Annotated in this window: 58 protein-coding genes and 1 pseudogene (2 of these 59 only partly in view); 38 read left to right on the top strand and 21 right to left on the bottom strand. The window is 72.8% G+C overall.

Annotated features, from left to right (window positions below):
* Window positions 1-457, bottom strand: the 5' portion of a protein-coding gene (locus tag DEJ22_RS11610; protein ID WP_111227862.1) for a DinB family protein. It extends 80 nt beyond the left edge of the window; the window shows 457 of its 537 coding nt (coding positions 1-457); it begins with the start codon at window positions 455-457; the stop codon falls past the left edge of the window.
* A 189-nt stretch (window positions 458-646) separates the two neighbouring features.
* Between DEJ22_RS11610 and DEJ22_RS11605 the strand changes: the two genes are divergently transcribed.
* A complete protein-coding gene (locus DEJ22_RS11605; protein WP_111227863.1) occupies window positions 647-2,149 on the top strand; it encodes an MFS transporter in 1,503 nt (500 codons plus the stop codon).
* 90 nt (window positions 2,150-2,239) lie between these two features.
* Here DEJ22_RS11605 and DEJ22_RS11600 read toward each other — a convergent pair whose 3' ends face one another.
* Window positions 2,240-3,277, bottom strand: coding sequence for a GTP-binding protein (locus tag DEJ22_RS11600; RefSeq protein WP_111227864.1), 1,038 nt, complete (start codon window positions 3,275-3,277; stop codon window positions 2,240-2,242).
* 57 nt (window positions 3,278-3,334) lie between these two features.
* Between DEJ22_RS11600 and ykgO the strand changes: the two genes are divergently transcribed.
* Window positions 3,335-3,457 (top strand): type B 50S ribosomal protein L36, encoded by a 123-nt coding sequence (gene ykgO, locus DEJ22_RS11595; RefSeq protein WP_058743312.1) that lies wholly within the window; start codon window positions 3,335-3,337, stop codon window positions 3,455-3,457.
* A 27-nt stretch (window positions 3,458-3,484) separates the two neighbouring features.
* Window positions 3,485-4,141 (top strand): histidine phosphatase family protein, encoded by a 657-nt coding sequence (locus DEJ22_RS11590; RefSeq protein ID WP_111227865.1) that lies wholly within the window; start codon window positions 3,485-3,487, stop codon window positions 4,139-4,141.
* A 200-nt stretch (window positions 4,142-4,341) separates the two neighbouring features.
* On the opposite strand, the gene DEJ22_RS11585 is transcribed toward DEJ22_RS11590, so the two are convergent.
* Window positions 4,342-6,084 carry a glycerol-3-phosphate dehydrogenase/oxidase gene (locus DEJ22_RS11585; protein ID WP_111227866.1) on the bottom strand — a complete coding sequence of 581 codons (1,743 nt, stop codon included), beginning with the start codon at window positions 6,082-6,084 and terminating at the stop codon, window positions 4,342-4,344.
* A gap of 212 nt (window positions 6,085-6,296) precedes the next feature.
* Here DEJ22_RS11585 and DEJ22_RS11580 point away from each other — a divergent pair, with 212 nt between their 5' ends.
* The 3 genes from DEJ22_RS11580 (at window position 6,297) to ald (ending at window position 9,578) form a co-directional block, all read left to right on the top strand.
* Complete coding sequence (locus tag DEJ22_RS11580; protein ID WP_258379686.1) at window positions 6,297-7,259, top strand: sugar-binding transcriptional regulator; 963 nt, start codon at window positions 6,297-6,299, stop codon at window positions 7,257-7,259.
* A 47-nt stretch (window positions 7,260-7,306) separates the two neighbouring features.
* Window positions 7,307-8,323, top strand: coding sequence for a helix-turn-helix transcriptional regulator (locus DEJ22_RS11575; RefSeq protein ID WP_111227867.1), 1,017 nt, complete (start codon window positions 7,307-7,309; stop codon window positions 8,321-8,323).
* A 154-nt stretch (window positions 8,324-8,477) separates the two neighbouring features.
* The gene (gene ald, locus DEJ22_RS11570) at window positions 8,478-9,578 is read left to right on the top strand and encodes an alanine dehydrogenase (protein WP_111227909.1); all 1,101 of its coding nucleotides are present in this window, start codon (window positions 8,478-8,480) and stop codon (window positions 9,576-9,578) included.
* A 190-nt stretch (window positions 9,579-9,768) separates the two neighbouring features.
* Here ald and DEJ22_RS11565 read toward each other — a convergent pair whose 3' ends face one another.
* Window positions 9,769-10,569: a TspO-related membrane protein gene (locus DEJ22_RS11565; RefSeq protein WP_111227910.1), complete on the bottom strand. Its 801-nt coding sequence runs from the start codon at window positions 10,567-10,569 to the stop codon at window positions 9,769-9,771.
* Window positions 10,570-10,713: 144 nt separating this feature from the next.
* Here DEJ22_RS11565 and DEJ22_RS11560 point away from each other — a divergent pair, with 144 nt between their 5' ends.
* The 6 genes from DEJ22_RS11560 (at window position 10,714) to sufU (ending at window position 17,447) form a co-directional block, all read left to right on the top strand.
* A complete protein-coding gene (locus DEJ22_RS11560; RefSeq protein WP_258379687.1) occupies window positions 10,714-11,697 on the top strand; it encodes a magnesium and cobalt transport protein CorA in 984 nt (327 codons plus the stop codon).
* An 80-nt stretch (window positions 11,698-11,777) separates the two neighbouring features.
* On the top strand, window positions 11,778-13,907 hold the full coding sequence (locus tag DEJ22_RS11555; protein ID WP_111227868.1) for an alpha-galactosidase: 2,130 nt from the start codon (window positions 11,778-11,780) through the stop codon (window positions 13,905-13,907).
* Window positions 13,908-14,028: 121 nt separating this feature from the next.
* Window positions 14,029-15,324, top strand: coding sequence for a chloride channel protein (locus DEJ22_RS11550; protein ID WP_111227869.1), 1,296 nt, complete (start codon window positions 14,029-14,031; stop codon window positions 15,322-15,324).
* A gap of 81 nt (window positions 15,325-15,405) precedes the next feature.
* Window positions 15,406-15,618 carry an Rv0909 family putative TA system antitoxin gene (locus DEJ22_RS11545; protein ID WP_111227870.1) on the top strand — a complete coding sequence of 71 codons (213 nt, stop codon included), beginning with the start codon at window positions 15,406-15,408 and terminating at the stop codon, window positions 15,616-15,618.
* 84 nt (window positions 15,619-15,702) lie between these two features.
* Entirely contained in the window at window positions 15,703-17,004 is a 1,302-nt protein-coding gene (locus DEJ22_RS11540) for an aminotransferase class V-fold PLP-dependent enzyme (RefSeq protein WP_111227871.1), read from the top strand.
* A complete protein-coding gene (gene sufU, locus DEJ22_RS11535) occupies window positions 17,001-17,447 on the top strand; it encodes a Fe-S cluster assembly sulfur transfer protein SufU (protein WP_111227872.1) in 447 nt (148 codons plus the stop codon). Before DEJ22_RS11540 ends, sufU begins: the two co-directional genes overlap by 4 nt.
* A gap of 10 nt (window positions 17,448-17,457) precedes the next feature.
* Here the strand turns inward: sufU and DEJ22_RS11530 are convergent, their stop codons facing one another.
* Window positions 17,458-17,946, bottom strand: a complete 489-nt coding sequence (locus DEJ22_RS11530) for an SRPBCC family protein (RefSeq protein ID WP_111227912.1) — start codon at window positions 17,944-17,946, stop codon at window positions 17,458-17,460.
* A 114-nt stretch (window positions 17,947-18,060) separates the two neighbouring features.
* Here DEJ22_RS11530 and DEJ22_RS11525 point away from each other — a divergent pair, with 114 nt between their 5' ends.
* The 3 genes from DEJ22_RS11525 to DEJ22_RS11515 all read left to right on the top strand — a co-directional run bounded on the left by DEJ22_RS11525 (window position 18,061) and on the right by DEJ22_RS11515 (window position 20,801).
* Entirely contained in the window at window positions 18,061-19,461 is a 1,401-nt protein-coding gene (locus DEJ22_RS11525) for an LLM class flavin-dependent oxidoreductase (RefSeq protein WP_258379688.1), read from the top strand.
* 35 nt (window positions 19,462-19,496) lie between these two features.
* Window positions 19,497-19,991 (top strand): GNAT family N-acetyltransferase, encoded by a 495-nt coding sequence (locus DEJ22_RS11520; RefSeq protein ID WP_220033786.1) that lies wholly within the window; start codon window positions 19,497-19,499, stop codon window positions 19,989-19,991.
* A gap of 87 nt (window positions 19,992-20,078) precedes the next feature.
* Window positions 20,079-20,801 (top strand): VIT1/CCC1 transporter family protein, encoded by a 723-nt coding sequence (locus tag DEJ22_RS11515; RefSeq protein WP_111227873.1) that lies wholly within the window; start codon window positions 20,079-20,081, stop codon window positions 20,799-20,801.
* Window positions 20,802-21,224: 423 nt separating this feature from the next.
* On the opposite strand, the gene DEJ22_RS11510 is transcribed toward DEJ22_RS11515, so the two are convergent.
* Complete coding sequence (locus DEJ22_RS11510) at window positions 21,225-21,890, bottom strand: TetR/AcrR family transcriptional regulator (RefSeq protein ID WP_220033787.1); 666 nt, start codon at window positions 21,888-21,890, stop codon at window positions 21,225-21,227.
* On the opposite strand from DEJ22_RS11510, the gene DEJ22_RS11505 reads away from it, so the two are divergent.
* The 7 genes from DEJ22_RS11505 (at window position 21,889) to DEJ22_RS11475 (ending at window position 29,904) form a co-directional block, all read left to right on the top strand.
* Window positions 21,889-22,407: a GNAT family N-acetyltransferase gene (locus DEJ22_RS11505; RefSeq protein ID WP_111227875.1), complete on the top strand. Its 519-nt coding sequence runs from the start codon at window positions 21,889-21,891 to the stop codon at window positions 22,405-22,407. The two genes, DEJ22_RS11510 and DEJ22_RS11505, sit on opposite strands and share 2 nt — an antisense overlap.
* Window positions 22,408-22,699: 292 nt before the next feature.
* Window positions 22,700-24,262: an NCS1 family nucleobase:cation symporter-1 gene (locus DEJ22_RS11500; RefSeq protein ID WP_111227876.1), complete on the top strand. Its 1,563-nt coding sequence runs from the start codon at window positions 22,700-22,702 to the stop codon at window positions 24,260-24,262.
* Between the two features lie 108 nt (window positions 24,263-24,370).
* Entirely contained in the window at window positions 24,371-25,150 is a 780-nt protein-coding gene (locus tag DEJ22_RS11495; protein WP_111227877.1) for an aspartate/glutamate racemase family protein, read from the top strand.
* Window positions 25,147-26,553, top strand: a complete 1,407-nt coding sequence (allB, locus tag DEJ22_RS11490; protein WP_111227878.1) for an allantoinase AllB — start codon at window positions 25,147-25,149, stop codon at window positions 26,551-26,553. The genes DEJ22_RS11495 and allB overlap by 4 nt, the downstream gene beginning before the upstream one ends.
* The gene (locus DEJ22_RS11485) at window positions 26,550-27,794 is read left to right on the top strand and encodes a pyridoxal-phosphate-dependent aminotransferase family protein (protein WP_111227879.1); all 1,245 of its coding nucleotides are present in this window, start codon (window positions 26,550-26,552) and stop codon (window positions 27,792-27,794) included. Before allB ends, DEJ22_RS11485 begins: the two co-directional genes overlap by 4 nt.
* A complete protein-coding gene (locus DEJ22_RS11480; RefSeq protein WP_111227880.1) occupies window positions 27,791-29,077 on the top strand; it encodes an allantoate amidohydrolase in 1,287 nt (428 codons plus the stop codon). The genes DEJ22_RS11485 and DEJ22_RS11480 overlap by 4 nt, the downstream gene beginning before the upstream one ends.
* Window positions 29,074-29,904: a MurR/RpiR family transcriptional regulator gene (locus DEJ22_RS11475; RefSeq protein ID WP_111227881.1), complete on the top strand. Its 831-nt coding sequence runs from the start codon at window positions 29,074-29,076 to the stop codon at window positions 29,902-29,904. The genes DEJ22_RS11480 and DEJ22_RS11475 overlap by 4 nt, the downstream gene beginning before the upstream one ends.
* Here DEJ22_RS11475 and DEJ22_RS11470 read toward each other — a convergent pair.
* Both DEJ22_RS11470 and DEJ22_RS11465 read right to left on the bottom strand, forming a co-directional pair.
* The gene (locus DEJ22_RS11470; RefSeq protein WP_111227915.1) at window positions 29,871-30,371 is read right to left on the bottom strand and encodes an SRPBCC family protein; all 501 of its coding nucleotides are present in this window, start codon (window positions 30,369-30,371) and stop codon (window positions 29,871-29,873) included. The genes DEJ22_RS11475 and DEJ22_RS11470 overlap by 34 nt on opposite strands.
* Window positions 30,368-30,940, bottom strand: a complete 573-nt coding sequence (locus DEJ22_RS11465) for a GNAT family N-acetyltransferase (RefSeq protein ID WP_111227882.1) — start codon at window positions 30,938-30,940, stop codon at window positions 30,368-30,370. Before DEJ22_RS11465 ends, DEJ22_RS11470 begins: the two co-directional genes overlap by 4 nt.
* A gap of 45 nt (window positions 30,941-30,985) precedes the next feature.
* On the opposite strand from DEJ22_RS11465, the gene DEJ22_RS11460 reads away from it, so the two are divergent.
* From DEJ22_RS11460 to DEJ22_RS11445, 4 genes are all read left to right on the top strand, one after another.
* Window positions 30,986-32,020: a dipeptidase gene (locus tag DEJ22_RS11460; RefSeq protein ID WP_111227916.1), complete on the top strand. Its 1,035-nt coding sequence runs from the start codon at window positions 30,986-30,988 to the stop codon at window positions 32,018-32,020.
* A 169-nt stretch (window positions 32,021-32,189) separates the two neighbouring features.
* The gene (gene cysK, locus DEJ22_RS11455; protein ID WP_111227883.1) at window positions 32,190-33,128 is read left to right on the top strand and encodes a cysteine synthase A; all 939 of its coding nucleotides are present in this window, start codon (window positions 32,190-32,192) and stop codon (window positions 33,126-33,128) included.
* Window positions 33,125-33,709 carry a serine O-acetyltransferase EpsC gene (gene epsC / locus DEJ22_RS11450; protein WP_258379689.1) on the top strand — a complete coding sequence of 195 codons (585 nt, stop codon included), beginning with the start codon at window positions 33,125-33,127 and terminating at the stop codon, window positions 33,707-33,709. Before cysK ends, epsC begins: the two co-directional genes overlap by 4 nt.
* A 51-nt stretch (window positions 33,710-33,760) precedes the next feature.
* Complete coding sequence (locus DEJ22_RS11445; protein ID WP_111227884.1) at window positions 33,761-34,240, top strand: MmcQ/YjbR family DNA-binding protein; 480 nt, start codon at window positions 33,761-33,763, stop codon at window positions 34,238-34,240.
* On the opposite strand, the gene DEJ22_RS11440 is transcribed toward DEJ22_RS11445, so the two are convergent.
* Window positions 34,142-34,777 (bottom strand): MOSC domain-containing protein, encoded by a 636-nt coding sequence (locus DEJ22_RS11440; RefSeq protein ID WP_111227918.1) that lies wholly within the window; start codon window positions 34,775-34,777, stop codon window positions 34,142-34,144. The two genes, DEJ22_RS11445 and DEJ22_RS11440, sit on opposite strands and share 99 nt — an antisense overlap.
* Window positions 34,778-34,885: 108 nt before the next feature.
* On the opposite strand from DEJ22_RS11440, the gene DEJ22_RS11435 reads away from it, so the two are divergent.
* Genes DEJ22_RS11435 through DEJ22_RS11420 form a run of 4 tightly spaced genes read left to right on the top strand, consistent with a single transcriptional unit; the run spans window position 34,886 to window position 36,652 of the window.
* Window positions 34,886-35,062, top strand: a complete 177-nt coding sequence (locus DEJ22_RS11435) for a hypothetical protein (RefSeq protein WP_181430946.1) — start codon at window positions 34,886-34,888, stop codon at window positions 35,060-35,062.
* A 47-nt stretch (window positions 35,063-35,109) separates the two neighbouring features.
* Window positions 35,110-35,664 carry an RNA polymerase sigma factor gene (locus tag DEJ22_RS11430; protein ID WP_111227885.1) on the top strand — a complete coding sequence of 185 codons (555 nt, stop codon included), beginning with the start codon at window positions 35,110-35,112 and terminating at the stop codon, window positions 35,662-35,664.
* A complete protein-coding gene (locus DEJ22_RS11425) occupies window positions 35,661-36,347 on the top strand; it encodes a hypothetical protein (RefSeq protein WP_111227886.1) in 687 nt (228 codons plus the stop codon). The genes DEJ22_RS11430 and DEJ22_RS11425 overlap by 4 nt, the downstream gene beginning before the upstream one ends.
* Window positions 36,344-36,652, top strand: coding sequence for a hypothetical protein (locus tag DEJ22_RS11420; protein ID WP_146241788.1), 309 nt, complete (start codon window positions 36,344-36,346; stop codon window positions 36,650-36,652). Before DEJ22_RS11425 ends, DEJ22_RS11420 begins: the two co-directional genes overlap by 4 nt.
* A gap of 96 nt (window positions 36,653-36,748) precedes the next feature.
* On the opposite strand, the gene DEJ22_RS11415 is transcribed toward DEJ22_RS11420, so the two are convergent.
* From DEJ22_RS11415 to DEJ22_RS11385, 7 genes and pseudogenes are all read right to left on the bottom strand, one after another.
* The gene (locus tag DEJ22_RS11415; RefSeq protein ID WP_181430947.1) at window positions 36,749-37,609 is read right to left on the bottom strand and encodes an aggregation-promoting factor C-terminal-like domain-containing protein; all 861 of its coding nucleotides are present in this window, start codon (window positions 37,607-37,609) and stop codon (window positions 36,749-36,751) included.
* A gap of 274 nt (window positions 37,610-37,883) precedes the next feature.
* On the bottom strand, window positions 37,884-38,345 hold the full coding sequence (locus DEJ22_RS11410) for a MarR family winged helix-turn-helix transcriptional regulator (RefSeq protein ID WP_111227888.1): 462 nt from the start codon (window positions 38,343-38,345) through the stop codon (window positions 37,884-37,886).
* Window positions 38,346-38,510: 165 nt separating this feature from the next.
* Entirely contained in the window at window positions 38,511-39,173 is a 663-nt protein-coding gene (locus DEJ22_RS11405; RefSeq protein WP_111227889.1) for a GntR family transcriptional regulator, read from the bottom strand.
* Between the two features lie 145 nt (window positions 39,174-39,318).
* Window positions 39,319-39,747 carry a DUF1810 domain-containing protein gene (locus DEJ22_RS11400; RefSeq protein WP_111227890.1) on the bottom strand — a complete coding sequence of 143 codons (429 nt, stop codon included), beginning with the start codon at window positions 39,745-39,747 and terminating at the stop codon, window positions 39,319-39,321.
* Entirely contained in the window at window positions 39,744-40,535 is a 792-nt protein-coding gene (locus tag DEJ22_RS11395; protein ID WP_181430948.1) for a DUF2071 domain-containing protein, read from the bottom strand. The genes DEJ22_RS11400 and DEJ22_RS11395 overlap by 4 nt, the downstream gene beginning before the upstream one ends.
* Window positions 40,532-40,930 carry a DoxX family protein gene (locus DEJ22_RS11390; protein WP_111227892.1) on the bottom strand — a complete coding sequence of 133 codons (399 nt, stop codon included), beginning with the start codon at window positions 40,928-40,930 and terminating at the stop codon, window positions 40,532-40,534. The genes DEJ22_RS11395 and DEJ22_RS11390 overlap by 4 nt, the downstream gene beginning before the upstream one ends.
* Before the next feature lie 40 nt (window positions 40,931-40,970).
* A pseudogene (locus tag DEJ22_RS11385) lies at window positions 40,971-42,256 on the bottom strand (bifunctional phosphopantothenoylcysteine decarboxylase/phosphopantothenate synthase).
* A gap of 65 nt (window positions 42,257-42,321) precedes the next feature.
* On the opposite strand from DEJ22_RS11385, the gene DEJ22_RS11380 reads away from it, so the two are divergent.
* Together DEJ22_RS11380 and DEJ22_RS11375 are read left to right on the top strand one after the other, a co-directional pair.
* Window positions 42,322-43,110: an NRDE family protein gene (locus DEJ22_RS11380; protein ID WP_111227232.1), complete on the top strand. Its 789-nt coding sequence runs from the start codon at window positions 42,322-42,324 to the stop codon at window positions 43,108-43,110.
* A 112-nt stretch (window positions 43,111-43,222) separates the two neighbouring features.
* Window positions 43,223-43,990, top strand: a complete 768-nt coding sequence (locus tag DEJ22_RS11375; protein ID WP_111227231.1) for an SGNH/GDSL hydrolase family protein — start codon at window positions 43,223-43,225, stop codon at window positions 43,988-43,990.
* 82 nt (window positions 43,991-44,072) lie between these two features.
* Here the strand turns inward: DEJ22_RS11375 and DEJ22_RS11370 are convergent, their stop codons facing one another.
* On the bottom strand, window positions 44,073-44,996 hold the full coding sequence (locus DEJ22_RS11370; protein WP_111227230.1) for an SDR family oxidoreductase: 924 nt from the start codon (window positions 44,994-44,996) through the stop codon (window positions 44,073-44,075).
* Between the two features lie 82 nt (window positions 44,997-45,078).
* On the opposite strand from DEJ22_RS11370, the gene DEJ22_RS11365 reads away from it, so the two are divergent.
* The 3 genes from DEJ22_RS11365 to DEJ22_RS11355 all read left to right on the top strand — a co-directional run bounded on the left by DEJ22_RS11365 (window position 45,079) and on the right by DEJ22_RS11355 (window position 47,592).
* Window positions 45,079-46,188 (top strand): LLM class flavin-dependent oxidoreductase, encoded by a 1,110-nt coding sequence (locus tag DEJ22_RS11365; RefSeq protein ID WP_258379619.1) that lies wholly within the window; start codon window positions 45,079-45,081, stop codon window positions 46,186-46,188.
* Between the two features lie 116 nt (window positions 46,189-46,304).
* Complete coding sequence (locus tag DEJ22_RS11360; RefSeq protein ID WP_111227229.1) at window positions 46,305-46,931, top strand: hypothetical protein; 627 nt, start codon at window positions 46,305-46,307, stop codon at window positions 46,929-46,931.
* A 169-nt stretch (window positions 46,932-47,100) separates the two neighbouring features.
* Window positions 47,101-47,592 (top strand): pyridoxamine 5'-phosphate oxidase family protein, encoded by a 492-nt coding sequence (locus tag DEJ22_RS11355; protein ID WP_111227228.1) that lies wholly within the window; start codon window positions 47,101-47,103, stop codon window positions 47,590-47,592.
* A 94-nt stretch (window positions 47,593-47,686) separates the two neighbouring features.
* Here DEJ22_RS11355 and DEJ22_RS11350 read toward each other — a convergent pair whose 3' ends face one another.
* Window positions 47,687-48,940 carry a putative hexosyltransferase gene (locus DEJ22_RS11350; RefSeq protein WP_111227227.1) on the bottom strand — a complete coding sequence of 418 codons (1,254 nt, stop codon included), beginning with the start codon at window positions 48,938-48,940 and terminating at the stop codon, window positions 47,687-47,689.
* Window positions 48,941-49,241: 301 nt separating this feature from the next.
* Here DEJ22_RS11350 and DEJ22_RS11345 point away from each other — a divergent pair, with 301 nt between their 5' ends.
* Together DEJ22_RS11345 and DEJ22_RS11340 are read left to right on the top strand one after the other, a co-directional pair.
* Window positions 49,242-50,645, top strand: coding sequence for an MFS transporter (locus tag DEJ22_RS11345; protein WP_181430798.1), 1,404 nt, complete (start codon window positions 49,242-49,244; stop codon window positions 50,643-50,645).
* Window positions 50,646-50,813: 168 nt separating this feature from the next.
* The gene (locus DEJ22_RS11340) at window positions 50,814-51,593 is read left to right on the top strand and encodes an endonuclease/exonuclease/phosphatase family protein (protein WP_111227226.1); all 780 of its coding nucleotides are present in this window, start codon (window positions 50,814-50,816) and stop codon (window positions 51,591-51,593) included.
* 292 nt (window positions 51,594-51,885) lie between these two features.
* On the opposite strand, the gene DEJ22_RS11335 is transcribed toward DEJ22_RS11340, so the two are convergent.
* Genes DEJ22_RS11335 through DEJ22_RS11325 form a run of 3 tightly spaced genes read right to left on the bottom strand, consistent with a single transcriptional unit; the run spans window position 51,886 to window position 54,547 of the window.
* A complete protein-coding gene (locus DEJ22_RS11335) occupies window positions 51,886-52,560 on the bottom strand; it encodes a methionine ABC transporter permease (RefSeq protein ID WP_111227225.1) in 675 nt (224 codons plus the stop codon).
* Complete coding sequence (locus DEJ22_RS11330; protein WP_111227224.1) at window positions 52,557-53,597, bottom strand: methionine ABC transporter ATP-binding protein; 1,041 nt, start codon at window positions 53,595-53,597, stop codon at window positions 52,557-52,559. The genes DEJ22_RS11335 and DEJ22_RS11330 overlap by 4 nt, the downstream gene beginning before the upstream one ends.
* Window positions 53,597-54,547: a MetQ/NlpA family ABC transporter substrate-binding protein gene (locus DEJ22_RS11325; protein ID WP_111227223.1), complete on the bottom strand. Its 951-nt coding sequence runs from the start codon at window positions 54,545-54,547 to the stop codon at window positions 53,597-53,599. The genes DEJ22_RS11330 and DEJ22_RS11325 overlap by 1 nt, the downstream gene beginning before the upstream one ends.
* 224 nt (window positions 54,548-54,771) lie before the next feature.
* Between DEJ22_RS11325 and DEJ22_RS11320 the strand changes: the two genes are divergently transcribed.
* Window positions 54,772-55,174 carry the 5' portion of a 2'-5' RNA ligase family protein gene (locus DEJ22_RS11320; RefSeq protein ID WP_111227222.1) on the top strand. The gene runs 89 nt beyond the window's last position, so 403 of the gene's 492 nt are visible here — the first part of the coding sequence; its start codon is at window positions 54,772-54,774; its stop codon lies off the right edge, out of view.

Here is a 55,174-nt window from a genome sequence, read left to right as displayed (position 1 = left end):
CGACCGTGAAGACGCTGCCGTCCGACCGCCGGCCGGTCCGCCCGAGGGCGTCGTCCGGTACGGCGGCGAACGCAACCGCGGCGTCACGAGCCGCCTCGGTGAGATCGCGGGCCACGACCGCCGGGTCCTGCTCGCCGTAGCGCTCCGCGACGGCGGTGGCGTCCTGGTCCCAGTTCGGGAAGGCCGGGTCGTCCTCGGACAGCACGAGGCGGAGGCGTTCCGTCATCTTCCGGTGGACGTCGCGGACGTGCGCGCCGTACTCGAGCGGCGACCACGTGTGGTCGTCCGGGCGCTGCCGGACGTCCGGACGGGCGAGCTGCTCCGGCCAGGACGCCGTGTTCTCCGCGATGACGGCAGGGACGTCACGGAAGGCCAGGGCTGCGCCGTCGAAGCCGCACTCGGGGCACGCCGCGCCGATCACCCAGGTCCAGTTCTTCGTGTCCGGTCGGATCGTCACGGGGCAGACGTTACCGGCTCGTGACCTCGCACTGCATCCGCACGGTGATGCGGATCCGGCGTGGCCTCCGTCCGGGTGACACGCCGGTACCTGTGAATCCCCGGCCGATGACATGTCGGTCGCTCGGTACCGTAGCTGGCTGTTCCGGGCCGGTACCGATCGGCTCGTCCAGCCACGAGGAGATCGCGTATGGGTTCCGACCCCAGCAGTACCACCACCCGGCCGCCCCGACGCCTGCGGGTCAGTGACGTCACGGTGGTCGACAGGAGCATGATGCGCCGGGCCGTCAGTGGCATGGTCGTCGGCAACACGATGGAGTGGTACGACGTCGGAGTCTACGGGTACCTGGCCGTCACGATGGGCAAGGTGCTCCTGCCCACGGCCGAGCCGTCGGTGCAGATCCTCTTCAGTCTCGGGGTGTTCGCGGCGACCTACATCGCACGGCCCCTCGGCGGGATCGTGTTCGGGCGGCTCGGGGACCGCCTGGGTCGGCAGAAGGTGCTCGCGACGACGCTGATCCTGATGGCGTCGTCGACGTTCCTCATCGGGGTGCTGCCGACGTGGTCGACCATCGGCGCGCTCGCCCCCGTCGTCCTCGTCGTGCTGAAGCTCGCGCAGGGCTTCTCGACCGGCGGTGAGTACGCCGGCGCCACCACGTTCGTGACCGAGTACGCCCCGGACCGGCGGCGCGGCTTCTTCGCGAGCATCCTCGACTTCGGCAGCTACATGGGCTTCGCGCTCGGCGCCTCCGTGGTGACCGTGCTGCAGGTGACCCTGGGCGAGGCGACGATGACCGCCTGGGGCTGGCGGCTGCCGTTCTTGCTCGCCGGCGTGATCGGCGTCGTCGCGATCTGGTTCCGCCTGCGCATCGAGGAGTCGCCGGTGTTCCAGGCGACCCAGGCGGCGCAGGAGGCCGCCGCGTCGGACCGCGAGGCCGCCGAGGGTGGTCGTCCCGCGAACGTGCTCGTCATGGTGCGCGACCACTGGCGCCCGATCGTCATCGCGATCATGCTCGTCGGCGCATCGAACACGGTCGGCTACGCGCTGACCTCGTACATGCCGACGTACCTCACCGATGCGCTCGGGTACTCCGCGATCGACGGCACGCTCCTCACCATCCCCGTGCTCGTGCTGCTCGCCGTGATGCTCCCGGTCGCCGGGCGGCTGTCGGACCGCATCGGTCGCCGCACCGTGATGTGGATCGGCGCCGGCGCCACGGTCGTGCTCGCCGTCCCGGCGTTCCTGCTCATCGGGCACGGTGCGCAGTGGTCGACCCTCGCCGGACTCGGGCTGCTGGCGCTGATGACCGCGCTGTGGGTGTCCAACCAGGCGGCCTCGCTGCCGGCGCTGTTCCCGACGTCGACCCGCTACGGCGGCATGGGCTTCGCCTACAACATCGCGATCGCGGTGTTCGGCGGGACGACGCCGCTCATCGTGCAGGCGCTCCTGACGGCGACGGGTGACCAGCTGGCGCCCGCGTACTTCCTCGTGGCGATGAGCATCGTCGGAGCGATCGGCGTGTTCTGCATGCGCGAGTCGTCACAGCGGCCGCTGCCGGGGTCGATGCCCGCGGTGGAGTCCGAAGCAGAGGCACGCGAGCTCGTGCTCACGCAGGACACGAACCCGAACCTCGACCTGGGCGACCTGCCGTTCGCGGCGCAGGACCGGGCGGAGGCGTCCACGCGCCACTGAGGGCCACTGCCCGGCGCTGCCCGGCGCTGCCCAGCGCTGGCCGGTGCTGGGCGGCGCTGGCTGGCGCTGGCCGGCGTCGACCAGCGTCGGTCAGTCGTTCCGGTGCTCGTGGGACGGGTCGAGCGTCGGCCACACCGGGAACGGGTCCGCCCACCGGCGCCAGAGGTCCGGTCCGGCGAGCAGCTCGTCCGGGGTGAGCAGGGCGCCGTCGAGGGCGCGTTCGATCCCGTGCACGTCGAGTCGCTCGCCGACGAACCAGATCGCCTGCCCGACGGGGGCGTCCTCGTCCCAAGACGGGTTCGCGGTGGGGTCGAGCGCGAGCATCGCCCCGAAGCTCGACCACGACCCGACGTGGTCCGGGCGGGACGCCAGTCGGAAGAAGCCCTTCGAGCGCAACACCCGGCCGTTCACCCCCGCGCTGAGGTCGTGCGCGATGACGTCGGCCAGGCGCCCGGGGTGGAACGGCAGCGGCTCGCGGTACCGCAGGCTGACCAGGTCGTCCTGCGGGCCGCGCCCCGTGTCCACCCGGTCCGCGTCGCTCGACAGTGCACGCATCCACCCGGCACCCGAGGTCAGCAATCGGGCGGCACCGCCGTTCGACGCCGGCAGGTCGAGCGGCCCTCGCAGCGCGGGCGCCGCGACGATCACCGCGTGCGGCGCCATGCGGTGCAGCAGTGCGACGAGCGCGCGACGGCGACGGCCCGAGAGGGGTTCGACCCGGTCGAGCGCGACGACGGTCGCGTACTCGACGAGGGATGCCACCCGTTCCGCGGCCACGAAGGCGTCGTCCACGTCGGACCACAGCAGGTGGGCGACGTCGTCGGCGCAGAGCACGGCGACGACGTGGCGGAGGACGCGGTCGTCCCCGGTCTCCGAGCGCGCGGCGTTGGCGAGCATCATGCCGACCGCACGGACGTCGACCTCGGGCGCGAGCGTGACGACGAGGTCGTGGTCGGCGTCGGGTCCGCACACGCGGTCGAGCTGGTCGCGCCGCGCGGCGATGCCCCGGGCTGCGGCGAGGGCGTTGCCGGCGACGTGCATGCGGTGGCCGCTGCCGATCCTGGTGGCGACCCGGACGGCGTCGGTGTCGTGCAGGGCGGAGACGAGGGTGGTGGCAGCAGGGCGCATGTCGAGTACCCTACATGACAACCGTTCTCAACAAGGAGTCGGTGGAGGAGGAGATCCGTGAAGGTCCGCAACTCGCTCAAGGCGCTCAAGAAGATCCCCGGTTCGCAGATCGTGCGACGACGGGGCCGTGTCTACGTCATCAACAAGCGCGACCCCCGCTGGAAGGCCCGCCAGGGGTAGGGCGCCGGCCGTCCGTAGGGTGGGACCATGCGACTCCTGCTCATCCGGCACGGCCAGACCCCCGCGAACGTGAACGGTGTCCTCGACGCCGAGGTGCCCGGCCCCGGGCTGACGGACCTCGGACAGCAGCAGGCCGACGCGCTCCCCGCAGCCCTGGCCGACCGCGGCATCGAGCGGCTGTTCGTCTCCTCGATGGTGCGGACGCAGGTCACCGCGGCACCCCTCGCTGCGGCGCTCGGGCTCGAGCCCGTCGTGCTGCCCGGGCTGCGCGAGATCGAGGCGGGCGACCTGCAGGGCAGGCGGGACCGGACCTCGGTGCAGCTCTACATCTCGACAGTGCACGGCTGGTCCGCGGGAGACCGTGCGAGCCGCATGCCCGGTGCCGAGAGCGGGGACGACTTCTTCGCACGCTACGACGACGCCGTGCGGCAGATCCTCGAGACGGGCGTCGAGGTCGCTGCGGCGTTCAGCCACGGCGCGGCGATCCGGACGTGGGCGAGCGCGGTCGGGCAGAACACCCCGGACGAGTTCGGGACGCAGCGGCACCTCGAGAACACGGGCATCGTCGAAGTCGAGGGATCGTTCGACGACGGCTGGCGCCTGGTCGACTGGGAAGGCGAGCCCGTCGGGGGCGAGGACCTGGTCGACCGGACGGCGCAGGACCCGACCGGCGACGCGTTCTGACGCGACCGGGGTCGTGTCTCGAGACGCCGGTGTCGGCGCGAGGCGCCCGGACCGCATCGAGACGCCGCCGGAAGCGGCGGTGTCTCGCCGGGGCGGCGGTGTCTCGTGGTCCGAACGGTGTGCGGGTGCGCGACACACGACGGACGGGAGGCGCGGTGCCAGCCGGCACCGCGCCTCCCGTCCGTCCGTGCTCGCGTGGACTACGCGGGCTGCGTGGTCGTGTGCAGCGGCACGATCACGCCGTGCGACTCGCGCAGGACGTCGAGGGTGCGCTGGACCTCGTCCGCGCGCTCCTCGGTGCTCCAGCCCAGGGTCTCGGCGAGGACGTCGGCCAGCTCGTCGAGCAGGTCGATGGTCACGCCGCCCACGAAGGCCAGGTTCGTGCGACGGAGCACCACGTCCACCAGGTGCACGGCCTGCTCGTGCTGCGCGAAGTACGCGACCTCGGCCTTGGTGAGCGACGGGTCGGACTCGAGCGGCTCGACCGGGCCGTCCGTCAGGACGTCGACGACCTCGGCGGCACGGGTGCCGTAGCGCTCGAGCAGCCCCTCCACCACGGACGCGTCGAGACCGTCGCGGTGCGACGTGATCCACAGCGCGCGCTGCGCGTCGGTGGTCGGGAAGTCCTTGCCACCGCCGATCGGCATGCCGGTCGTGTCGACCTTGCGGGCGACGCCGAGCTTCGTGGTGACGTCGCTCGACAGGTGCGCCGCGAGGGCGCGGAACGTCGTCCACTTACCGCCGACGAGGCTCAGCACCGTCGTACCGGGCAGCCCGGCGATCGGGGTGTCCACGATCCGGTAGTCGCGGGACACGAAGCCGGGGGCCGTGTCCTCGTGCCGGGGGAGCGGGCGGATGCCCGAGTAGCGGTAGACGATGTGGTCGCGGTTCAGCTCGATCTGCGGGAAGACGTGCGCGACGAGGCCGAAGAAGTAGTCGACCTCCTCCTCGGTGCAGACCGCCGGCTGCGACGGGTCGGCGTCGATGTCGGTCGTGCCGATGAGGACCCGGCCCTTGAGCGGGTAGATGAGGACGATGCGACCGTCGTTGTTCTCGAAGAACAGCTCGCGCCCCTTGGTCGCCTCGAGCAGCTCGTCGTTCTTGACGACGATGTGGGAGCCCTTCGTCCCGCCCATGAACTTCGTCTCGCCGCCGAAGGCCTGGTTCGTCAGGTCGGTCCAAGGGCCGGACGCGTTCACCACGACGTCCGCGGTGAACACGAAGTCCTCGCCGGTCTCACGGTCGCGCAGAACGACGCCACCGTCGCGGGTGCCGGCTGCCTCGACGTAGTTGACGGCACGAGCGGTCGCGGTGCTGCCGGTGCCCTGCGCGGCGGCGAGGCCGTCCTTGAGGACGTCGAGCGCCAGGCGCTCGGGCTCGTGGACCGAAGCGTCGTAGTACGTGCCCGTGTACTTGAGGTCCTTGTTGAGCGCGGGCATGTCCGCGAGCGCGGCCTTCTTGGTGAGGAAGCGGTGCTTCGGCACCGAGCCACCGTCACGCGAGAAGGAGTCGTAGATCGTCATGCCGATCTTGATGAGGGCCGCGCCGCGCTCCTTGGTCGAGCGCTGCTTGTGGGTGAGCATGCGCAGCGGGGCGTTCATGATGCCGGAGAACGTCGAGAAGATCGGCATCGTCGTCTGCAGCGGCTTGACGTAGTGCGGTGCGATGCGGATCAGGCCGTTGCGCTCCTGCACACTCTCGCGGACGAGGCGGAACTCGCCGTTCTCCAGGTAGCGGATGCCGCCGTGGATCATGTGGCTCGACGCGGCCGAGGCCCCGCCGGCGTAGTCGCCGCGCTCGACGAGCACGACGTCGACGCCCTGCAGGGCGAGGTCGCGGAAGGTGGCGATGCCGTTGATGCCGCCACCGACGATGAGGACCTGTGCGTTCGGTCGCTCCGTGAGCGCGCTGACCGTCTTCCGGGGCTGCGTCTTCTTCGACATGGTGCGTCGCTTCCTTGGGTCGGTTCCGTGGGGGACGACTCCGATCGTGCGCTTCCGTGGGAGGTCGGGCAACTCGTGTGCACGAACGTGCAGCACACGTGTCCGACAGCCTGCCGCGGCGGCTCGCAACGCCGCTCCGGACGTGGGGGTGACGGCCGGGAGGCGCGACAGGGGTTGCAGAGGCCCTGCACGTCCGTGCATGCTCGGTTCCCATGAGTGACGCAGCGCAGCCGATGCGCACGCAGCAGGCGCTGCGCGCCGCGCACCTGTACTACCTGCAGGACCTGACGATGGACGCCATCGCCGACGAGCTCGGGACCTCGCGCTCGTCCGTGTCGCGGCTGCTGAAGTACGCACGGGACACCGGGCTCGTGGACATCCAGATCCGCTCGCCCCTCGACCAGGCTGCCGCGCTCAGCCGCAACATCCGCGCGCGCTTCGGCGTGCACGCGCACGTCGTGCCGGTGCCGGACCACACGAGCGACGTCGACCGACTCGAGCGGGTGGCGCTCAGCGCAGCACGCATCCTGACGCAGTACGTCGAGTCGAACATGGTGATCGGGATCTCGTGGGGGTCGACCGTCAGCGCGGTCAGCCGGTACCTCGTGCCGAAGACCACGCACGGCTCCACCGTCGTGCAGATCAACGGTGCGGCGAACACCCGGACGACCGGCATCGTGTACGCCTCCGAGATCCTGCGGCGCTTCGGCGAGGCGTACGGCGCGTTCGTGCAGCAGTTCCCGGTGCCGGCGTTCTTCGACGACCCCGCGACGAAGGACATGCTCTTCCGGGAACGGTCGATCCGACGGGTGCTCGACCTGCACGAGCGGATGGACCTGGTCGTCTTCGGGGTGGGCGCCCCGCAGGCCCCCGTGCCCTCGCACGTGTACTCCGGCGGGTACCTCGACCCGTCCGACCGTGACGAGCTCGCCGACGCCGGCGTCGTCGGGGACGTCTCGACCGTGTTCTACCGGGCCGACGGCTCGTGGAAGGACATCGGCGTGAACGCTCGGGCGGGTGCGCCGGACCTCGACACGATCAAGCGCGCACCGCGCAGGGTCTGTGTCGTCGCGGGCCGGTCGAAGGCCGCGTCGCTCAAGGGTGCGCTGGCCGCCGGGCTCGTCACGGACCTCATCCTCGACGAGAGCGTGGGGCAGGCGATCCTGCAGCCCTGAGTCAGATCACGACGTTCTTGTCAGTGGTCCCCCGTAGGTTCTGGTGCATGGTGCTTCCTCGCGAGAACCACGGTCCGACCGTGCCCGAGCGCCCCGTTCCGGCACGGACCGAGCCCCAGGACGGCGGCAGCCGGGACGGCCGCTCCTTCCGTCGGCTCGTCGGCACCGACGTCGATGAAGCCCTGTCGTTCTTCACCGGCGACTACGACTTCCGGGCACCGCGCGTCCGCCGGACCCGGCAGCGACCGCAGTGGGACTTCGCTGGGGTCGGGGACGAGCGCCTGTCGCTCCGCTCGTCGCGGTTCCTGGTCGACCTCCGTACCGAGAGCGTCGTCGAGGATCAGGTCATCGTCGCCTGGCTCCGGTCCGGTGCGAGCACGATCACGTTCGACGGTCGGTCGGTCGACCTCGAGCCGGGGGTGCCGGTGGTGCTGCCAGACGCGTACGAGCTGCACCACCGCGACATCGGGTTGAACCTCGTGCAGCTCGACCGCGAGTACCTGCGGAGCGTCGTCGGCGACCCGGACCTCACCTTCGACCCGATGCGCCGCCCGACGGCGGAGGGCATCCGGGCATGGCAGGCGGCCGTGCGCGCCCACTCGTCGACGTGGCTCGATGTCGGGCACGAGCTCAGCCCCACCGTGCAGCGCACCATCACGGACGCCTTCGCCGCCGCGGCGGTCGAGGCCTTCCCGCACCGTGAGCGCTGGCAGGCGACCGTGCGCGGGCACGGGCCGGAGCACGACCGGCTGCGCCGTGCGCTCGAGTACGTGCACGCCCACGCCCGCGACCCGATCGGGACGCCCGAGATCGCCGCGGCGGCCGGGCTGAGCCCGCGTGGTCTGCAGCAGTCGCTCCGGCGACACCTCGACCAGACGCCGGGCGACCTGCTCCGCGGGGTCCGGCTCGACGGCGCTCGCGGTGACCTGCTGCGCGGCGACCGCGACGAGACGAGCGTCGCGGACATCGCCCGCTCGTGGGGGTTCGGGCACCTCGGTCGGTTCTCGGCCACCTACCGAGCCCGCTTCGGGGAGCTGCCCAGTGAGTCGCTCCGAGCGCGCTGACCGCTGGTTCGGTCCGGAGCGCCTCGCGGGGGCGCTCACCGAACGCGGTCGCACCGACCGCTCGCTCCGTGCGCAGATGTTCGGCGGAAACGCGCGGGTGACGAACCCTGGCGCATCGTGGCTGACACCTGCACCGCCCACGAAGGAGTCCGTGATGCTGATCGGCGTCCCCACCGAAGTCAAGAACAACGAGTACCGCGTCGCGGCGACCCCGGCGGGCGTCGGTGAGCTCGCGCTGCACGGCCACCAGGTGCTCGTGCAGGCCGGCGCCGGCACGGGATCATCGTTCTCCGACGACGAGTACCGCGCCGCCGGTGCCACCGTCGTCGACACCGCGGCCGAGGTCTGGGGACGCGCCGAGCTCGTGCTCAAGGTCAAGGAGCCCGTGGCATCGGAGTACGACGCGATCCGCCCCGGCCAGGTGCTCTTCACCTACCTGCACCTGGCGGCGGACCGGCCGTTGACCGACGCGCTCGTCGCCTCGGGGGCCACTGCCATCGCCTACGAGACCGTGCAGCTGCCGGACCGCTCGCTGCCGCTCCTGTCGCCGATGTCCGAGATCGCCGGACGGCTGTCGGTGCAGGTCGGCGCGCACCAGCTCATGCGGGCGAACGGGGGTCGCGGGCTCCTGCTCGGTGGCGTCCCGGGCACCCCGAAGGGCCGGGTCGTGGTGATCGGCGGTGGCGTCGCGGGCGAGCACGCGGCCACGATGGCGCTCGGACTCGGGGCCGAGGTCACCGTGTTCGACATCAGCCTGCCGCGGCTCCGTGCGCTCGACGCCCGGTTCGACGGTCGGATCACGACGCTCCGGTCCTCCTCCCACGCGATCGCCGACGCCCTGCGGGACGCCGACCTCGTGATCGGGTCGGTGCTCATCCCCGGGGCTTCTGCCCCGAAGCTCGTCACCGACGCGATGGTCGCGGACATGCGGCAGGGCTCGGTCCTGGTCGACATCGCGATCGACCAGGGCGGGTGCTTCGAGGGCTCGCGGCCCACGACGCACGACGACCCGACCTTCCTCGTGCACGACGCCATGTACTACTGCGTCGCGAACATGCCGGGCGCGGTGCCCCGCACGAGCACGATCTCGCTGACGAACGCGACGCTGCCCTACGCGCTGGCGATCGCCGACCAGGGCTGGGAGCGGGCGACCGAGGCCGACCCGGCGCTCGCGAAGGGTGTGAACGTGCACGCGGGCCGCGTCGTCAACGAGGCCGTCGCCGCTGCGCACGGTCTGGCGGCCGCCGTGCGCTGACGCGCGGGGAGCTGACGCGCCGTCGCGCGCCGCACCTCCCGCGAGTACTGCGCGAAAGCGACAGTGTGCCCCCGGAGATCGGCGGCGCACTGTCGCGTTCGCGGACCACTCCGGCTGCCTGCGAGGCGGGCTGGCAGCGGCCGCCGCGGACAGGGCCGCACCGCACCGCGCCGCCCGATGCGCGGCCCGGCTACGACACGCGCGCCGCGGGACGCCTCGAGCCGACCCAGCCCGTGCGGGTGCGGACCGCGAGCGTGACGACCACGACGGCCGCGATCGCCACGACCGCCGCCACCGCCGTCGGCACCGAGACGAGCGAGCCGTCGAGCCGCCCGACCGCGACCCACGCGAGACCCCAGGACAGCGCCGCGGTCGGTGCGAGTCGCCCGCCGCCCCAGATCGCGAGCAGCACGCCGACGAGGCCGGCCACCGCGGCGACGACCACGCCCCAGACGTCCTGCCCGAACCCGAAGCCCCGGAAGCCCGCGGCCGTCAGCACCGCGGCGGTGTTGGCCGCGGTCGCGACGCAGACCCACCCGAGGTACAGGCCGAAGGTCCCGTCGGTCACGACCGCCTCGACGGTGCCGGACGGCCGGGTGCGCCGGAGCACTGCGAACGCCCACACCAGGACGCCCAGCAGCGCGACGATGACCGGCTCGCTCGCCCACAGGAACCCGAACTGCACGGACAGGATCCACGCCGCGTTCAGCAGCAGGGACAGCACCGCGGGTACGAACAGGCGCTCGTGGCGCTCGTCGTCGGCGGTGCGGAAGAACTGCCGCACCGCGTACGCGATGAGCCCGACGTAGACCACGCTCCAGATGGAGAACGCCGGTCCGTCGGGGGCGATCGCCGTCGAGGAAGCGGAGAGGGCCCCTCCCGCTGCGTCCTGGATGGGTGTTCCTCCCGCTGCGCCGGACCCGACGTACGCGCCGACCACCGCCACGACCGCGCTCACCGCGATCGCGATGCGCTTCCAGATCCTCTTCATGTCCGCTCCGTTCGTCAGCATGCTGATGACCTGCACGGTAGGCCCCCGGTCGTCGCCGGCACGCAGCGCGTCCCCAGGTGCCAGGGGACGGACGAGGACGGCGGGGCGGGAGCGGCCCGGCGGCACGGTGCGTACGGTGGCGTGGTGACCGTCGAGCTCAACACCGTCTACGTCGACCGCATCGCCCCGATGGCGTGCCCGTCCCTCGACGACACCTTCCGCCTGGTGGGGGAGCAGGGCGCCAGCGCGTGCATCGTCCTGCACGAGCCGGACGCCGTGGAGCTCGGCGACGTCGCGGTCGCGCTCGGACTGCACGAGCTCGCGGTGGAGGACGCCGCCGAGGGGCACCAGCGCCCGAAGCTCGAGCGCTACGGGTCGACGCTCTTCACGGTCCTCAAGCCCGCGGTCTACCACGACGGTGCCGAGGAGGTCGAGTTCGGCGAGGTGCACGCCTTCGTCGGCCAGGACTTCTTCCTGGCCGTGGTCGCCGCGGACCCCCGTGGGCGCGAGGCGGTCCCGCGCGCACTGCGGCGCATGAGCGGCAAGCCCGGACTCGTCACCGCCGGACCGCAGGCACAGCTCTGGGCGCTCATGGACTCGATCGTGGACGGCTACGCCCCGGTCATCGACGGGCTCGAGGAGGACATCAACCAGATCGAGGACCAGCTGTTCTCCGGTGTCGCCGGGGTGTCGAAGCGCATCTACGAGCTGTTCGGCGAGGTCGTCGACTTCCAACGTGCCGCCCGACCGCTCATCGGGATGATCGAGAACCTGCACCGCGGCGCCGAGAAGTACCACCTGCCCGTCGAGCTGCAGCGCCGCTTCCGTGACGTGCTCGACCACGTGATCCGCACCGTCGAACGCCTCGACACGTTCCGGCAGTTGCTGCAGAACGCGCTGACGGTCGACTCGACCCTGGCGGCGCAGAAGCAGAACGACGACACGAAGCGGATCTCCGGCTGGGCGGCGATCCTGTTCGCGCCGACGCTCATCGCGGCGATCTACGGCATGAACTTCACGCACATGCCCGAGCTGTCGTGGACGTGGGGCTACCCGCTGTCGATCGTCGCGATGATCGCCTTCGCCGCGATCCTGTTCGTCGTGTTCAAGGTGAAGCGCTGGTTCTGATCCCGCGCGCGCGTCGGGTTGCGCCGAGCGCGCTCGGGCAGCCAGGCTCGGACCCGTCACCGACGCCGACCGGAGCAACGATGCCCACCACCTCGCAGACCGCGCACGACCTCGTCCACCTCAGCGCCGGCGGGGTGTCGCTCGTGCTCGACTGCCGTGACGACGCGCTGCCCGCCGTCGTGCACTGGGGTGCCGCCCTCGGGCCGCTCGACCACGACGAGCTCGTCGCCCTCGCGGATGCCGACGTCGCCCCGGTCGCCAACAACGAGGCCGACGTGCCCGTCCGCCTCGCCCTGCTGCCGGAGCCCCACCGCGGCTGGACCGGCCGGCCCGGACTCTCGGGCCACCGCGACGGCCGCGACTGGTCGCCCGCCTTCACCGTCACCGCGCTCGAGGTCGACGCCGACCGCGTCGTCGCCGAGGCCGCGGACACCACCGCCGGGCTCGCCGTCCGCGTCATCGTCGAGGTGCTCGGGTCCGGACTGGTCCGTGCCCGCGCCGCCGTCACGAACACCGCCGACGGCGTCTACACCGTCGACGACCTCACCGTCGCGTTCCCGGTGCCGTCCCGTGCCCGCGAGGTCCTCGACTTCGCCGGGCGATGGGGCAAGGAGCGCACCCCGCAGCGTCGCGAGCTCGTGGTCGGCACCCACGAGCGTGACAGCCGCAAGGGCCGCACCGGCTCCGACGCCGCGACCGTGCTCAGCGTGGGGGAGCCCGGGTTCGGGTTCGCCCGTGGCGAGGTCTGGGGGGTGCACACCGCGTGGAGCGGCAACCACCGCCACTTCGCCGAACGGCTGTCCACCGGGCGCCAGGTCGCCGGGGGCGGCGAGCTCCTGCTCCCCGGTGAGGTCCGACTGGCCACCGGCGACACCTACGAGGGCCCCTGGGTGTACGCCGCCTGGGGCGACGGTCTCGACGACCAGGCCGGGCGCTTCCACCGGTGGCTCCGCAGCCGCCCGCAGCACCCGGCGACGCCCCGCCCGGTGACGATCAACGTCTGGGAGGCCGTCTACTTCGACCACGACCTCGCCCGCCTCACCGACCTCGCCGAGCGGGCCGCGCGGCTCGGGGTCGAGCGGTACGTGCTCGACGACGGCTGGTTCCGCGGCCGCCGCGACGACCACGCGGGCCTCGGCGACTGGTACGTCGACGAGGACGTCTGGCCCGACGGCCTCGGTCCGATCGTCGACCGTGTCCGTGCGCTCGGCATGGAGTTCGGCCTGTGGTTCGAACCGGAGATGGTGAACGAGGACAGCGACCTCGCCCGGGCGCACCCCGAGTGGATCATGCAGGCCGACGGTCGGCTGCCCGTCCGCTCGCGTGACCAGCAGGTGCTCAACCTGGCGATCCCGGAGGCGTACGCCCACGTGCTCGAGCGGATGACGGCGATCATCGGGGAGTACGCGGTCGAGTACGTCAAGTGGGACCACAACCGCGACCTGGTCGAGGCCGGGCACCCGGGCGGTGGTGCCGCCGTGCACGAGCAGACCCTGGCCACCTACCGGCTGATGGCGACGCTCAAGGAGCGCTTCCCGCAGCTCGAGATCGAGTCGTGCTCGTCCGGTGGGGCCCGGGTCGACCTCGCGGTGCTCGAGCACACCGACCGCGTGTGGGTGTCCGACGACATCGACCCGTTCGAGCGCCAGCAGATGCACCGCTGGACGCAGCAGCTCCTGCCGCCGGAGCTCCTCGGCGCGCACGTCGCGAGCGGGGTGAACCACACGACCGGGCGCTTCCACGACGTGTCCTTCCGCGCGGGGACCGCCCTGATCGGGCACTTCGGCATCGAGTGGGACCTGGCGCAGGCGACCGAGGACGAGGAGCGGGCGCTCGCGTCCTGGATCGCGTTGCACAAGGAGTGGCGCGCCCTGCTGCACAGCGGCCGGGTCGTCCGCGTCGACGAGGTCGACCCGACCCGTCTGGTGTACGGCGTGGTCGCCGAAGACCGCCGGCAGGCCGCGTTCTTCGTCGCGAGCACGGGTCGGTCCGAGGTCTCCGGCATCGGGCGCGTGGTCTTCCGCGACCTCGACCCCGACACGCGGTACCGCGTCGACCCCGTGCTGATCGGCGGGGACCACGAGGTCCACGCCCCCGGGTGGTGGTCGGGCGACCGCGTCTTCAGCGGTCGCGTGCTCGAGCAGGTCGGCTTGCAGCCGCCGCTCCTGCCGGCTGACCGGGTGGTCCCGTTCCGCGTGACGGCCGTCTGACCGCGACGCGACCAGCAGCCGGACGGGAGGCCCGTGGCGGCCCCGCCACGGGCCTCCCGTCCGTACACAGCCCCAGTCGACGGTCCGTGGGGCGGTCCCGATGGCCGCTAGGCTTCCCGTCATGCCGCAGACCGGGAACGCGACACGTACGACCACGCCGGTCTGGGCCCTCAAGCTCGCCGTGATCACCGCGCTCGTCGGGATCGCCGGCGGCGTCGCCGGGATCTCCGTCTGGCTCGCGCTGCAGGCCATCCAGTTCGTCGCGTTCGGGTACCCCTTCGGCGGGCACCTCGAAGCGGCGGACGCACCCTCGGGACTCAACCGCTTCCTCGCGCTCACCGCAGCCGGCGTCCTCACGGGGGTCGCCTGGTGGGCGCTCCGGCGCTGGGCGAAGCCCGTCGTGTCGGTCACCGCGGCCGTCGGCGGCAAGCGGATGCCGGCGCTCGCCACGGTCGCGAACGCTGCCGTGCAGATCCTGGCCGTCGGGCTCGGAGCGTCGATCGGCAAGGAGGTCGCGCCCCGCGAGATCGGTGCGTGGCTGTCGCAGCTCGTCACGGCGCGCGCCGGGCTGACCGGGCGCGAGACGCGCATCCTCGTCGCGTGCGGCGCCGCCGCCGGCCTCGCCGCCGTGTACGACGTGCCGCTCGGCGGTGCGCTCTTCGCCGTCGAGGTGCTGCTCGGCGAGCTGACGTTCGCGACCGCACTGCCGGCGTTCGCGACGAGTGCGATCGCCGCGTTCACGGCGCGGCTCGTGATCCCGGACGAGGTGCTCTACCACGTGCCCGCGATGCACATGTCGCCGTCGCTGCTGGTGTGGGCGATCATCATCGGGCCGCTGCTCGGGTTCGCCGGGGTCGGGTTCGTGAAGCTCACGAACCGGCTGCAGGGGATGGCGCCGAAGGGGTGGCACCTGCTCGTCGTGCTGCCCGTCGTGTTCGCGATGGTCGGACTCATCGCCGTGCCGTTCCCGGAGATCCTCGGCAACGGGCGCGCACTCGGCCTCGTCGCGATGAACGCCACGACCGAGGCGCCGACCTTCGCCGGGCTGTCGCCGATCGTCTTCCTCCTGCTCCTCGGCATCATCCGGACGATCACGACCTCGGCGACCATCGGCGCCGGCGCGGTCGGTGGCACGCTGACACCGTCGATCGCCATCGGGTCGGCAGTCGGGGCGGCGCTCGGCGGACTCTGGGTGCTGCTCTGGCCCGCCGACGGGTCGAGCCTCGCCGCCTTCGCGTTCGTCGGTGCCGCGGCCTTCCTCGCGACCACGATGCGGGCGCCGTTCACGGCCCTCGTGCTCGTCGTCGAGTTCACGCAGGAGGGGACGGACATCCTCATCCCGTCCTTGCTCGCGATCACCGGTTCGGTGGCGGTGTCCTACCTGCTGGCGCGGCGACGCAGCGCCCAGATGGTCTGACGCGCCGGACACCCGTCCGACGCGCGCCTACGATCGGCGGCAGGTCGGGGCGACGGGTCCCGCAGAGGTGAGGAGCTGCCCATGGCGGGGTTCGACGACATCACGAAGAAGGCACAGGCGTTGCTGCAGGACGGCAAGGTCCAGGACGCCCTGAAGAGCGAGCAGGCCGAGGGTGTCAGCGACAAGGTCCTCGGCGGCGTGGCCGACGCGGTCAAGAAGGCCACCGGCGGCAAGTACGACGACAAGATCGACGACGCCCGCGAGCAGGCCGACAAGCGCATCGGCAACGAGTAGCCGGTCCCGCTCCGGACCGTCCGCCGCGGGGTTGTCCGCTGTGGGCGATTGGACGCGGTGGGCATCACGGACCACGATTGTGTGGTGACCGTCCTCGCTCCGAACCAGCCGCTGACCGAGTCCGAGGTCGCCGCGATCAAGCGGGACTTCCCGATCCTCCAGCAGGAGGTCGACGGGCAGCCGCTCGCCTACCTCGACTCTGGCGCGACCGCCGAGCGACCGCGCCAGGTGCTCGACGCGGAACGACGGTTCCTCGAGCAGGACAACGCGGCCGTGCACCGCGGCGCGCACACCCTCGCAGCGCGCAGCACCGACGCCTACGAGGACGCGCGCGCCACGGTCGCCGGCTTCGTCGGAGCGGCCTCGCCGTCCGAGGTCGTCTGGACCGAGAACGCCACCGACGCACTGAACCTCGTCGCGTACGGCATCGCCAACGCCAGCCGTGGGCGCGGGGGATCGGCGGCCGAGCGCTTCCGCATCGGCCCCGGCGACGAGGTCCTGGTGACCGAGGCCGAGCACCACGCGAACCTCGTGCCCTGGCAGGAGCTCGCGGCGCTCACCGGTGCGACCCTGCGTTGGGTCCCGGTGGCCGACGACGGCACCTGGACCGCCGAGGACGCCGTCTCGCGCATCACCGAGCGGACGAAGGTCGTGGCGTTCGCGCACGTCTCCAACGTGACCGGCATGGTTGCGCCCGTGTCCGCCGTGGTCGCGGCGGCCCGCGCGCACGGCACCCTCGTCGTCCTCGACGCGTGCCAGTCCGCACCGCACCGACCCCTCGACGTGCAGGAGCTGGGCATCGACTTCGCCGCGTTCTCCGGGCACAAGATGCTCGGTCCGAACGGCATCGGCGTGCTGTGGGGCCGTGGGGAGCTCCTCGACGCCCTGCCGCCCTTCCGCACCGGCGGGTCGATGATCACGACCGTGACGATGGAGGGGTCGGAGTACATGCCCGCGCCCGAGCGGTTCGAGGCCGGCACCCAGCCGGTGTCGCAGGCCGTCGCGCTCGCCGAGGCGGTGCGCTACCTGCAGCGCGTCGGCATGGAGCGCGTCCGCGCGCACGAGGAGCACCTCGCCCGTCGGATGCTCGACGGCCTCGCGGCGCTCCCGGGGATCCGGGTCGTCGGTCCGCCCGCCGGGGTGCCTCGCTCCGGGCTCGTGTCCTTCGACGTCGACGGGGTGCACGCCCACGACGTCTCGCAGTACCTCGACGCGCAGGGCATCGCGGTCCGGTCCGGGCACCACTGCGCGCAGCCGCTGCACCGTCGGCTCGGACTCGTCGCCACGAGCCGGGCGAGCACCTACGTGTACACGACCGAGCAGGACGTCGACCGCTTCCTGACCGCCGTCGGCGAGGTCCGCGGGTACTTCGGAGCGGCATCGTGAACGGCCTCGACTCGCTCTACCAGCAGGTCATCCTCGACCACGCGAAGGCCCGGCACGGTGACGGCCTGCTCGACGACGCCGATGCGTCGCACTTCGAGCGGAACCCGACCTGCGGCGACGAGATCACCGTCAGCCTCCGCCTCGAGCCCGGTACCGACCGGATCGCCGCGATCGCGTGGCAGGGCGACGGGTGCTCGATCTCGATGGCGTCCGCCTCCGTGCTCACCGACATGGCGGTCGGGCGCACGGTCCCGGAGCTGCTCGAGCTGGCAGAGTCCTTCCGCACGATGATGCGCTCGCGGGGCGCGGGGGAGCCCGACGAGGACGTCCTCGAGGACCTCGTGGCGTTCCACGGCGTCTCGAAGTTCGTGATGCGCGTGAAGTGCGGGATGCTCGCGTGGGTCGCTGCCGAGGCGGCGGCGCGCGAGGCCACCGCGGCCTGACCGGTCTCGATCAGGCCGACGGCGCAGCGGCGACGTGGGCGAGCACGACCGGGTCGGTGCACCCGCGCGCGAAGCCCGCGATGCGCCGGTCGATGTCCCGCTGCAGGACGAGCACGCCGATGCGCTCGGCCAGCGGTGCGAGCCAGGCGGGCCGGCAGGTGAAGTTGTAGCGCCAGACGGCGAGCGTGCTGCCGGTGTCGCCCTCGACCGGCGTGAAGCGCCACCCGCCGCCCATCTTCTCGAAGAACCACGAACCCTTCGTCATCTTCATGCCGACGTTCGACGGTGGGTTGTACGAGACGTACTCGCTCTCCATCCGGAGGCCCGTCCGCTGCACCGTGAAGGTCCGGACGCCCTTCGCCGGCGCATCGGCGCCGATGAGGTGCTGGCGGCGGATGAAGGGGTCCCAGCGCTTCCGGACCGGGCCCTGGACCTGCGACACGGCGAAGGCGACCTCGACGGGGACGGGGACGACGCAGCGGGACTCGACGACGGGCACCTCGCCATGCTGCCACCCGAGCACGACTCACGTACCCGCTGCGCTCCTCCGATCCGGGCGTCACACGGCGTCACCTCACGTGACGGTCCCGGTCCGGGGCCGTAGCTTCGCCGCGTGACCTCGACGAACGAGCCCCGGCAGATCCGCTTCAACGCGTTCGACATGAACTGCGTCGCGCACCAGTCCTCTGGGCTGTGGCGGCACCCCCGCGACCGTTCGCGGCACTACAACGACCTGTCCTACTGGACCGACCTCGCGCAGCTGCTCGAGCGCGGGCGCTTCGACGGCATCTTCATCGCCGACGTGCTCGGCACCTACGACGTCTACGGCGGGACGAACGAGGCGGCGCTCCGCACCGGGTCGCAGGTGCCGGTGAACGACCCGATCCTGCTCGTCTCCGCGATGGCCGCCGTGACCGAGCACCTCGGCTTCGGGATCACCGCCGGCACCGCCTACGAGCACCCGTACCCGTTCGCACGCCGGATCTCGACGCTCGACCACCTGACGAAGGGGCGCATCGGCTGGAACGTGGTCACGGGGTACCTGCCCAGCGCCGCGCGCAACATGGGGCAGACCGACCAGCTCTCGCACGACGACCGCTACGACGTGGCGGACGAGTACCTCGAGGTGCTCTACAAGCTGTGGGAGGGCTCGTGGGAGGACGACGCCGTCGTCGAGGACCGCGAGACCGGTGTCTTCACCGACCCGTCGAAGGTCCACCCGATCGAGCACCACGGCCAGCACTTCGACGTCCCCGGCATCCACCTGTCCGAGCCCTCGGTGCAGCGGAGCCCCGTCGTCTACCAGGCGGGCGCCTCGCCCCGCGGCATCCGCTTCGCGGCCGAGAACGCCGAGGCGGTCTTCGTCGGTGCACCGACCGTCTCGCAGCTCGCGGCGACCGTCGGCAAGATCCGTGACGCCCTGGAGGCTGCTGGTCGCGACCGGTACGCCGCCCGCGTCTACACACTGCTCACCGTCATCACCGACGAGACCGACGAAGCAGCGCAGGCCAAGTACCGCGACTACCTGTCGTACGCCTCGGCCGAGGGTGCGCTCGTGCTCAACTCCGGCTGGATGGGCGTCGACCTGTCGCAGTACGACCTCGACGAGCCGCTCGGGAACATCGAGTCGAACGCGATCCAGTCGGCGGCGGCGAACCTGTCCGCCGCGACGGGGGAGGACGGCTCGAACTGGACGGTCCGGGACATCGCCGAGCACACGGCCATCGGCGGACTCGGTCCGGTGGCGGTCGGCTCCGGGGCGACCATCGCCCAGCAGCTGATCGACATCCAGGAGCAGACCGACGTCGACGGCTTCAACCTCGCCTACGCGGTGACCCCCGGCACGTGGGAGGACGTCATCGAGTTCGTCGTGCCGGAGCTCCGCGCCCGCGGGGCGTACCCGGAGGAGTACGTCGAGGGATCGCTCCGGCACAAGCTGCACGGCCGCGGCGACCGGCTGCCGGACGAGCACCGCGGGGCGCAGTACCGCGTCGGCGTGCAGGCGACCGTCTGACCGACCCGTCGGCGCGTGCGACGTAGGGTGGTCGGGTGATCGGGTCGTCCTTCGTCGTGCGCACCGCGGACGACGAGTCGACCGCGGTGGCCTGCGTCGCGCTCTGGGTCGCCGCCGTCGCGGACCGCGACGGCGTGCCGGCGTCGGACGCCGTCCGTGCACGTGCACACGAGAAGTTCGCAGCGGAGCGGGTCGCCCTGGTGGTCGCCGACGACGGCGGGGACCCGCTCGGGTTCGCCCTGGTCACCGCCCCCGGGTCCGGTGGGACGCCGAGCGATGCCGCGTACCTCAGCCTGCTCGCGGTCGCGCCGTCGGCGCAGGGCCACGGCCTCGGACGCCGACTGCTCGCCGCTGCGGTGGCCGCCGCAGCGGCCGCCGGGCACGACCGGTGCGAGCTGCACGCACTGGACGACAACGCGCCGGCCCTCGCGCTCTACACGAGTGCGGGGTTCCGGCCGGTCGGCGAGCCGTTCCCGCACGCGCTCAACGGTCGCCCGACCCGCGTCTGGCAGGCGGGCGTCACCCGGTGAGGTGAGGCTCACCTCACCATGAAACCCCCGATCAGGCTTGCCTCACCTTGCTGGCACGATCGGCTCGGGAGTGGTTTGATCACCTGCATGTCGACCGCTACGGACCTCTCGCTCCCCACCGCAGAGCGCGCCGACGCCGCGAGTGCCGCGCGGCTCAACTGGCTCCGCGCCGGACTGCTCGGCGCGAACGACGGCATCGTGTCCGTCGCAGCCGTGCTCGTCGGGGTCGCCGGAGCCGGAGCGGGCACGGGGCCCGTCGTGGCGGCCGGCACCGCAGCCCTCGTCGGCGGAGCGATCTCGATGGCCCTCGGCGAGTACATCTCGGTGAGCGGCGCGCGCGACGCGCAGCGGACCGGGCAGGCGGCGGAGCAGGCAAAGCTCGAGGCCGACGCCGAGGACGCCCCCGCGCTCGCCGCGCACTACCGGTCGCTCGGGGTCGAGGAGTCGGTCGCGGACGCCGTCGCACGGGAACTCGCGCGCCCGGAGGTCCGCCGACGCCGGGCCGAGGCCGCGCTCCGGGATGCTGAGGACGAGGTCGTCAGCCCCTGGCGGGCGGCGTGGGTGTCGGCGGCGACGTTCACGGTCGGCGCGCTCCTGCCGTTCATCGCGATGCTGCTCGCACCGGAGTCCCTTCGCGTGCCGGTCACCGTGACGGCGTCGCTCGTGGCGCTCGCGTTGACGGGGACCACGGGGGCGGTGCTCGGCGGTGCCCGTCGTGGCCGCGCGGCGCTGCGTGTCGTCGTGGGTGGGGCGCTCGCACTGGCCGCGACGTTCGTCGCAGGAGCGTTGCTCGGGACGCACGCCCTCTGACCCGGGGGCGGGGTCCGCCCCAGTGGCCCCGCAATCTGAAGGTTCGCGTTCACCGGAACCTGTCCCGGACCACCGTCGTGCGACCCATCGCGCGGAGGCGCCATCTGGAGCTGTCCCTGATCCCGATGCGTCTCGGCGTCCGGCCGGCTACCGAGGCGCGTCTTCATCCTTCGTCTGTCGCGCCTCCGAGATGCCTTCCGTGACCCAGCTGTCGGACTGGTCGCGGTGTTCGTCGCGATCGGGCAGAACGGTGGTTGCGCGGTCGGCCGCTACCCCAGACGGCAACACCGGCGAGAGCACCGTCACCGCGTTCCGCGCACCCCCGGTCTGCGGTGTGCCGAAACGTCACACGCGGCCAGAGGAACCCAGCTACCAGCCGATGGACCCACGTCGGAACACCGACTCCCCGATCGAGCTCTGCGATCAGGTACGGCGCCGAGGCGTCGGGACCGTCGGCTGCAGGACAGCGTCGAGCACGATCTCCAGCGCGGCGCGTTGCCGGTGTTCGGGCCACTGCTCCGGATCGCCCGCCGCGAGCGTGGAGATGCCCTCGACCGTCGCCGCGAGTGTCGATGCGCGCTCGGCCGACACGTCGGACGACAGGTCTGCCGCCGCTGCGATGAGCCGGGTCAGACGGTCGACGAACGCGTTGCTCTTCCGAGCATGGTGTGCGCGCAACACGGGATCGCTGAGTGCCGCCGCCAGGAACCCGACCCAGACGCGCGCGTGGCCGAGCCGCTCCGCGTCGATCGGGAGGGCAGCGGATGCCACCGCGCGCACCGCGGCACCCGGATCCACTGCACTCGACTCGAGCAAGTCGGCGCGCTCCTTCGTCCGCTCGTGCAGGACATCGCGCGCGTGCAGCAGGAGCGCCTGCTTGTTCGAGAACGTGTGCAGCACCAGGCCGGTCGTGCAACCGGCCCTCGCCGCGACCGACCGGAGCGTCAAACCCGCCGGTCCGAGATCGGCGAGCGTGCTGAACACTGCTTCGGACAGGCGCTCGCGTTGGGTGTCGTCGGTCCGGGGTCTGGGCACAGCAGTAATCGTAACATGCGTTACCGTAACGATTGTGACCGGAAGGGATGCCATGCACTGGACCATCGAGAGGACGCCCTGGGACCACCCCGACGCCGACGCACTGCGGACGGCGCAGCGGCGGGAGCTGGACGAGCGGTACGGCAACGACGACCATGAACCGGGCGCAGCCCCCTCGGCGGCGGACGTGGCCGTGTTCCTCGTCGCGCGCGACCGGACGGGGGATGCGATCGCGTGCGGCGGGCTCCGGCCGCTGTCGGAGCACGTCATGGGTCCGGGCGTCATCGAGGTCAAGCGCATGTACGCAACGCCCGCCAGCCGTGGCACCGGTGTCGCCGTCGCCGTGCTGCGCGCGCTCGAGCACGAAGCGGCCGCACTCGGCGCTCGGCGCCTCGTCCTCGAGACCGGGACCCGGCAACCCGATGCAATCCGCTTCTACCAGCGCGAGGGGTACCAGCCGATCGCACTCTTCGGCGCGTACGAGGGCTCGATGGAGTCAGTCTGCTTCAGCCGCGGCCTCGATGCCCCTGTGCCGACGCCGCCGGAGGAGGCGGAGAGGCGGACGTCCTGAACGACGTCGCGCCGCTGGAGCGACTCGAGGGCTTGCGCTGGTCGTGCACGAGCGGCTCGGGGCACGGCTGCCGGACCACCTCTCCATCGCCGTCACCGCGTCGACGTCGTTGCGCACGGCTCCGGCTGCCTCCACACCGTGCCGGTGCGCGGCAACTGGTGGCCGGAACGTCCGTTCCAGCGCGCCCGCCGTGTCACACGACCGTTACACGAGGGAAACGGGCGGCGCGAACAGCCTCCATAGCGTCGTCCACGAGCGGGGACCCCCGCCGCCCACTCCCACGGAGGACGCCTTGGTCACAGAGATCGCGACCCCGGTCGCCGCGCCCCACGCCCCCCGCACGACGTCGTCGGCAGCAGCCGGCGCAGGCGTCGTCAAGCCCGGGTACGACCCGGCGCTCACCAACGAGGACCTCGCACCCCTGCGCGACCAGCGCTGGACGAGCTACAACATCTTCGCCTTCTGGATGTCGGACGTGCACTCGGTCGGCGGCTACGTCACCGCCGGGTCGCTCTTCGCGCTCGGCATCGCGAGCTGGCAGGTGCTCGTCGCCCTCGTCGTCGGCATCCTCATCGTGCAGGTGTTCGCGAACCTCGTCGCGAAGCCGTCGCAGCGCACGGGCGTGCCGTACCCGGTCATCAACCGCGCGGTGTTCGGCGTCATCGGCGCCAACGTGCCCGCCGTCATCCGCGGCCTGATCGCGACGGCCTGGTACGGCGTGCAGACCTTCCTCGCCGCGCAGTCGCTCAACATCGTGTTCCTGAAGTTCGTCCCCGGCTCCGCGGCGCTCCTGGACCACTCGTTCCTCGGGCTCTCCGCGCTCGGCTGGATCTCGTACGGCATCCTCTGGGTCGCGCAGGCCGCGCTGTTCTCGATGGGCATGGAGGCCATCCGTCGCTTCATCGACTTCGCCGGACCTGCCGTCTACGTCGTGATGATCGCCCTGGCGGTGTACCTGGTCGCGAAGGCCGGCATCGGCAACATCTCACTGACCCTGCACACGGGTGCGCCGATGTCCTTCGGGGCATCGATCCCGGTCATGCTCTCGGCCGTGGCGATCGTCGTCAGCTACTTCTCCGGCCCGATGCTCAACTTCGGTGACTTCTCCCGGTACGGCAAGTCCTTCCGGGCCGTGAAGCGCGGCAACTTCTGGGGCCTGCCGGTCAACTTCCTGTTCTTCTCGATCCTCACGGTGCTCTGCGCGAGCGCCACGGTCCCGGTGTTCGGCAAGCTCATCACCGACCCGATCGAGACCGTCCAGGCCATCGACGCGCCGTTCGCGATCCTGCTCGGCGGCCTCACCTTCGTCACCGCGACGGTCGGCATCAACATCGTCGCCAACTTCATCAGCCCCGCGTTCGACTTCTCGAACGTCGCGCCGCGGAAGATCAGCTGGCGGATGGGCGGCATGATCGCCGCCGTCGGCTCCGTGCTGCTGACCCCGTGGAACTGGTACGGCAACGACCAGGCGATCCTCTACACGCTCGGCATCCTCGGTGCCCTGATCGGCCCGCTCTTCGGGATCCTGATCGCGGGTTACTACCTGGTCGCGAAGCAGCGGGTGGCGGTCGACGACATGTACACGAAGGAGCCCACCGCCCGGTACTGGTACCGCGCCGGCTGGAACCCGAACGCGATGTGGACCCTGCTGATCGCCGGTGCCGTCTCGGTCGCCAGCGCCGTGCTGCCGCCCGCGACGGGCGTCCTGCCCTGGCTGAGCAACTACAGCTGGTTCATCGGCTGCGGCCTCGGGCTGGTCGTCTTCTGGGCGCTCGAGCGTCGGTCGCCCCGCATGCCGGTGCTGGCTGCGGACGACCCCACGGTCGACGACGGCGCTGCCGCCGGTCGCGACTGACGTCCGCACCGACACCGTCCGGGAGGCGCGACCCGCCTCCCGGACGGGTCGCCGGTTCCCGGGTCCGCCACTCTTCCCCTGTCCCCGCCCCCGTCCGAGAGGTCCCGCTTGCGCATCCGCGTCGTCAACCCCAACACCACCGCCTCGATGACGGCCACGATCGGCCGCGCGGCGGCCGCCGTCGCCGGCCCCGGCACCGTCGTCGAGGCGGTCACGCCGAGCACCGGCCCCGCGTCGATCGAGAGCCACTACGAGGAGGCCCTCGCGGTCCCCGGGCTCCTCGAGCAGATCGCGATCGGTGAGCAGGAGGGCGTCGACGCGTACGTCGTGGCGTGCTTCGGCGACCCGGGGCTGGACGCTGCGCGGGAGCTCGCCGCCGGGCCGGTGATCGGGATCGCCGAGGCCGGCTACCACGCCGCCGCGATGCTCGGGCGCCGGTTCGGCGTGGTCACGACGCTGGCTCGCACGACCGGCAGGGCCCGCGAGCTCGCCGAGCGCTACGGGTTCGCGTCCCTGGTGACCGAGATCCGTGCGTGCGAGGTGCCCGTGCTGCAGCTCGACGACCCGGCGTCGGGGGCGCGGGAAATCGTCGTCGAGGAGTGCCGCGCCGTGCTCGCCGGCGGCGCCGACGCGGTGGTGCTCGGTTGTGCGGGCATGGCGGAGTTCTGCGCCGAGGTCTCGCGGGAGATCGGTGCGCCGGTGGTCGACGGGGTGGCCGCCGCGACGGTGCTCGCGGAGTCGCTCGTCCGGCTCGGGCTGCGGACCGGCAAGACCGGCGAGTACGCCCCGCCGCCGCCGAAGCCGGTGACGGGACTGCTGTCCGGGTTCACGCTGCGGTCGTCCGACGTGGCGTCCGCGCCGACCGAGCTCGCCGGGGTGTCGGCATGAGCGCCGCGGCTGGCGCCGACCTCGTGCTGCGCGCTCGGCGGGCGTGGGTGGACGGCGTCCTCCGGCCGGCCGCGGTGGTCGTCCGCGACGGCGTGGTCGACGCAGTCCTGCCGGTCGACGCCGAGGTCACGGCGACCGTGGACCGGACGGTCGCGGACGAGCACGTGCTGCTGCCGGGGCTCGTCGACACCCACGTGCACGTGAACGAACCCGGCCGCACCGAGTGGGAGGGCTTCGCCTCGGCCACCCGCGCCGCGGCACTCGGCGGCGTGACGACGATCGTCGACATGCCGCTGAACTCGATCCCGGCGACCGTGGACGTCGACGCCCTCGCGGTGAAGCGGGCGAGTGCCGAGGGGCGGGTCGCCGTGGACGTCGGCTTCTGGGGCGGTGCGGTCCCGGCGAACGCCGGGGCGCGCGGTCCGCTGCACGACGCCGGGGTCTTCGGGTTCAAGTGCTTCACCGCGCCGAGCGGCGTCGACGAGTTCCCGCACCTCGACCCCGCTCAGCTGCGCGCTGCCGTCGAGGAGGTCGCCGAGCTCGACGCCCTGCTCATCGTGCACGCCGAGGACCCCGACCACCTCGTGCCGCACGAGACGCTCGGTGGTCGGTACGCCGACTTCCTCGCCACCCGTCCGGGCAGTGCCGAGCAGTCCGCCGTCGCGCGGGTCATCGCGGGGGCTCGGGCGACCGGTGCCCGCGTGCACGTGCTCCACCTGTCCGATGCAGGGGTCCTCCCGATGATCCGGGCCGCCAAGGCCGACGGGGTCCGGGTGACCGTCGAGACGTGTCCGCACTACCTCGCGTTCGAGGCCGGGTCGATCCCGGACGGTGCGACCGAGTTCAAGTGCTGCCCGCCGATCCGCGACGACGCGAACCGCGACGCGCTGTGGGACGGACTGCTCGACGGCACGATCGACTGCGTCGTGTCCGACCACTCGCCCTCGACGGCGGACCTCAAGACCGACGACTGGGGATCGGCGTGGGGTGGCATCGCCGGACTCCAGGTGGGCTTCCGAGCGGTGTGGACCGAGGCGGTGCGCCGGGGGATCCCGCTCGAGACCGTGCTGCCGTGGTTCACGACCGGCCCCGCGGCGCTCGTCGGCCTCACCGACCGTGGGCGGATCGCGCCGGGGACGGTCGCGCACCTCGCGGTCCTCGATCCGGCGGCCGACGGCGTCATCGAGGTCGCCGGCCTCGCGCACCGCAACCCCGTGTCGGCGTACGCGGGCCTGCGCACCGTCGGCGCGGTCACGGAGACGTGGGTCCGCGGGCGGCTCGTGGCGACGGCGGACGACGGGGTCACCGCCGTCGAGGGAGTCCTGGTGGACCGCCCGCGGACGCCGCAACACGCACGAAACGAGCGTTCCGGTATGGTCCTGGACGGAACGGAGGCACCATGACGCAGCCAGTGAACCCACCCGCCCGACTCCTCATGGGTCCGGGCCCGATCGACGCCGATCCCCGCGTGCTCCGCGCGCTCTCGACGCCGCTCGTCGGGCAGTACGACCCGTGGATGACCGCCACGATGACCGCGACCCAGGAGCTCTACCGTCAGGTCTTCGGGACCCGCAACGACGCCACGGTGCTCGTCGACGGCACCTCGCGTGCAGGCATCGAGGCGGCACTCGTCTCGCTCCTGGCGCCGGGCGACCGGGTCCTCGTCCCGGTGTTCGGTCGGTTCGGGCACCTGCTCGCCGAGATCGCCACCCGTGCCGGCGCCGAGGTGCACACGATCGAGACCGAGTGGGGCCAGGTCTTCCCGCCGTCGGTGATCGAGGACGCGGTGCAGCGGGTCCGTCCGAAGGTCCTGGCGATCGTGCAGGGCGACACCTCGACGACGATGAACCAGCCGCTCGACGAGCTCGGCGCGATCTGCGAGCGCCACGGCGTCCTCCTGTACACCGACGCGACCGCGAGCATCGGCGGCAACCCGCTCGAGGTCGACGCGTGGGGGATCGACGTGGCGAGCGCCGGGCTGCAGAAGTGCCTCGGCGGTCCGTCGGGCAGCGCCCCGATCACCGTGTCGCCGCGGGCACTCGCGGTGCTCGACGGGCGGCGGAGCATCGAGGCCGGCATCCGCGAGGCCGACGACGTCGTGTCCGACGACCCGATCCGGTCGAACTACCTCGACCTCGCGATGATCCTCGACTACTGGGGTCCTCGACGGCTCAACCACCACACCGAGGCGGCGTCGATGCTCTACGCCGCGAACGAGTGCGCCCGCATCCTGCTCGAGGAGGGGCGCGAGGCCGTCGTCGACCGCCACGCGACGGCGGGCCGGGCGATGCTCGCCGGCGTCGAGGCGCTCGGGCTCCGGGTGTTCGGCGACGTCGCGCACAAGATGCACAACGTCGTCGCCGTGGAGATCCCGGACGACGTGGTGGGCGACGAGGTCCGGAGCGCGATGCTCGAGGACCACGGGATCGAGATCGGCACGTCCTTCGGGCCGCTGCACGGCCGGGTCTGGCGGATCGGGACGATGGGCTACAACGCCCGGAAGGACACCGTCGTCCGGACGCTCGCCGCGCTCGAGCACTGCCTGCGCCGCGCCGGCCACGCGGTCCCGCAGGGTGCCGGTGTCGACGCCGCGCTCGACGTGCACGCCGGGCGCCTGCCCGTCGCGGTCGGGGCGTCCGCGTGACCCCCGCCGCAGCTGCGGCCACGGCGCTCGTCGCGAGCCCGCGGGCGATCGCCGACGCCGCGACCATCGTGGGCTGGTGCGACGCGCTCGCCGCCGTGTCCCAGGACGACGGGCGCACCACCCGCGTCTACCTGTCGCCGGAGCACGCCCGCGTGAACGCGGTGGTCGCCGAGTGGATGCGGGACGCCGGGCTCCGCACCTGGCAGGACGCCGCGGGCAACCTGCACGGCATCGTCGACGGTGCGACCCCGGACGCCCCCGTGCTGCTCCTCGGGTCACACCTCGACACCGTCGTGGACGCCGGCCGGTACGACGGCGTCGTCGGCGTGCTCATGGCGATCCGGACGGTGGCGCGGCTCACCGCCTCCGGGCCGCTGCCCTTCGCGCTGCAGGTGATCGCGTTCTCCGACGAGGAGGGCACGCGGTTCGGCAAGGCCCTGCTGGGCTCGTCGGCCGTGGCGGGGGTCTGGGACGACGCGTGGTGGGACCTCGAGGACGGCGACGGTGTCACGCTCCGCCGCGCCTTCACCGACTTCGGGCTCGACCCGGAACGCGTCGCCGACGCGGCACTGCCCCCGGAGCGGCTCGTGGGCTACCTCGAGGCGCACATCGAGCAGGGCCCGTACCTCGAGCAGGCCGGGCAGGCGCTCGGCGTCGTCACGAGCATCGCGAGCGCCCGGCGGTTCTCCGTCGAGGCGGTCGGTGAGGCCAGGCACGCCGGTGGCACCCCGTACGAGCGGCGGCACGACGCCCTGCTCGCGGCAGCCGAGGCCGCCCTCGCGGTCGAACGGATCTGCCGCGCGGAGCAGCACGTCGGCACGGTCGGCACGATGTCCGTCGAGCCCGGTGCGGTGAACGTCGTGCCGGGTCTCGCCCGCTTCAGCGTCGACCTGCGGGGCGAGTTCGACGAGGGGCGTGACCGGGTGTGGGAGGCGATCACGGCGGCGTTCGACGAGATCGGCGCCCGGCGCGGCGTGACGGTGGAGCCGACCGAGGTGCACCGCGCCCCCGCGGTGTTCTGCGCACCGGCACTGATGGACGCCGTCCGCGCGGGCATCGCCTCGACGGGGGAGACCGCGCCGGCGGAGCTGTTCTCGCGTGCCGGTCACGACGCGATGTCCCTCGGGCTCGTCACCGACGTCGCGATGCTCTTCCTGCGCAACCCGGACGGCATCAGCCACCACCCGGACGAGTTCGTCTCGCAGGACGACGTCGCACTCGGTCTCGACGCACTGGCTGTCGCGGTGGAGCGCATCGCCGACGACCGGGCGGCGACCGCGTGAGCGCCGCACCGGACGTGCGTGCCCGCGTCGACGCGGTCTGGGACCGTCTGTCGCCCGCGGAACGTCGTGTCGCCGCCATGGTCCGCCACGACCCGGAACTGCTGCTCGTCGGGACCTCCGCAGAGCTCGCAGCCGAGTCGGGCACGTCGAAGGCGACGGTCTCGCGGCTCGTGCGCTCCCTCGGCTTCCAGGACGCCGCCGAGGTCCGGCAGGAGCTCATGTCCGCCCGGGGCAGCGGACTGCCGTGGGCCGCGGAGGACGCCGCGCACGTCGACCAGCGCGCTGTGGAGGCCCGCAACCTGGACGCTGCGTTCGCCTCGCTCGCCCGGGCCGACCGCGTTCGGCTCGCCCGCCGGATCGTCCGCGCACGGCGGGTGCTCGTCTTCGGGGAACGCGGTGCGCACCCCGTCGCGATGCAGCTCCGGTCGCAGCTGGCCCAGGTGCGTCCGGACGTCCGCATCGGCCCTGCTCCGGGACAACGCCTGGGGGAGGAGGTCGCGGACCTCGACCGGCGGGACCTCGTCGTGCTCGTCACGGTGCGGCGGCACGCGGCCGGCGCCGAGCGCCTCGTGCGGCACTGCGTCGCGACGGGTGCCGACGTGGTCGTGCTCGGCGACCCGACCGCAGCCGTGATCGCGGCACCGGCGGCGACCGCGGTGCTGTGCCCGGTCGACTCGCCGTCCGCGTTCGACTCGATGGCGGCGCTGTTCGCCGTCGTGGCCGCGATCGCCAACGACGTGTACGAGGCTTCCGGGCCGGCAGGGCGTGCCCGGGTGGACGCCGTGGCGGCGGCCTACGACGCGCTCGGGGAGCTCGCCGCCCGCTGAGCGGGCCCGCCGCCGTCACGCTCGAGCTCGTCGCGCAGCGATGCGCTGCGCGCGGCGATCAGCCGCGGCAGGTAGCGGGCGAGCGCGATCCGCTCGGCCAGCCACCCGAGCGGGCCGAGGGGTGCCCGGAAGACGATCTCGTCGACCATCCGCGTCCCGGCGCCCGACGGCTCGAACCGGTGCTCGTGCCGGAACCGGGCGAACGGACCACGCACCTGCTCGTCGACGAAGCGACCCGGAGCCTCCAGGGCGGTGATCCTGCTCGTCATCGACCAGACGATCCCGAAGTGCCGCGCGCGCCACGTGACGCTCTCGCCGAGCCCGATCGTGCCGGTCGTCGTCCCGGCCACGGCGCGTTCGTCGGTGCCGACCATCGAGCGTTCGTGCGCGCCGATGTCGAGCGACAGCGCGAAGACGTGCTCCACCGGAGCGGCGATCTCGGTGACGACGCGGAAGGCTACGGTCACGGTGCCGGCCACTCCGTCGGCGTCGTCCGGTCGTCGTCCCGGAGCACGGCGGCGAGCAGCTGGTCGTGGCGGACCCCACGGTGGACGACCGCCGAGCGGGACCGGCCCTCGTACCGCATGCCGATCCGTCTGGCCGTCGCGGCCGAGGCCGCGTTCGTCCCGAGCGCGCGCCACTGCACCCGCACCAGGCCGAGCCCGTCCGGCGGCGCCGCGAACGCCCACTCCAGCACGCGCGCTGCGGCCTCGGTCACGAAGCCGTGCCCGCGGCCGTCCGGGTGCAGCGCGTACCCGATCTCGGCCGCCCCGTCCACGAAGCCGAACACGCCGACCGTGCCGAGCAGGCGCGGGTCGTCGACCCGTCGGATCCCGAAGTCGTACCGGGTGTCGTCGCGCCAGCCGTCGCCGACCCGCTCGATGAACTGGTGCGCCTCGGCGTGGCCGTACGGCACGGGGACCGGGGTGAACGCGATCACGTCGGGGTCGTTCGCGTACGCGACGACGTCCTCGACATCGGCGGGACCCGGAGCGGAGAGCACGAGCCGGTCGGTCCGGAGCGTCACGGGGTGCACACCGCGAGCCTAGTGATCGTCGGGTCGCACGGTAGCGTCGGCGACATGACGTTCGACTCCCTCGCCTTCCCGGTCATCGACGGCCACAACGACCTGCCGTGGGAGCGACGCGAGTCCCACGGCTCCGGTGTCGAGGGGATCGACACCGAGGACGGCACCCTGCACACCGACCTGCCGAAGCTGCGCGCCGGCGGGGTCGTCGGGCAGTTCTGGTCGGTGTTCGTCCCGTCGGACGATCCCGACCCCGTGCGGACCACGCTCCAGCAGATCGACACCGCGCTCCGGATCGTCGAGCGGTACCCGGACGACCTGGCGTTCGCGCGGTCCGCCGCCGACGTGCGCGCTGCCGTGGCAGCCGGTCGGATCGCGTCCCTGCTGGGCGCCGAGGGCGGACACTCGATCGGCGACGACCTCGCCGTCCTCCGCGCCTTCGCCCGGCTCGGCGTCCGCTACATGACGCTCACCCACAACGACGACACCCCCTGGGCGGACTCGGCCACCGGTGCGCGCGCACACGGCGGCCTGACGGACCGCGGGCGCGAGGTCGTGGCTGAGATGGAGCGGATCGGCATGCTCGTCGACCTGTCGCACACCGCGCCGACCACCATGCGCGACACCCTCGACGTCGCGACGCGGCCGGTCGTGTTCTCGCACTCCTCGACGGTGGCGGTCGACGACCACCCGCGGAACGTGCCCGACGACGTGCTCACCCGGATGGCCGACAACGGGGGCGTCGTGATGATCACGTTCGTACCGAAGTTCGTCTCGCGCGCGTGGGCCGACTGGGAGGAAGCAGGTTCCGAGGGGGAGCCGCCGCTCGTCACGGTGGCGGACGTCGCCGACCACGTCGACCACGCCCGCGAGGTCGCGGGCGTGGCCCACCTGGGCCTCGGCGGGGACTACGACGGCACCCCGGTGCTGCCGCCGGACCTGCGGGACGTCTCGCGGTACCCGGTGCTCGCCGAGGAGCTCCGGCGCCGCGGCTGGGCCGACGACGACCTCTGGGCGCTGGCCGGCGGGAACGTGCTGCGGGTGCTCGAGGCGACGGACGACCGGTTCGTGCGGAGCGCCCTGCGCTGAGTCGTGCGGTCGCGGTGGGGAGGACCGCGGCCGGGAGGCGCGGTGTGCGCCCGCCACGTCAGCGGACGTCATCGACAGGGCACCGCAGGACGCCCTCGCTAGGATCGCGGGGGACCACAGCGCCACCACCGTGGGCGGCGCACGAACCCGACCCGAAGGACGGCAACGGATGACCGGCACCATCTACGACAACATCTCGCAGGCGTTCGGCAACACCCCCCTGGTCCGGCTGAACCGCCTGCCGGAAGCCGACGGCGCAGAGGTCCTGGCGAAGCTCGAGTTCTACAACCCCGGGTCCAGCGTCAAGGACCGCCTCGGTGTCGCGATCATCGACGCGGCCGAGGAGTCCGGCGAACTGCGCCCGGGCGGCACCATCGTCGAGGGCTCGTCCGGCAACACCGGCATCGCACTCGCCCTGGTCGGCGCAGCACGCGGGTACCGGGTCGTCATCACGATGCCCGAGACGATGAGCGTCGAGCGCCGTGCGCTCATCCGCGCGTTCGGTGCCGAGATCGTCCTGACGCCGGGGTCCGAGGGCATGAAGGGTGCCGTCGCCCGTGCCGGTCAGATCGTCGACGAGACGCCGGGAGCCATCCTGGCCCACCAGTTCGAGACGCCGGCGAACGCCGCGATCCACCGGAAGACCACGGCCGAGGAGATCCTCCGCGACACCGAGGGCCACGTGGACGTGTTCGTCGCGGGCGTCGGCACCGGCGGCACCATCACGGGTGTGGGGCAGGTGCTCAAGGAGCGTGTCCCCGGTGTGCAGATCGTCGCCGTCGAGCCGAAGGACTCCCCGCTCCTCACCGAGGGCAAGGCCGGTCCGCACAAGATCCAGGGCATCGGCGCGAACTTCGTGCCCGAGGTGCTCGACCGTGACGTCATCGACGAGGTGTTCGACGTCGAGCTCGACGACGCCCTCCGTGTCGCGCGGGCGCTCGGCACCGAGGAGGGGATCCTCGCCGGCATCTCGTCCGGTGCGATCATCCACGCAGCCGTCGAGATCGCGGCTCGACCCGAGAACGCCGGCAAGCGCGTGGTCGCGATCGTGTGCGACACCGGAGAGCGCTACCTGTCCACGCCGCTGTTCGAGGGGCTCACTGCGTGACGCGTGCCGTCCGACGCGGCGTGCTGCGGACGGTCCGCGAGGACCTCGCCGCAGCACGCCGCGGCGACCCCGCTGCCCGGGGTGACCTCGAGAACGCGGTCGTCTACTCGGGGCTGCACGCGATCTGGACGCACCGGCTGACGCACCGTCTCTGGTTCGCCCGCGGGCTGCCCGGATCGCGGTTCGCGGCGCGGGTGATCGCGCAGCTCGCCCGCTCCGCCACGGGGATCGAGATCCACCCGGGCGCGCGCATCGGCCGGCGGTTCTTCATCGACCACGGGATGGGTGTCGTGATCGGCGAGACGGCGGTGATCGGCGACGACGTCGTGGTGTTCCACGGCGTGACGCTCGGCGGCCGGGGCGGCGAGCACGGTCCCGGTCGACGACGTCACCCCACGGTGGGCGACCGGGTGGTGCTCGGCGCCGGGTCCTCGCTCATCGGAGCGATCGAGGTGGGCGCCGACTCGGTGGTCGGCGCGAACACGGTCGTCACGAAGGACGTGCCCGCGGGTTCGGTCGTCACCGGCGTCGCCGGCACCGCACGCCCGCGGTCGGGACACGAGGGCGTCCCGACGCTCTGACCGGGCGTCCAGTGCTCCTCGCCATCGCGGCGCGTGCGGCATGCTGGGACCGTGGACGGCGCAGCACTGCACGAGGTGACCATGCGGACCGCGCTGGCGCTCCCCGCGGTCGAGGAGACCCAGCCGTTCGGCGAGCAGTCGGTCGTGTACAAGGTGGTCGGCCGCATGTTCGTGCTCGCGACGACGTTGCGCGGCGTGCCGATCGTGAACCTGAAGTGCGCCCCACCGCACGGTGCCGCGCTCGTCCGCGACCACGCCGAGGTCACGCCCGGGTGGCACATGGACAAGCGTCACTGGATCACGCTGGCGCCCGGCGACGGGATCGACGAGACGATGGTCGAGGACCTTGTGGCGAACTCGTACGACCTCGTGGTCGCCGGGCTCCCGCGCCACCGTCGGCCGCTCGACCCGGTCGGACGGCGTGCGGAGGGGTCAGACCCGGCCGCGGGCCAGGACCTTGGAGACGTCGCGGACGACCTTCGGGGCGAGACGGTCACCCGACTCGAGCACCGCGCGGGCACGATCAGGTGACAGTCCGGCCGAGATCTCGCCGATCGTGACGCCGTGCGCCGGTCGGTGCGTGACCACGACCCGGTCTCCCGCCGCCACGGGGCCGGAGTGCAGCACGCGCAGGTAGGCACCCGGCCGGTTCTCGGCAGCGAACCGCTTCACCCAGCCGTCGATCCGCATGCGTCGGGCGAAGGTGCCGCACGGCGTGCGCGGGATCGTCACCTCGAGCTCGAGGGAGTCGCCGACCCGCCAGCGTTCACCGGTCACGGCCCCGGTGACGTCCACCCCGCTGGTCCGGAGGTTCTCGCCGAAGAGCCCCGGCGGGACGTCCCTCCCGAGCATCTCGGCGAAGTACGCCGCGTCCTCGTCGGCGTAGGCGTAGACGGCCTGGTCCTCGCCGCCGTGGTGCTTCCGGTCCGCCTGCACGTCGGCGTGGAGCCCGAGCGGCCGCACCCGCACCGGGCCGTCGACGCGCCGTTTGTCGATCGCGGTCACGCCGATGGTCCCGGAGTCGCGGAGGAGCTGTTCGACGCGGCAGACGGCGGTGACGAGGGACATGTCACCCACTCTGACGCACACCGGCCCGATCTGCGAAGTCGCGCGCTTCCGGTGTGACGATCGGCGCCCGGAGCGCGTCTCACCGGTGGAACCCGGAGGAGACCGACCATGACCGACACCACGACCCCGCGCCACCCGTACGCAGCGCTCCGCGACGTTCGGACCTCGTCCGTGCACGGCCTCGCGCAGGTGCGCGTCCGCTCGCTCGGCACCCGCCCGGTGGGACCCCTGCGCGTGACGTCGTCGGCACCGGCCCCCGCACGCCCCGCCGTCCCACACCCGTGACCGACGACGTCCAGACTTCCCCCACCCGTGACCAGTAGAAGGAACCCGTGCAGCACCAGCCCCTCGCCGACCTCGACGACGCCGTCCTCGCGGGTCGGTCGTCCGACGGCGACGTCCGGGCGTTCGAGGTCCTCATCCGGCGGTACACCCCGCTGCTCCGTGCCTACGCCCGACGCACCCTGGGGTCGACGGACGAGCTCGACGACGTCGTGCAGGAGACCTTCATCACGGCCTGGAACCGTCTCGACGCCCTCCAGGACGGCGCGAAGGTCAAGTCGTGGCTGATGCGGATCCTCAGCCGGAAGTGCATCGACCGCATCCGGGCCCGCCGCGAACACCTCGACGTCACCGAGCTCGAGGTCGCGGCACCGCGCGACGACGCCCCGGAGCGTGTGGCCGAGGCCCGGTCGCGCGAGGAGGCGGTGGAGACCGCCCTGGCCGAGCTCCCGGAGGCGCAACGGCGGTGCTGGGTCATGAAGGAAGTGCTCGAGTACCGCTACGAGGACATCGCGGAGGAACTCGACCTCCCCGTCTCGACGGTGCGTGGCCTGCTCTCCCGTGCGAGGAAGAACATGATCCGTCTCATGGAGGCTTGGCGATGACCGGACCCGACGACGTGCGCCTCGACGCACTCGAGCCCGACGACCTCGACGGCCACACCATCGACGAGCTCGCCGACTACCTGGACGTCGGCATGCAGCCGCCGGACCCGAGCATCGACGACTCCGCCGCCTGCCAGAACGCGCTCGCCGCGATCGTCCGTCTGCGACAGTCGTCACTCGGCTCCCTCGACGCGGCCGCCGCCGAGGAAGCACCGGCCGACGAGTCGTGGATCGGCGGTGTCCTGGCGAACATCTCGCTCGAGGCCCGTGCGGGACGCGACGTCCCGCTCCGCCCCAGCGCGCCGACGGAGCGACCCGTCCTGACCGAGGGAGCGATCCGCTCGCTGGTCCGTTCGGCCGGCGACGTCGTGCCCGGCGTCGTCATCGCGCGCTGCTCCCTCGAGGGCGACGTCACCCGGCTCGACGCACCGGTCCGCGTGCTGGTCGAGCTGGCGGTGCGTTCCGGCGTACCGATCCGAGCCGCGGCGGAGCGGGTCAGGCGGGCCGTCGCCGAGGTCCTCGAGGAGCAGACGGACCTGCTGCTCGCCGGCATCGACGTCCGTGTCCGCGACCTCCTGCCCCCGCTGCCCGAGGAGACCGCCCGACCGACCCCGGACACCGCACGCGCCGACGACACCGACGACGACACCGACGACGACACCGACGAGGAGGACCGCCCGTGACCATGGACGACGAGACCGTCGCGGCGATCGAGGCCGCGGTCCTCCGGGTTCCCGGCGTCGCCGAGCTGTACCGCGCCAAGCCGACGCTCGGCAGCGCCCTCGACGCAGCACGGCAGATCGCCGCACGGACCTCGGTCTCGCGGGTGGTCCTCGACGACGACGTCCTGCGCGTGGTGATCGGCACCGACGGCTCGGTGCCCGCACCGGCGACGGCGCGTGCCGCGCACGTCGCCGCGCTCGAGGCGGCGGCCGAGTACGGGGTCGCGCTCGGTCGCGTCGACGTGCGGGTCGCGCGGATCGGCTGACGGCTCGACACCCGCCACACGACGGACGGGAGGCGCGGTACCGATCGGTACCGCGCCTCCCGTCCGTTGCTGGTGACGTCCGTCACCCCGCGCGGCTCAGTAGAAGTTGTTCGCCTGCGAGTGCGCCCACGCCGCGCACGGGGTGCCGTAGGCCGCGCTGATGTAGCGGAGCCCCCAGGTGACCTGCGTCGTGGCGTTCGTCTGCCAGTCCGCCGCGACCGTCGCCATCTTCGACCCGGGCAGTGCCTGCGGGATGCCGGTGGCACCGCCGTTCGGGTTGACGGCCCGGTAGTCCCAGCCGGACTCCTTGGTCCAGAGGCTGTCGAGGCACCGGAACTGGTCAGCGCCCCAGCCGTACTGCGATGACGCCATCGACGAAGCGGTCGCCTTGGCGCCCGCCACGGTGTTCGCGGCCGCCTGCCGCTGGGCTGCCTCGGCCGCCGCCTTCGCGTCGGCCTCCGCCTTCGCTGCCGCCGCGGCCGCCGCTGCTGCCGCGTCGGCGTCGGCCTTGTCCTGCGCGGCACTGGCCTCGGCGACGTCGGTGGCTGCGTCGACCGTCGAGGCGATCCGCGACGTGATCACCGCCCCCGACATCTCGCGGTAGTCGGAGAGGGCCTGCACCTGGCGCTCGAGGGCCGCGGTGTCGGTCTTGTCGTTGGCGTCGGCGAGGACGGTACGGGCCGTCGCGATGGTCGCCGCGGCCTGTGCCCGGTCGAGCGACTCGCCGTGGAGCGCCGGCGTGCTCGACGCGCTCGCCGTCGGGGCGCCGATCGCGTCGCCGAGGGCCGGCTGGGTGCCGACGACCGCGATGCCGCCGACGAGCGCCACCGCGGCTGCTCCGCCGGTCACGAGGGCGGTACGGCTGCGGAGGGCGCGACGGACACGTCGGCTCGGGGTGTCGAGCGCCTGTCGTCGGGTGGTCGCGGTGATGGGGGGTTCGGGGGAGGTGCGAGTCATCGGTTCCGGTGGTCGGCCGGCTCGATCCGCGGTGCCCGCGCACGCCGTGGGCCGGCACGCGGGGTGGGGGAGCGTGCACGGTCGTCGTCGGGGGCGCCGCGAGCCGGGGGAGGACCGGACGGTGGTGTGGGGCCCGTCCGTCCGCCGCTGGGCGACCGCGCGGCCGCCAGCTCGGGCGAAGCCGACACGATGACGCGTCAGCCTGGGCACCGGGTCCAGGAGGACTGGCAGAACCGTCCGTCCACCCACCGGTAACGGTTCGGTAACGGCGCGTTCAGTGCTCTCCGGTGGGAACTTCCTGGGCGCGGTCGCCCTGGCCGATCCGTTCGAGGGCGCCGAGGGCAGCGGCGATCGTCTCGACGTCCTCGACGGGCAGGTCGGCGATGAGGCCGGCGACGATCCCGGTGCGGTCGGAACGAGCCCGTTCGACCGCGGCGATCCCCTCGGGTGTGGCCGACACCATGAAGGCCCGGCCGTCACGGGGATCGGCCTCACGCGCGATGAACCCACGCTGTTCGAGCTCCGTGAGGATCCGGGTCATGGTCGGCTTCGTGACCACCTCGATCCGCGACAGGTCGCCGGGGCGCAGGGGTCCCTCGGCCTGGATCGTCGCGAGCGCGGAGACGAGTCCGTAGCCGAGCGCGGCCGAGTCGGTCCGGGCGCGCCGGTTGATGCGACCGACGGCGGCCGCCAGGCGCGCGGCGATCTCGGTGCGGTCCGGCTGGCGGTGGCTCATGCGGTGCTCCGGGGCGTTGGGTCGGGACGGATCGGTACGGGTCGGAGCGATGCTACCGGTCGCCGGAGGCCCGTGACCGACCAGGCGGAGGGCGCCGGTCGGCCGGACAGTGACGCCCGCCCGGGGTGTCCGGACGAGCGTTCCTGTGCGCGCTCTCAGGATGACTCAGGGCCGGCCGTGGTGCTTCTCGCCCGGCAGCAGGTGGATCGCCTCGGTCGCGAGCTCGGCGGCGACGTTGTCGCCCGACTCGGTCGCGGCACGGAGGCGCCGGAAGTCGGTCGTCAGCTGGTCCCAGTCCAGGAGCTCGTCGAGGTTCGGCAGGCGGAGCCGGAACGCCAGACCGTCCGTGGTGTCGCGGCAGACGCGCTGCAGGTTCTCGTTGCCGCAGGCGTCGACGTACAGCCCGAAGACGTCGAGGGCGTCGTGGTTCACGGCGGGCACGTCGTGCGCCTCGAGTTCCGCGATCGTCCGGTCGAGCTGCGCCAGGATCTTCTTCCGGGCGGCGGCGGTCAGTCGGGGGACCGCCAGGCGGACGACGCCGCCGAACAGGACGCCGAGGGTCTGCATCGCCTCGACGACCTGCGCTGGATCGGGCGTCGTCACGCGGGTGTACCGGTTCGGGGCCATCTCGATGAGCCCAGCGCGGGCGAGCTGGCTCAGGGCCTCGCGGATCGGCGTGCGCGAGACGCCGAGCCAGGCGATCAGCTCGTCGTCGTTGAGCCGCTCCCCGGGCTCGAGCGTGCCGTCCATGATGGCGGCGTGGATCTTGTGGCGGACGGTGTCGCGCAGGAGCTGGTGCTCGGTGGGGGCGCTGCTGGGGACCGGCATGCGGGTGTCCTCGTTCTCGCTGGACGATCGTGACGGCGCCGGACCGGTCGGTGCGGACGCGTCATCACCGTACCTGATATGTGAACGGTCGTCCGGCGGCTCCTCGTCGGATCGCTCGCGCGCCGCCTCCGCGCAGGAGGAGCGCTCAGTCGTCGCCCTCGAGCAGCCGGACCGTCAGGGGGTCCTCGGTCCCGTGGAACCACCGGTCGAGCACCGCACGGTACGGCGCCGGGTCGTCCGCCGCACGAGCGAACAGCGTCATCGACGAGCGGGCCTTCATCGCGTCGACGCCGCCGAACAGGTCGTCCGCGCTGCGGGCCGGTGCCGCGGCGGCCACCTCCGCGGCCTGCACCAGGCGCGGTCCGAGCACCGGGTGCGCCAGGTACGCACGCGCCTCGTCGAGGCCGTCGACCGCGTAGTGCTGCGCGGTCGCGCTCCGGCCGAGCCCCGCGAGCTGCGGGAAGACGAACCACATCCAGTGGGACCGCTTGCGGCCGTCGCGCAGTTCCGCGAGCGCCTGGTCGTGCACGCCGTCCTGGGCACGCACGAAGCGCTCGAGGTCGCCACCGCTCACCGGACGACCTCCCCCCACGCGTAGCGGACGGTGGTGCCGTCGACGACGAGCAGCGAGTCCGGCTCGTGGTCGAACAGCCCGGGTACGCCCACCGCGGCGGGCAGGTCGCCCTCGAGCCGCTCCAGCCGGGCCGACCGGATGGTCAGCGGCGCGTGCTGGCGCTGCCAGAAGAGCGTCTGTGCCAGGTGGCGCGCGTGGATGCCCGCGCGCGTGGTGAGGTCGACGGCGAGCGGGGAGTCGACGACGTCGCCCGCCGTGACCCGGACCACGGCGTCGTACCGGGGTCGCGGCGTCCTCGGCTGCCGGGTGCGCAGGACGTCCCGCACCCAGCGGACGGGGTGAGCGGCCCGGGCGGGGTGCCGCACGGACCGGTGGTCGAGCGTGTCCCCGCGGCGCGAGGCCCGGACGTGGGCGAACGTGTACGGGACCCCGAGGAGCGTGTTGGCCGCGACGATCGCGGGAACGTGCCCCGTGTCGACCGTGCGGTAGACGATGCCCCGCCGGCCGCGGGTGTCGATCGTCGGGACCTCGATCGTCACCTCGGTCATCGATCCGAGCCGGCGCGACGGCGGGAACGGCGGGATCGCCGTCTGCCGGAAGACGTAGGCGGTCAGGCCCACCCACGCGCTGCCGTCGACGACGTCGGGGCGGGTCCCGCGCGGGACGAGCCGGGCGAGCGACGCCGGGTCACGGCGCCAGTGCGCGAAGACGACGTCTTCCCACGCGTGCACCGCGACGGGGCGGTGCAGCAGCGGTACCGCCGCCCGGTCCCGTACCGCGTCGGTCACCGTTGCGGCGCGTGACGACCGACGCGCACGGCCCAGGCGAGGAGCGGCGCCTGCAGGGGTAGCCGCAGCACGGACACGATCCGGGCGGCTCGGGAGGAACGGGGGCTGTCGAGCAGGTCGCCCGCCATCTTCACGTTGGCCGGGAACACGGCGAGGAAGAGCGCCGCCGCAGCCCAGCCCGACGCGCGACGGGTCGCCGAGACCGCGAGGCCCGCCGCGATCCCGAGCTCGGCGACGCCGGACACCAGGGTCGTCAGCCGCGGCGGGAGGCCGGCCGGCACGATCCGGTCGTAGCCGCGGGGTCGCAGGAAGTGGGTGACGCCGGCTCCACCGAGGAGCACGGCGAGCATCGTGGCCGTCCGGGTGGCGCGCCGGGCGCGCTCGCGTCGTCGCATGGATCCATCGTGCCCCTGCCCACCTGACAGGCCGGCGACGTCAGGTCAGCGCGGTCGCGACGAGGTCGAGGACCGCCGTCGCGACGTCCGCCTTGCTGCCGGAGGTCTCCCGGACGACGTCGCCGCCCGGTACCAGGACCTCGATCGCGTTCTCCTCGCGCTCGAAGCCCGCGTTCCAGCCCACGTGGTTCACCACGAGCAGGTCGGCCGGCTTCCGGGCGATCTTGGCGCGGCCGAGGGCGATCCGCGCCGCACGGTCCGGTTCGGTCTCGGCCGCGAACCCGACGATGACCTGGCCGGTCCGGCGAACGGCGACCAGGTCGGCGAGCACGTCGGGGTTCCGGACCAGTTCGAGCGTCATGGTGTCGCCCTGTTCGTCCTTCTTGAGCTTGTCCGAGCGGACCTCGGCGGGGCGGTAGTCGGCGACCGCGGCGGTCATCACCACGACGTCGGCGTCCGCGGCCGCGGCGTGCACGGCGTCGGCCAGCTCGCGGGCGGAGCCCACCGGCACGACGTGTGCACCGAGCCCCTCCGTGAGACCGCCGTCGACGTTCGCCGCCACCAGGGTCACGGTCGCGCCCCGACGGACGGCGTCGGCGGCGATCGCCACGCCCTGGCGGCCGCTCGACCGGTTGCCGACGAACCGGACGGGGTCGAACGGCTCGCGGGTGCCGCCTGCGCTGACGACCACCCGCACACCGGCGAGGTCGCCCCGCTCCCCGCGCGCGCCGGTCGCGGTCGTCGCACCGGTCGCTGCTCCGGCCGGGAGGCCCGCCCCACCCCGTCGGAGCGCCCCGCCCCCGGCTCGAGCACCGCCAGGGCCGCGGTCACGATGTCCTCGGGCTCCGCCATCCGGCCGATGCCGGCGTCGTCGCCGGTGAGCGCGCCGACCACGGGGCCGACGAAGCGCACCCCGCGGCCCTGCAGGGTGCGGACGTTCGCCCGGGTCGCCGGGTGCTCCCACATCTGCGGGTGCATCGCCGGCGCGACGACGACGGGGGCCTCGGTCGCGAGCAGGGTCGTGCCGAGCAGGTCCCCGGCCAGGCCCGCGGCCATGCGGGCGAGCGCGTCCGCGGTCGCCGGCGCGATGACGACCAGGTCCGCGCGGCGCCCCAGCGCGACGTGGCGCACCTCGGCGACGTCGTCCCAGACGCTCGTCGTCACCGGGTTCCGGCTGAGTGCCTCGAGCGTCGGCAGCCCGACGAAGCGGAGCGCACCCTCGGTGGGGACGACGTGCACGTCGTGGCCCCGCTTGACGAGGTCGCGGACGACCCCGACGGCCTTGTAGGCGGCGATGCCCCCGGTGATCCCGACGACGACGGACAGACGGCGACCTGCTGCAGCATCCACGTCGGTCACGCTACCCGGCGCGCCGTGCGAGGATCGAGCCCATGTGCACCGTCGTCGTCCGCGTCGACCCCGCTGCCGAGTGGCCGGTCACCGTGCTCGCGCTCCGCGACGAGTCCCCGGACCGTCCCTGGGACGCGCCGGCCGCCTGGTGGCCCGACCGCGACCCGTCGGTCCGAGGTGTCCGCGACCGGTCCGCCGGGGGTGCATGGCTCGCCGCGTCCGACGACGCGGGGCTCGCCGTCGTGCTCAACCGGGCCGAACCGGTGCCGAGCGACGACGGCACCTGGACCACCCGCGGCGTGCTGCCGCTCGACGCCGTGACCGGGGCCCTGCCGGGCGCTGACGGTGGGCTGCCGACCACCAGGGCGTTCAACCTGGTGCGTGCCACCGCCGACGGCGTCGCGGTCGACACCTGGGACGGGGCAGCGGTCCGCACCAGCGTGCTCGGTCCCGGCGTGCACATGGTGACGCACGGTGCTCCCGACGATCCCGCGTCGCCGCGCATCGGTCGCTGGCTCGACGCGTTCCGGGCGGCCCCCGCCCCGAGCGGCCCGCCCGCGCTCGGCCCCTTCGACGAACTGCGGAGCGCAGACCACGGCGACGACGCGGGCGACGGGTGGAGCGGCTGGTTCGGCGTGCTCGCCGAGTCGACCGCGCTGCCCGCCGACCACCCGGACGCGATCCTCCGTGACGCCGTCGAGCCGGACGGGCACGTCGCGACGCTGTCGATCGTCGCCGCGGCCGTCGGCGTGGACCGGACGGTGCTGCAGCACGCCCGACTCGAGCGGCCCGGGCGACTCGACGGGTCGGTCGAGCTGCACCGGGCCTGAGCCACCGCACGCGACGGTGGCCGCCCTCGGTTGCTGACGCTCGCTCGTTGCTGTGAGGAGCAGCAGCGCTCCGAGCGGTCCGGGTCGGGACGAGCGGCGTACGGTCCCCTCCGTGACCCCGAGCACCCTGCCGGTCGCCGCCCGCTGCCCGGACGACGACACCGCCCCGCCCCGTCGGCGCCACCGCACCCGCGGCGTGTTCGCCGCGGCGCTCGCCGCCGTGACCGCCTCCGCCCTGGTCGCCTGCAGCGAGGACTCCTCCCAGGCCGTGGCGCCGTCGCCGTCCGCCACCGGTCGAGCATGGGACCACGCACCGGGTGCGCGGATCGTCGTGATCGGCGACTCGGTCAGCGGCGGGCACGGTCTGTCACCCGAGCAGGCATGGCCCGCGCTCCTCGCCCGGACCGAGCGGTGGCAGCTGACCAACCTGTCGTGCGACGGCGCTGGCGTCGTCGCCGAGGGCGACCCGGACACCTGCGCGAGCGCCTACCCCGGGCTCGTGCAGCGCGCGGTCGACCTGCGACCACGGGTCGTGTTCGTGCAGGCGAGCTCGAACGACCTCGGTCAGGACGACGCCGAGGTCACGAGTGCCACGGACCGGCTCGTCGCCCTGGTGCACCGGGACCTGCCGGCCGCCCGGGTCGTCGGGCTGAGCGCGGTGTGGAACGAGCAGGACCCGCCGGCGCAGCTGACCACGATCTCGCACGCGCTCCGGCGGGCGGTCCGGCGCGACGGCGGCACGTACGTCGACGTCGGACAGCCGCTGGCCGGCCACCCCGAGTGGATGCAGTCCGACGACGTGCACCCGACCGCCAGGGGGCAGCGTGCCCTCGAGGCCGGGGTGATCGACGCGTTCGCGCGCGACCGCCTGCGGTTCTGAGCGGGCGCGGGCGGAGGCGCACCGTGCCTCCCGACCGACCGACCAGCCGATCGACCGACTCTCGGTCGCCTGCGTGCGCCGGTCAGTCCGGTGCGTGCGTGTCCGTGAGGTCCTCAGCGACCGCCCAGAGCGCGCGGGCGAGGTCGGCGCTCCGCGCAGAACGCGGGACCGAGACGGTGGTGGTCGGTCCGGTGAGGCCGCCGAAGCCGGACGGGCCGTAGTAGGCGCCGCCGACCGCGGCCGGACCCACCGCGGCGTACAGCAGGGGCTCGGCGCCCTGCTCGACCGCCTGCGTGAAGGGGAGGGCGCGGTCGCTGGAGCGCACCGGCCGTGACCGCCCGAGCGACCGTCCCGCGGACTGCAGGTTCGTGCGGGTGTACCCGGGGTGCGCCGCGGTGCTGACGAGCGGCCAGTCCCGTTCGACCGACAGCCGGTGCAGGTGCAGGGCGAGGAGCAGGTCGGCGAGCTTCGACTGTGCGTACGCCCGCCAGCCGTTGTAGCCGCGTTCCCACTGCAGGTCGGCGAAGCGGATGCTGCCGGGGATCGCGGCGAGGCTCGACATGGTCGCGACCCGCGGTGCCGGACGTGCGTCGCCGCCGTCCCGCAGCAGGGTCGGCAGCAGCAGGTTCGTCAACGCGAGGTGGCCGAGGAAGTTCGTGCCGAACTGCAGCTCGAAGCCGTCCGCCGTCTCGAACCGCTGGGGCGGCGCCATGACGCCGGCGTTGTTCACGAGCACGTCGAGCCGTCGGTCGTCGGCAGCGACGGCTGCCGCGAACCGCCGCACGCTGGCGAGGTCGGCGAGGTCGAGCTCCCGGACCTCGACGTCGGCGTCCGGGTGGGCGCGGCGGATCCGGTCCGCCGCGGCGTCGCCCTTCGCGGGCGTCCGGACCGCCAGGACGACGCTCGCGCCGGCGCCGGCCAGCCGCTTCGCGGTCTCCTCGCCGGTGCCGCTGTTGGCACCCGTGACGACGATGCGACGGCCGGTCTGGTCGGGGAGGTTCGGCATGCGCGAGACGGTACGCGGGAGGGCTGGTCGGCCGCCGTGGATCGTGCTACATTCATGCAAACGCATCGATCAGGAGGCGCGCATGAGCAACGCATTCGGCACCGACCGTCCCTCGGACGTCCCGCCGCCCGCACCCGAGCGGATCGGGCCCGTACAGCTCGGGCTCGACACCTTCGGCGACGTGACCGAACGTGCCGACGGGTCGCTCCGCTCCGACGCCCAGAGCATCCGCGACGTCATCGACCAGGCGGTCCTGGCCGACCAGGTCGGCATCGACTTCATCGGCGTGGGCGAGCACCACCGCGAGGACTTCGTCGTGAGCGCGCCCGAGGTCGTCCTCGCGGCGATCGCCGCGCGGACGGAGCGCATCCGCATGGGCAGCGCCGTCACCGTGCTGTCCTCCGACGACCCGGTCCGGGTGTACGAGCGCTTCGCGACCGTCGACGCGCTGTCGGACGGTCGCGCAGAGGTGATCCTCGGCCGTGGGTCGTTCACCGAGTCCTTCCCGCTCTTCGGCTACGACCTGGCGGACTACGAGGTCCTGTTCGAGGAGAAGCTGCAGCTGTGGAACGCGCTCCGCGGCGGCGACGCCGTGACGTGGTCGGGCACGAAGCGCGCCTCGCTGACCGACCAGGACGTCTTCCCGAAGCTCGAGCACGGCCCGATCCCGACGTGGATCGGCGTCGGCGGCTCGCCCCAGTCGGTCATCCGCGCGGCCTCGTACGGGCTGCCCCTCTTCCTCGCGATCATCGGCGGGCAGCCGGCGCAGTTCGCGCCGTTCTCGCGGCTGTACCGGCAGGCGCTCACGCAGCTCGAGCTCCCGCAGCAGCCGATCGCCATGCACTCGCCGGGCTTCGTCGCCGAGACCGACGAGGAGGCCGCCGAGCGGTACTGGCCGTACCACAAGGCCGTCACCGACCGTCTCGGCCGCGAGCGCGGCTGGCCGCCCCTCGACACGGCCCAGTACCAGGCGGGCCTGTCCGCGGGCGGGTCGCTGTACGTCGGATCGCCGGAGACCGTCGCGCGGAAGATCGCGCGCAACATGCGGATCCTCGGCGTCTCGCGGTTCGACATGCGGTACGCCACGGGCCGCCTGCCGCACGAGGACATGATGCGCTCGATCGAGCTCTACGGCACGCGGGTCGCACCGCGGGTGCGCGAGCTGCTGGCCGAGCCGGTGCCGGTGCCGTAGGCGGTTCCGCGTCGGCGTTGCCGCACCGAGCGGGCACGCTGCTCGAGCCCGCCGGCGGGGAGGCCCGTCCGCCCCCGCCACGTCGGCTCACGGCAGCGGCGGGTACGGTCCAGGGCATGTCGCCCCGCCACAGCATCGTCGAGCGTCGCTTCCGTGGTCGCATCATGGGCGTCGGCACGACGTCCGGCGTGCGGTTCGTCGTCGGCATGTGGGAGCGGTCGCCGTTCGGAGCCTTCACGGACGTCTTCGTCGAGCAGCCGGACGGGTCGAGCGTGCTGCTCGCTCCGGACGAGATCGTCGCCGCGTACGTCTCCGGCACCTACCGCTTCGACACGGTCTCGGTGACCGACGTCGACGCCCGTCGGACGGCTCGCGGGCTCGAGCTCGAGGCCGGTCCGCTCCGCGCCTCGATCGACGTCGGGGCCATCTCGCCGCTCGGACGGGTGCTCCGCATCGTGCCGAAGCCGATCGCACGCGATCCCCGGTGGCTCAGCGTGATCGACCCCGTGGCCCGGCTCGTCGCTCCCGGCGCGGGGACGGCCGGCACCGCAGGAGGAGGCCGACGCGAGTACTACGGCGTGACCGGGGCGCACGACGTCACCGCCGTCTCGGGCTCCTGGGCGGGGGAGCCGTTGGGGTCCCTGGCCCCGCTCGACCCGCCCGTGGCGTTCGGCTTCGCATCGATGCCGCGCGTGCCCCAGGTCGTCGACGTCGAGACGACGATCCGCGAGCCCGCCGCCTGACCGCCCGAGCGTGCCGGTCGGGCGGAACGCGTCGGGTGCGCCCGAGCCCGCCGGACCCCGCGCCGGGCAGGTCCCAGCGTCGAGGGGCACACTGGCGGGAACGGAACGCGCCCGGGCAGTGCCCGGCCGGACGTCGAGCACAACGGGGCGCACGACGAACAGGAGCATCATGACCGACACGCAGGCAGACCAGCGCGCAGCCATCTCGGACATCGTCCACGGCGCCCGCACCGCCCTGCTCACCACCGTCAGCGACGACGGACAGCTGCACGCCCGACCCCTCGCCGTGCAGGACAAGGCCTTCAACGGCACGCTCCGCTTCCTGGTGCAGGACGGCAGCGAGAAGGTGGCGGACATCGCGCGCAACCCCAATGTCAACGTCGCCATCGAGTCGCAGGGCGGCTACCTCTCCATCGCCGGCACCGCCACCGTGACACGGGACGAGTCCGTGATCGACGAGCTGTGGTCGCCGTTCGCCGAGGCGTGGTTCCCCGACGGCCGCCAGGACCCGACGATCCGGCTCCTCACCGTCGAGGGCGACTCCGTCGAGTACTGGACGCAGGACACCGGCCCCGTGGGGAGCCTCGTGCAGACCCTCAAGGCGGCGCTGGGCAAGCAGAGCCAGCCCGACACCGGCCACCACGGCACCGTCGAGCTCTAGGACCCGTTCGCAGCACGCGAGGTGGGCGGTCCCCCGCAGCGGTACGGCGCTGCTGGGGACCGCCCACATCGCGTTCCGTGGTCCCTGGGAGGGCTCAGGGCGGACCGAGCAACCAGAGCACGGCGACGAGCACCGGCTGCCCGAGCAGCGCACAGCTGACGAAGGTCCACCGCATCCAGGGCCTCGCCACCAGTTCAGGCGACCCGAACAGCGGCGCGAGCGGCATGAGGAGCCGGGGCGTCGAGGCCATCGGCAGCGACACCGCGAAGATGTAGAGCGCGTACGCGGCCGAGTACAGCACCGTGGTCGACCCGAGCTGCCGGGTCGAGCGCCGGAGGAGCCAGACCGGGTAGGCCACGAGCAGGAACACCACGATGAGGACGCCGCCGACGCCGAGCCACCGGCCGGCGATGAGGAACCACGGCGTCATCGGCGTGAACTCGACCCGCCCGATGAAGTTCACCCACCACGACATCTCGGTCTCGAGGTACGCGTCCGGCCGCCCGGTGACGGACGCGGCGATCACGGGCCACGCGAGTCCGGCGGCGGCCGTCGTCACACCGGACGCCACGACGCGGACCCGCTCGGCGAGGGGGAAGGCGTCGAGCGACCGCACCCCGGTCCCCGCGGCCGCGCGGCGGGCCCGCACCCAGCGGACGAGCGCGACGACCCCGAGCAGGAGCGGCAGGGCGAGGGCGCCCGGTCGCGTGAACGCGGCGACGACACCGAGCACGGTCAACAGACCGTAGCGACGGCGTCCGAGCGCGAGCAGCGCCCCGAAGGTCAGTGCGAGGAACGTGCTCTCCGCGTACCCGACCTGCAGCAGGAACGACAGGGGACCGCACGCGAAGAAGAACACCGCCCACATCCCGGCGGCGTGCCCGGCGTGGTCACTGACCAGTCGGTGGAGCAGGAACGTCGCGACGAGGCCCGCGAGGAGGGCGACGAGCGGGGCACCGACCGCGAACGGGACGCCCGTCGACGCGGTCAGCATGCGGATCGCGAAGGGGAACGCGGGCAGGAACGCCCACGCGTTCTGGGCCACGTGGCCGGCCTGGTCGAGGGGGAGCGCGGTCGGGTAGCCGTGCACCGAGATCTGCTCGTAGTACTGCCCGTCCCACGCCGTCAGGAACGCACCGAAGCCGTGCTCGTTCCCCCAGATCGCGTTGTCCGGCATCACCCGCGCCATCAGGGGGTAGGCGAGCGCCAGCCACACGGTCGACACGACGCGGCCTCCGCCCCAGACGATGAGCACCGCGGCCCACACGGGCAGGCTCGTCGCGAGGTCGACGATGCGTCGTCGGCCGCTCGCGAGCGACCCGGTGACGGCGCCGTCGTACCGGCTCACCGGCCGGATCCGTCCGGCGCAGGGCTGATGGGGGACACCCTGCGAGGGTACCCAGCCGATCCTGGCATCCGGCGCACCGGCACGGAAGGCTCGTCCCCCCGTGCGCGGACCGACCCGGCCCCGTCGGGTGGTCGGCCGTCGTGGCGGGGGCGGGACGTGCCTCCCGGCAGCCGGCGCGACCTCGCGGTGCCTGAGCGGAGGCTCACCTCGTCGCCGGTGGGGTCCGGGTCTGGACGCGTGACGCGGCCCGCCTCCGGCGTCGGCGGCGCGGAAACCGAGCGGGCATAGCATTCGACGTGAGATGACGACGATGACGACGACACGACGGCGGGGGAGCACGGCGGTGGCCGTGCTCGTCGCGGGCACCTTCTTCATGGAGCTCCTGGACGGCACCATCCTGGCGACGGCGGCCCCGGCCATGGGACGGGACCTCGGGGTCGACTCGGCGGCGATCGGCGTCGCGATCACCGCGTACCTCGTGACGCTCGCGGTGTTCATCCCGGTCAGCGGCTGGCTCACCGACCGCGTCGGCTCGCGCACGGTGTTCGCCGGTGCGATCGCCCTCTTCACGGTGGCGTCGGCGCTGTGCGCCGCCTCGACCGGGCTCGTCGAGCTGACGCTCTGGCGCATCGTGCAGGGTCTCGGGGGAGCGCTCATGGTGCCGGTCGGGCGCCTCGTCGTGCTCCGCGGCGCCGGACGCGAGCAGCTCGTCACCGCGATCGCCATCCTGACCTGGCCGGCGCTCGCGGCGCCGATCATCGCGCCGTTCGTCGGCGGGGTCCTCGTCGACACGTTGAGCTGGCACTGGATCTTCCTGGTCAACATCCCCCTCGGGATCGTCGCCTTCGTCGCGGCGCTCGTGCTCGTGCCGCAGGAGCGCGCGCCCGATCGGGTGCCGTTCGACTGGCCCGGGTCGCTGCTCGCCTGCGTCGGGCTCGGGTCCCTCGTGGGGATGGCCTCGCTGCTGGCGCTCGACACGATCCCGCTCGTCGCGGTGCTCGTGTCGGGTGTCCTCGGCGCCGTGTGCTGCTGGCTCGCCGTGCGGCACTTCCGCCGCGCCGCGCACCCGATCATGGGTCTCGGGTCGTTCCGCCTCGAGACCTTCCGGGTCTCGCACGCGGGCGGCAGCCTGTTCCGGCTCGCCGTGTCGGCGGTGCCCTTCGTGCTGCCGCTGCTGTTCCAGGACGCCTGGGGGTGGAGTGCCGTCCTCGCGGGCTCGGCGGTGCTCTGGGTCTTCGTCGGCAACCTCGGCATCAAGCCCATGACGACACCGTTCCTCCGGTGGTTCGGCTACCGGCCGGTGATCGTGGTCTCGAGCGCGATCGCGGCGCTGAGCGTCGTCGCGATGGTGTTCCTGACCGAGGACACGCCCTTCTGGCTGCTCGCCGTGCTCCTCGTGGTGAGCGGCGCCGCACGGTCGGTCGGGTTCACCGCGTACAACACCATCGCCTTCGCGGACGTCGAGCAGGCCGACATGACCCCCGCCAACACGCTGTCCTCGACCCTGCAGCAGGTCGCGGCCGGGTTCGGCGTCGCCGTCGCCGCCGTCGCGATCCGGGCTGCAGCGGGGCTCGGCGGGTCCGGGCCGTACGACGTGGCGTTCTGGGTGATCGCCGCACTGCTCGTCGTCGCGTGCGTCGAGGGCGTGCTGATGAGCCGGACGGCGGGGGACACCGTGCGGCCGGCACGTCGTGTGCGCGCCTGACGGCGGTGGATGCCGTGCGTCGGCGTCGCGTGCGCGCCCGATGACATCCGTTCCCGGCACGGTCACGCGCACGAAACCTGCGGTGCGCTACGGTCACAGCAACTGTCGGCGACAGCCGAGTACGGTTGCCGCGGCAGGGTGACCGAGACACCCAGGACGGAAGGCAGCATGGCCGGGCCACAGCACCAGGGGACGATCGCGGGCGAGACCGCCGTGCAGCCCACCGAGCTGCGCGTCGTCAGCTACAACCTCCGCGAGCACACCGCGAACAGCGAGCTCGCCGCTCTCGCCGAGGCCTCGCAGGCCGACGTCATCTGCGTGCAGGAGTGCGACAGCAACGACCTCGCGCCGAGCGTCGCGGGGCTCTCCCTCGCCGCCTCGACGAAGGCGAACCGGCTCGGTCTCGCGATCTACAAGCGCGACGACCGGTTCGAGCTGCAGGACTTCAGCATCCACTCGCTGCAGAAGTCCCTGCACGACCGCGTCCTCGCTCCCGCACACGAGCGGCTCATCGCCATGCACCTGCGTGACACCGAGGCCGACGCCGAGGTCATCGTGGCCTCGTTCCACGCCTCACCGCTCACCGCCACGAACTCGCTGCGCCGCAAGCAGATCGAGGCCGCGCACCAGTTCGTGCGCGACCTCTCCGCCGAGGCCCCGGCCATCATGGTCGGTGACTTCAACTACCCGTGGTTCCAGACGAACCTGCGCCGGAAGATCGAGCAGCACGGCTTCGCGCTGTCGCTCTCCGACCAGCCGACCTACCTGCGGTACCGCAAGTTCACGGGCCACTTCGACTTCGCGACGAGCGTCGGGCTGCACATCGCCGGTGTCGAGACGCTGCCCGCGGGCATCTCCGACCACCGGCCGATCCTGGTGCGCGCGCACTACGAGCACCCCGGCGTCGCGACCGCGGCCGTCGAGGTCCCGGAGGCCCCCGCCGCTTGACGCCGCCGAGTCGCGGAGGCGGCGCGCCCGACATCCTGGTCCCACGACGTGCGGCGGCCCACCGTCCTGGTCGCACGACATGCCGTCGGCAAACCGTCCTAGTCGCACGACATGCCGTCCCGAGCGATCATGAGCGGCAAGTCGTACGACCAGAGCCGACCTCGGCGCGACCGGAGCCGGAGACGGGACGCGACGACACGAAGCACCGTGACCCACACGACGGACGGGAGGCGCGGTGCCAGTCGGCACCGCGCCTCCCGTCCGTCGTCGGTCGCGTTCCTGTCGCGGCGGGTCAGCGCCGCAGCGTCGCCCGCGCCAGACGGTTGCCGACGAACTGCCCGAGCTGGACGATCACCACGATGGCCGCCACCGACACGTAGACGATCCACCAGTCGTAGCGCTGCGATCCGTACACGATCGCGTACTCACCGAGGCCACCACCGCCGATGAGGGCTCCCTGCGCGGTCATGTCGACGATGCCCACGAAGATGAACGTGTAACCGAGGATGAGCGGTCCGACGCCCTCGGGGATGAGCACCGTCAGCAGGATCGAGATCGGGTGCGCGCCCGACGCCCGAGCCGCCTCGACGACGCCCGGGTCGACCGCGAGCAGGTTCTGCTCGACGATCCGGGACACCGCGAACGACGCCGCGAGCGAGATCGCGAAGGTCACCGCCGGCACGCCGATCGTCGTCTGCACCGCGACCCGCGACAGGGGTGCGATGGCCGCGAGGAAGATCACGAACGGGATCGGGCGCACGATGTTCACGACCACGTTGACGATCGTGTACACGGCGCGGTTGCCGAGCAGGTTGCCCGGCCGCGTCGCGTACAGGACGAGGCCGAGCGCGAGGCCGATGACGCCGGCGACGACGAGGGAGACCACCGTCATCACCAGGGTGTCCCGGATCGCTGCGAAGAACACGTCGGACGTGTCGATCACGCTCTGGAAGCCGTTGCCGTTCACGCTGTTGCCTCCTCGTCGACGGTGATCCGCCCGTCGCGCAGGGCACCGAGCGCCCGGTCGACGGCGGCGGGGTCGTCCGCCGTGAGCTCGTACGTGAGCGATCCGATGCGCCGCTCGCGGATCTCGCCGACCCCGCCGAACACGAGCTCGGCGGAGACACCCGCCGTGCGGAACGCGGCGTCGATCCGGTTCTGCAGGCCGACCTCGTCGGTGATCTGCACGGTCACGAGCCGACCGCGGTGGTGCTCACGCAGGCGCGCGAGCTGCTCGGCGGAGGGGCGGTCGTGCAGCGCGGTGCGCACGAAGCGCTGCGCGGCACCTGTCTGCGGCGAGGCGAAGACGTCGTAGACGTCCCCGACCTCGACCACGCGGCCCTGCTCCATCACGGCGACGCGGTCGGCGATCTGCCGCACGGCGTCCATCTCGTGCGTGATGACGATGATCGTCACGCCGAGTTCCCGGTTGACCCGGCGCAGGAGTCCGAGGACCTCGGCGGTGGTCTCCGGGTCGAGGGCACTCGTGGCCTCGTCGGCGAGGAGCAGCTCGGGGTTGCCCGCGAGCGCCCGGGCGATGCCGACGCGCTGCTTCTGCCCGCCGGAGAGCTGTTCCGGGTACGCGTGGGCGCGGTCGAGCAGACCGACGAAGTCGAGGAGCTCGGCGACGCGACGGTCACGCTCGTCCTTCGCGACACCGGCGACCTTGAGCGGGTACGCGACGTTGCCGGCGATCGTCCGGGAGCGGAACAGGTTGAACTGCTGGAAGATCATGCCGATCTTCCGACGCGCCAGACGGCGGTCCCGCTCGGGGATCGCCGTCAGCTCCTGCCCGCCCACGGTGACGCTGCCCGACGAGGGCAGCTCGAGCGCGTTGACGAGGCGGACGAGGGTGGACTTGCCGGCACCGGAGTACCCGATGACGCCGAGGACCTCACCCTGGTGCACGTCCAGGGAGACGTCCTCGACGGCCACCACGGTGTCGCCGGTGTCGGCGCGGCGGTAGTGCTTCGAGACGCCGCGGAGTTCGACGAGTGCCGGCACTACTGCTTGGCCGCCTTCGCGTCCTGCTCGACCTTCGCGAGCTCGTCCTGCAGCTTCTCCGCGCTCTCGTCACGGGCGACGGCCTCGGGCAGGTCCTGCGCGAAGGCCTTCTGCACGGCGGGGTCCTGGAAGAGCTTCGCCAGGTCCAGGTAGGTCTCGTTGTCCTTGTCGGCGTCACGCACCGCGAAGACGTTCACGTAGGGGGCGGCGCTCGCGCTCGCGGGGTCGTCCTGGTAGATGATGTCGCTGGTCGGGAGCTTCGCAGCGGTGGCGAAGTTGTTGTTCACCACGGCGGCGGCGACGGAGCCCTGCTGGAGCGCGTTCGCGGTCTGCGAGGCGTCGAGGGGCTGGACGTCGACCTTCGAGGACTCGATGTCGGTCGTGGTCGAGAAGGCCGAGCCACCGTCCTTGAGCTCGAGCAGCTCCGCGGCCTGCAGGATGAGCAGCGCGCGGGCCTGGTTGATCGAGTCGTTCGGGATGGCGACCTTCGCGTCCGCCGGCAGCTCGCTGGTCTCGTCGTACTCCGTCGAGTAGAGCGGCAGCGGGTAGACGGCGGTCGAGCCGATCGGCTGCAGGTCGTCGTTCGACGTGACGTTGTAGTCCGCCAGGTACTGGATGTGCTGGAACTGGTTGATGTCCAGCTGGCCGTCCTTGAGCGCGGGGTTCGGCAGCGAGTAGTCCGAGAAGTTCGTCAGCTCGACCGTCACCCCGAGCTCGTCCTTCGCGAGCTTCGTGTAGGTGCTCCAGTAGCCGAGCGACTTGTCGGCGACGCCGATCGTCACGGTCTTCTCGGCACCGCCGCCGGAGGCAGCGCCGTCGGGCCCGCCGGAGCGGACGGCGGCCACGACGACGGCGACGACGATCGCGACCACGACGACCGCGGCGGCGATGATCCAGCCGACGGGGCGCTTGCCCTTCGGCTTCTGGGGCAGGACGGGTGCTGCGGACATGGGGTGCTCCTCGTGGGGACGTGCCCGGACGGGCGGGGCGAGCCCGGACGGCGGCGTGCACGGGCGGTGCTGTGACGGCCGCGGAACGTCGCGGCACGGGTTCGAGTGTGACGGCCGACTGCTCGTCGTGACCAATCCGTTCCGCCGTGTTACATCGGGGCGATCCGTCCACAGGCCGTGTCCGGAGAGCCGCAGGGTGCAGCACCGGTTGGTTGACTCGGACCGTGCGCAGCATCGAACTCGTCCTCGACCCCGACTCCGACGCGGCCGTGCGCGCGGCGTGGGACGCCCTGACCGCCGCCGACCTGCCGAGCCTCGGCCGGTCGGGGACGAACGACCCGCACGTCACGCTCGCTGCCGGCGATGCGCTGCCCGTACCGGCGGGCTTCGACGCGCCGGTGCCGATGACGCTCCGGCTCGGCGGCCTCCTGCTGTTCCCCGCCGGCGCCGCACGGTCCGTGCTCGTCCGGGCCGTCGTCGTGGACCCGGTCCTCGCGGCCTTCCACACCGCCGTGCTCCGGACGACGCCCGACGTCGTCGAGACGTCGCAGTCGGGCGCGTGGTCCCCGCACGTCAGCTTGGCCCGTCGGGTCCGCGACGAGGACCTCCCCGCCGCCGTCGCCACGC

Origin of the sequence: Curtobacterium sp. MCSS17_007 (genome assembly GCF_003234175.2) — a bacterium.
Taxonomy (GTDB): Bacteria; Actinomycetota; Actinomycetes; order Actinomycetales; family Microbacteriaceae; genus Curtobacterium.
Note: the sequence above shows the minus strand (reverse complement) of the source record. Positions and strands in the feature narration are given on the sequence as shown.

Excerpts from the sequence above, each read along its gene's own strand:
- DEJ22_RS11485 (WP_111227879.1), top strand. The coding sequence starts at position 26,550 with ATGACGCAGCCAGTGAACCCACCCGCCCGACTCCTCATGGGTCCGGGC.
- DEJ22_RS11365 (WP_258379619.1), top strand. The coding sequence starts at position 45,079 with ATGAGCAACGCATTCGGCACCGACCGTCCCTCGGACGTCCCGCCGCCC.
- DEJ22_RS11425 (WP_111227886.1), top strand. The coding sequence starts at position 35,661 with ATGACCGGACCCGACGACGTGCGCCTCGACGCACTCGAGCCCGACGAC.
- DEJ22_RS11550 (WP_111227869.1), top strand. The coding sequence starts at position 14,029 with ATGCCGCAGACCGGGAACGCGACACGTACGACCACGCCGGTCTGGGCC.
- DEJ22_RS11510 (WP_220033787.1), bottom strand. The coding sequence starts at position 21,890 with ATGGCATCCCTTCCGGTCACAATCGTTACGGTAACGCATGTTACGATT.
- DEJ22_RS11585 (WP_111227866.1), bottom strand. The coding sequence starts at position 6,084 with ATGTCGAAGAAGACGCAGCCCCGGAAGACGGTCAGCGCGCTCACGGAG.
- DEJ22_RS11460 (WP_111227916.1), top strand. The coding sequence starts at position 30,986 with ATGACGTTCGACTCCCTCGCCTTCCCGGTCATCGACGGCCACAACGAC.
- DEJ22_RS11415 (WP_181430947.1), bottom strand. The coding sequence starts at position 37,609 with ATGACTCGCACCTCCCCCGAACCCCCCATCACCGCGACCACCCGACGA.
- DEJ22_RS11355 (WP_111227228.1), top strand. The coding sequence starts at position 47,101 with ATGACCGACACGCAGGCAGACCAGCGCGCAGCCATCTCGGACATCGTC.
- allB (WP_111227878.1), top strand. The coding sequence starts at position 25,147 with ATGAGCGCCGCGGCTGGCGCCGACCTCGTGCTGCGCGCTCGGCGGGCG.
- DEJ22_RS11545 (WP_111227870.1), top strand. The coding sequence starts at position 15,406 with ATGGCGGGGTTCGACGACATCACGAAGAAGGCACAGGCGTTGCTGCAG.
- ald (WP_111227909.1), top strand. The coding sequence starts at position 8,478 with ATGCTGATCGGCGTCCCCACCGAAGTCAAGAACAACGAGTACCGCGTC.
- DEJ22_RS11435 (WP_181430946.1), top strand. The coding sequence starts at position 34,886 with ATGACCGACACCACGACCCCGCGCCACCCGTACGCAGCGCTCCGCGAC.
- DEJ22_RS11380 (WP_111227232.1), top strand. The coding sequence starts at position 42,322 with ATGTGCACCGTCGTCGTCCGCGTCGACCCCGCTGCCGAGTGGCCGGTC.
- DEJ22_RS11600 (WP_111227864.1), bottom strand. The coding sequence starts at position 3,277 with ATGCGCCCTGCTGCCACCACCCTCGTCTCCGCCCTGCACGACACCGAC.
- DEJ22_RS11345 (WP_181430798.1), top strand. The coding sequence starts at position 49,242 with ATGACGACGATGACGACGACACGACGGCGGGGGAGCACGGCGGTGGCC.
- DEJ22_RS11580 (WP_258379686.1), top strand. The coding sequence starts at position 6,297 with ATGAGTGACGCAGCGCAGCCGATGCGCACGCAGCAGGCGCTGCGCGCC.
- DEJ22_RS11410 (WP_111227888.1), bottom strand. The coding sequence starts at position 38,345 with ATGAGCCACCGCCAGCCGGACCGCACCGAGATCGCCGCGCGCCTGGCG.
- DEJ22_RS11390 (WP_111227892.1), bottom strand. The coding sequence starts at position 40,930 with ATGCGACGACGCGAGCGCGCCCGGCGCGCCACCCGGACGGCCACGATG.
- DEJ22_RS11370 (WP_111227230.1), bottom strand. The coding sequence starts at position 44,996 with ATGCCGAACCTCCCCGACCAGACCGGCCGTCGCATCGTCGTCACGGGT.
- DEJ22_RS11605 (WP_111227863.1), top strand. The coding sequence starts at position 647 with ATGGGTTCCGACCCCAGCAGTACCACCACCCGGCCGCCCCGACGCCTG.
- DEJ22_RS11340 (WP_111227226.1), top strand. The coding sequence starts at position 50,814 with ATGGCCGGGCCACAGCACCAGGGGACGATCGCGGGCGAGACCGCCGTG.
- DEJ22_RS11360 (WP_111227229.1), top strand. The coding sequence starts at position 46,305 with ATGTCGCCCCGCCACAGCATCGTCGAGCGTCGCTTCCGTGGTCGCATC.
- DEJ22_RS11325 (WP_111227223.1), bottom strand. The coding sequence starts at position 54,547 with ATGTCCGCAGCACCCGTCCTGCCCCAGAAGCCGAAGGGCAAGCGCCCC.
- DEJ22_RS11405 (WP_111227889.1), bottom strand. The coding sequence starts at position 39,173 with ATGCCGGTCCCCAGCAGCGCCCCCACCGAGCACCAGCTCCTGCGCGAC.
- DEJ22_RS11555 (WP_111227868.1), top strand. The coding sequence starts at position 11,778 with ATGCCCACCACCTCGCAGACCGCGCACGACCTCGTCCACCTCAGCGCC.
- DEJ22_RS11590 (WP_111227865.1), top strand. The coding sequence starts at position 3,485 with ATGCGACTCCTGCTCATCCGGCACGGCCAGACCCCCGCGAACGTGAAC.
- DEJ22_RS11440 (WP_111227918.1), bottom strand. The coding sequence starts at position 34,777 with ATGTCCCTCGTCACCGCCGTCTGCCGCGTCGAACAGCTCCTCCGCGAC.
- DEJ22_RS11505 (WP_111227875.1), top strand. The coding sequence starts at position 21,889 with ATGCACTGGACCATCGAGAGGACGCCCTGGGACCACCCCGACGCCGAC.
- DEJ22_RS11515 (WP_111227873.1), top strand. The coding sequence starts at position 20,079 with ATGTCGACCGCTACGGACCTCTCGCTCCCCACCGCAGAGCGCGCCGAC.
- DEJ22_RS11575 (WP_111227867.1), top strand. The coding sequence starts at position 7,307 with ATGGTGCTTCCTCGCGAGAACCACGGTCCGACCGTGCCCGAGCGCCCC.
- cysK (WP_111227883.1), top strand. The coding sequence starts at position 32,190 with ATGACCGGCACCATCTACGACAACATCTCGCAGGCGTTCGGCAACACC.
- DEJ22_RS11565 (WP_111227910.1), bottom strand. The coding sequence starts at position 10,569 with ATGAAGAGGATCTGGAAGCGCATCGCGATCGCGGTGAGCGCGGTCGTG.